This is a genomic window from Ruegeria sp. Alg231-54 (assembly GCF_900143525.1).
Taxonomy (GTDB): Bacteria; Pseudomonadota; Alphaproteobacteria; order Rhodobacterales; family Rhodobacteraceae; genus Ruegeria.
The window spans coordinates 226982-284652 of sequence record NZ_FREZ01000005.1 but is presented as its reverse complement, the minus strand read 5'-3'; the positions used below and the strand labels follow the sequence as shown (position 1 = coordinate 284652).

Annotated in this window: 50 protein-coding genes and 1 pseudogene (2 of these 51 running past the window's edge); 27 read left to right on the top strand and 24 right to left on the bottom strand. The window is 56.9% G+C overall.

Translation table 11 applies throughout. From position 1 onward, the window contains the following. The 6 genes and pseudogenes from gntH to DHN12_RS12005 all read left to right on the top strand — a co-directional run. Positions 1-1108: the 3' portion of a guanitoxin biosynthesis MBL fold metallo-hydrolase GntH gene (gntH, locus tag DHN12_RS12030; RefSeq protein WP_108860415.1), read on the top strand. Its footprint begins 191 nt before the window's first position; 1108 of the gene's 1299 nt are visible here — the last part of the coding sequence; its start codon lies beyond the left edge, outside the window; the stop codon is at positions 1106-1108. 82 nt (positions 1109-1190) lie between these two features. Further along, positions 1191-2300, top strand: a complete 1110-nt coding sequence (locus DHN12_RS12025; protein WP_159090022.1) for an HlyD family secretion protein — start codon at positions 1191-1193, stop codon at positions 2298-2300. A 20-nt stretch (positions 2301-2320) separates the two neighbouring features. After that, complete coding sequence (locus DHN12_RS12020; RefSeq protein ID WP_108860413.1) at positions 2321-3016, top strand: ABC transporter ATP-binding protein; 696 nt, start codon at positions 2321-2323, stop codon at positions 3014-3016. Next, complete coding sequence (locus DHN12_RS12015; RefSeq protein WP_108860412.1) at positions 3016-4509, top strand: FtsX-like permease family protein; 1494 nt, start codon at positions 3016-3018, stop codon at positions 4507-4509. The genes DHN12_RS12020 and DHN12_RS12015 overlap by 1 nt, the downstream gene beginning before the upstream one ends. 18 nt (positions 4510-4527) lie before the next feature. Then, positions 4528-5181, top strand: coding sequence for a DUF3299 domain-containing protein (locus DHN12_RS12010; protein WP_108860411.1), 654 nt, complete (start codon positions 4528-4530; stop codon positions 5179-5181). A gap of 261 nt (positions 5182-5442) precedes the next feature. After that, a pseudogene (locus DHN12_RS12005) lies at positions 5443-6087 on the top strand (IS6 family transposase). A gap of 309 nt (positions 6088-6396) precedes the next feature. Here DHN12_RS12005 and DHN12_RS11995 read toward each other — a convergent pair. Next, entirely contained in the window at positions 6397-6978 is a 582-nt protein-coding gene (locus DHN12_RS11995) for a TetR-like C-terminal domain-containing protein (RefSeq protein ID WP_108860409.1), read from the bottom strand. A gap of 124 nt (positions 6979-7102) precedes the next feature. On the opposite strand from DHN12_RS11995, the gene DHN12_RS11990 reads away from it, so the two are divergent. Together DHN12_RS11990 and DHN12_RS11985 are read left to right on the top strand one after the other, a co-directional pair. Then, positions 7103-7693, top strand: a complete 591-nt coding sequence (locus DHN12_RS11990; protein WP_108860408.1) for a YceI family protein — start codon at positions 7103-7105, stop codon at positions 7691-7693. A 65-nt stretch (positions 7694-7758) separates the two neighbouring features. Beyond that, positions 7759-8298 (top strand): luciferase family protein, encoded by a 540-nt coding sequence (locus tag DHN12_RS11985; RefSeq protein ID WP_234416630.1) that lies wholly within the window; start codon positions 7759-7761, stop codon positions 8296-8298. A gap of 342 nt (positions 8299-8640) precedes the next feature. Here the strand turns inward: DHN12_RS11985 and DHN12_RS11980 are convergent, their stop codons facing one another. The 4 genes from DHN12_RS11980 to DHN12_RS11965 all read right to left on the bottom strand — a co-directional run bounded on the left by DHN12_RS11980 (position 8641) and on the right by DHN12_RS11965 (position 14875). Beyond that, positions 8641-10023 carry a transposase gene (locus DHN12_RS11980; RefSeq protein WP_108860406.1) on the bottom strand — a complete coding sequence of 461 codons (1383 nt, stop codon included), beginning with the start codon at positions 10021-10023 and terminating at the stop codon, positions 8641-8643. A gap of 349 nt (positions 10024-10372) precedes the next feature. Further along, the gene (locus DHN12_RS11975) at positions 10373-12727 is read right to left on the bottom strand and encodes a TRAP transporter large permease subunit (RefSeq protein WP_108860405.1); all 2355 of its coding nucleotides are present in this window, start codon (positions 12725-12727) and stop codon (positions 10373-10375) included. 17 nt (positions 12728-12744) lie between these two features. Further along, positions 12745-13671 (bottom strand): TRAP transporter small permease subunit, encoded by a 927-nt coding sequence (locus DHN12_RS11970; protein ID WP_108860404.1) that lies wholly within the window; start codon positions 13669-13671, stop codon positions 12745-12747. Between the two features lie 121 nt (positions 13672-13792). Beyond that, positions 13793-14875 carry a TRAP transporter substrate-binding protein gene (locus tag DHN12_RS11965; RefSeq protein ID WP_108860403.1) on the bottom strand — a complete coding sequence of 361 codons (1083 nt, stop codon included), beginning with the start codon at positions 14873-14875 and terminating at the stop codon, positions 13793-13795. Between the two features lie 248 nt (positions 14876-15123). On the opposite strand from DHN12_RS11965, the gene DHN12_RS11960 reads away from it, so the two are divergent. Together DHN12_RS11960 and DHN12_RS11955 are read left to right on the top strand one after the other, a co-directional pair. Next, positions 15124-16557 (top strand): cache domain-containing protein, encoded by a 1434-nt coding sequence (locus tag DHN12_RS11960; RefSeq protein WP_108860402.1) that lies wholly within the window; start codon positions 15124-15126, stop codon positions 16555-16557. Further along, on the top strand, positions 16554-17201 hold the full coding sequence (locus DHN12_RS11955) for a response regulator transcription factor (protein ID WP_058277545.1): 648 nt from the start codon (positions 16554-16556) through the stop codon (positions 17199-17201). The genes DHN12_RS11960 and DHN12_RS11955 overlap by 4 nt, the downstream gene beginning before the upstream one ends. 83 nt (positions 17202-17284) lie before the next feature. Here DHN12_RS11955 and DHN12_RS11950 read toward each other — a convergent pair whose 3' ends face one another. Then, entirely contained in the window at positions 17285-17668 is a 384-nt protein-coding gene (locus DHN12_RS11950) for a VOC family protein (protein ID WP_108860401.1), read from the bottom strand. Between the two features lie 48 nt (positions 17669-17716). Continuing rightward, complete coding sequence (locus DHN12_RS11945) at positions 17717-18562, bottom strand: hypothetical protein (protein WP_108860400.1); 846 nt, start codon at positions 18560-18562, stop codon at positions 17717-17719. Between the two features lie 423 nt (positions 18563-18985). Between DHN12_RS11945 and DHN12_RS11940 the strand changes: the two genes are divergently transcribed. The 3 genes from DHN12_RS11940 to DHN12_RS11930 all read left to right on the top strand — a co-directional run bounded on the left by DHN12_RS11940 (position 18986) and on the right by DHN12_RS11930 (position 22390). After that, on the top strand, positions 18986-20737 hold the full coding sequence (locus DHN12_RS11940) for an acetolactate synthase 3 large subunit (protein WP_108860399.1): 1752 nt from the start codon (positions 18986-18988) through the stop codon (positions 20735-20737). 67 nt (positions 20738-20804) lie between these two features. Continuing rightward, positions 20805-21365 carry an acetolactate synthase small subunit gene (gene ilvN / locus DHN12_RS11935; protein ID WP_108860398.1) on the top strand — a complete coding sequence of 187 codons (561 nt, stop codon included), beginning with the start codon at positions 20805-20807 and terminating at the stop codon, positions 21363-21365. 284 nt (positions 21366-21649) lie between these two features. Further along, a complete protein-coding gene (locus DHN12_RS11930; protein WP_108860397.1) occupies positions 21650-22390 on the top strand; it encodes a helix-turn-helix domain-containing protein in 741 nt (246 codons plus the stop codon). Positions 22391-22395: 5 nt separating this feature from the next. On the opposite strand, the gene DHN12_RS11925 is transcribed toward DHN12_RS11930, so the two are convergent. The 3 genes from DHN12_RS11925 to prfB form a co-directional block, all read right to left on the bottom strand. Continuing rightward, positions 22396-23178, bottom strand: coding sequence for a DUF2189 domain-containing protein (locus tag DHN12_RS11925; RefSeq protein WP_108860396.1), 783 nt, complete (start codon positions 23176-23178; stop codon positions 22396-22398). A gap of 33 nt (positions 23179-23211) precedes the next feature. Then, positions 23212-24606, bottom strand: a complete 1395-nt coding sequence (locus DHN12_RS11920; protein ID WP_108860395.1) for an amidase — start codon at positions 24604-24606, stop codon at positions 23212-23214. A gap of 190 nt (positions 24607-24796) precedes the next feature. Continuing rightward, complete coding sequence (gene prfB / locus DHN12_RS11915) at positions 24797-25924, bottom strand: peptide chain release factor 2 (RefSeq protein WP_108860394.1); 1128 nt, start codon at positions 25922-25924, stop codon at positions 24797-24799. 77 nt (positions 25925-26001) lie between these two features. On the opposite strand from prfB, the gene DHN12_RS11910 reads away from it, so the two are divergent. Further along, positions 26002-26835: an aminoglycoside phosphotransferase family protein gene (locus DHN12_RS11910; RefSeq protein WP_108860393.1), complete on the top strand. Its 834-nt coding sequence runs from the start codon at positions 26002-26004 to the stop codon at positions 26833-26835. Here DHN12_RS11910 and DHN12_RS11905 read toward each other — a convergent pair. The 3 genes from DHN12_RS11905 to DHN12_RS11895 form a co-directional block, all read right to left on the bottom strand. Further along, positions 26829-29315 carry a penicillin-binding protein 1A gene (locus DHN12_RS11905; protein ID WP_108860392.1) on the bottom strand — a complete coding sequence of 829 codons (2487 nt, stop codon included), beginning with the start codon at positions 29313-29315 and terminating at the stop codon, positions 26829-26831. The genes DHN12_RS11910 and DHN12_RS11905 overlap by 7 nt on opposite strands. A 95-nt stretch (positions 29316-29410) precedes the next feature. Beyond that, positions 29411-30631 (bottom strand): N-acetylmuramoyl-L-alanine amidase, encoded by a 1221-nt coding sequence (locus tag DHN12_RS11900; RefSeq protein WP_108860391.1) that lies wholly within the window; start codon positions 30629-30631, stop codon positions 29411-29413. A 66-nt stretch (positions 30632-30697) separates the two neighbouring features. Next, positions 30698-31861, bottom strand: coding sequence for a pyridoxal phosphate-dependent aminotransferase (locus tag DHN12_RS11895; protein WP_108860390.1), 1164 nt, complete (start codon positions 31859-31861; stop codon positions 30698-30700). On the opposite strand from DHN12_RS11895, the gene DHN12_RS11890 reads away from it, so the two are divergent. The 3 genes from DHN12_RS11890 (at position 31860) to DHN12_RS11880 (ending at position 35129) form a co-directional block, all read left to right on the top strand. Further along, on the top strand, positions 31860-33242 hold the full coding sequence (locus DHN12_RS11890) for a M48 family metalloprotease (protein WP_108860389.1): 1383 nt from the start codon (positions 31860-31862) through the stop codon (positions 33240-33242). The two genes, DHN12_RS11895 and DHN12_RS11890, sit on opposite strands and share 2 nt — an antisense overlap. Next, on the top strand, positions 33239-33997 hold the full coding sequence (locus DHN12_RS11885) for a DsbA family protein (protein ID WP_108860388.1): 759 nt from the start codon (positions 33239-33241) through the stop codon (positions 33995-33997). The genes DHN12_RS11890 and DHN12_RS11885 overlap by 4 nt, the downstream gene beginning before the upstream one ends. Before the next feature lie 61 nt (positions 33998-34058). Further along, positions 34059-35129, top strand: a complete 1071-nt coding sequence (locus DHN12_RS11880) for an agmatine deiminase family protein (protein WP_108860387.1) — start codon at positions 34059-34061, stop codon at positions 35127-35129. A 26-nt stretch (positions 35130-35155) separates the two neighbouring features. Here the strand turns inward: DHN12_RS11880 and ispG are convergent, their stop codons facing one another. The 3 genes from ispG to hemA all read right to left on the bottom strand — a co-directional run bounded on the left by ispG (position 35156) and on the right by hemA (position 38919). After that, positions 35156-36277, bottom strand: coding sequence for a flavodoxin-dependent (E)-4-hydroxy-3-methylbut-2-enyl-diphosphate synthase (ispG, locus tag DHN12_RS11875; RefSeq protein WP_108860386.1), 1122 nt, complete (start codon positions 36275-36277; stop codon positions 35156-35158). Positions 36278-36348: 71 nt separating this feature from the next. Continuing rightward, positions 36349-37566, bottom strand: coding sequence for a helix-turn-helix domain-containing protein (locus DHN12_RS11870; protein WP_108860385.1), 1218 nt, complete (start codon positions 37564-37566; stop codon positions 36349-36351). Positions 37567-37695: 129 nt separating this feature from the next. Next, positions 37696-38919, bottom strand: a complete 1224-nt coding sequence (gene hemA / locus DHN12_RS11865) for a 5-aminolevulinate synthase (protein WP_108860384.1) — start codon at positions 38917-38919, stop codon at positions 37696-37698. A 334-nt stretch (positions 38920-39253) separates the two neighbouring features. Here hemA and DHN12_RS11860 point away from each other — a divergent pair, with 334 nt between their 5' ends. Beyond that, positions 39254-40639: a dipeptidase gene (locus DHN12_RS11860; protein WP_108860383.1), complete on the top strand. Its 1386-nt coding sequence runs from the start codon at positions 39254-39256 to the stop codon at positions 40637-40639. A 132-nt stretch (positions 40640-40771) separates the two neighbouring features. Here the strand turns inward: DHN12_RS11860 and lpdA are convergent, their stop codons facing one another. Then, entirely contained in the window at positions 40772-42166 is a 1395-nt protein-coding gene (gene lpdA / locus DHN12_RS11855; protein WP_108860382.1) for a dihydrolipoyl dehydrogenase, read from the bottom strand. A gap of 216 nt (positions 42167-42382) precedes the next feature. Between lpdA and DHN12_RS11850 the strand changes: the two genes are divergently transcribed. After that, positions 42383-42817, top strand: a complete 435-nt coding sequence (locus DHN12_RS11850; RefSeq protein ID WP_108860381.1) for a hypothetical protein — start codon at positions 42383-42385, stop codon at positions 42815-42817. On the opposite strand, the gene DHN12_RS11845 is transcribed toward DHN12_RS11850, so the two are convergent. From DHN12_RS11845 to DHN12_RS11830, 4 genes are all read right to left on the bottom strand, one after another. After that, positions 42814-43392: a DUF924 family protein gene (locus DHN12_RS11845; protein WP_108860380.1), complete on the bottom strand. Its 579-nt coding sequence runs from the start codon at positions 43390-43392 to the stop codon at positions 42814-42816. The genes DHN12_RS11850 and DHN12_RS11845 overlap by 4 nt on opposite strands. Positions 43393-43501: 109 nt before the next feature. Next, positions 43502-44773 carry an MFS transporter gene (locus DHN12_RS11840; protein WP_108860379.1) on the bottom strand — a complete coding sequence of 424 codons (1272 nt, stop codon included), beginning with the start codon at positions 44771-44773 and terminating at the stop codon, positions 43502-43504. Positions 44774-44885: 112 nt separating this feature from the next. After that, complete coding sequence (queA, locus tag DHN12_RS11835; RefSeq protein WP_108860378.1) at positions 44886-45932, bottom strand: tRNA preQ1(34) S-adenosylmethionine ribosyltransferase-isomerase QueA; 1047 nt, start codon at positions 45930-45932, stop codon at positions 44886-44888. A 48-nt stretch (positions 45933-45980) separates the two neighbouring features. Next, positions 45981-49364 (bottom strand): DUF3971 domain-containing protein, encoded by a 3384-nt coding sequence (locus tag DHN12_RS11830; RefSeq protein WP_234416629.1) that lies wholly within the window; start codon positions 49362-49364, stop codon positions 45981-45983. A gap of 68 nt (positions 49365-49432) precedes the next feature. On the opposite strand from DHN12_RS11830, the gene DHN12_RS11825 reads away from it, so the two are divergent. From DHN12_RS11825 to DHN12_RS11805, 5 genes are all read left to right on the top strand, one after another. After that, on the top strand, positions 49433-49894 hold the full coding sequence (locus DHN12_RS11825) for a peroxiredoxin (RefSeq protein WP_108860377.1): 462 nt from the start codon (positions 49433-49435) through the stop codon (positions 49892-49894). Between the two features lie 85 nt (positions 49895-49979). Then, positions 49980-50795, top strand: a complete 816-nt coding sequence (locus tag DHN12_RS11820; RefSeq protein WP_108860376.1) for a ferritin-like domain-containing protein — start codon at positions 49980-49982, stop codon at positions 50793-50795. 178 nt (positions 50796-50973) lie between these two features. Continuing rightward, the gene (locus DHN12_RS11815) at positions 50974-52299 is read left to right on the top strand and encodes a M23 family metallopeptidase (protein WP_108860375.1); all 1326 of its coding nucleotides are present in this window, start codon (positions 50974-50976) and stop codon (positions 52297-52299) included. After that, positions 52289-52789 carry a polymer-forming cytoskeletal protein gene (locus DHN12_RS11810; RefSeq protein WP_058273990.1) on the top strand — a complete coding sequence of 167 codons (501 nt, stop codon included), beginning with the start codon at positions 52289-52291 and terminating at the stop codon, positions 52787-52789. The genes DHN12_RS11815 and DHN12_RS11810 overlap by 11 nt, the downstream gene beginning before the upstream one ends. Before the next feature lie 118 nt (positions 52790-52907). Next, entirely contained in the window at positions 52908-53717 is an 810-nt protein-coding gene (locus DHN12_RS11805; RefSeq protein WP_108860374.1) for a zinc-dependent peptidase, read from the top strand. An 82-nt stretch (positions 53718-53799) separates the two neighbouring features. On the opposite strand, the gene DHN12_RS11800 is transcribed toward DHN12_RS11805, so the two are convergent. Continuing rightward, a complete protein-coding gene (locus tag DHN12_RS11800; protein WP_159090021.1) occupies positions 53800-54675 on the bottom strand; it encodes a hypothetical protein in 876 nt (291 codons plus the stop codon). Between the two features lie 76 nt (positions 54676-54751). On the opposite strand from DHN12_RS11800, the gene aqpZ reads away from it, so the two are divergent. Beyond that, positions 54752-55441: an aquaporin Z gene (gene aqpZ / locus DHN12_RS11795; RefSeq protein ID WP_108860372.1), complete on the top strand. Its 690-nt coding sequence runs from the start codon at positions 54752-54754 to the stop codon at positions 55439-55441. Positions 55442-55526: 85 nt separating this feature from the next. Continuing rightward, complete coding sequence (locus DHN12_RS11790; RefSeq protein WP_108860371.1) at positions 55527-56369, top strand: alpha/beta fold hydrolase; 843 nt, start codon at positions 55527-55529, stop codon at positions 56367-56369. Between the two features lie 39 nt (positions 56370-56408). Here the strand turns inward: DHN12_RS11790 and DHN12_RS11785 are convergent, their stop codons facing one another. Both DHN12_RS11785 and DHN12_RS11780 read right to left on the bottom strand, forming a co-directional pair. Next, positions 56409-56957, bottom strand: a complete 549-nt coding sequence (locus DHN12_RS11785; RefSeq protein WP_108860370.1) for a peptidylprolyl isomerase — start codon at positions 56955-56957, stop codon at positions 56409-56411. Then, positions 56950-57456, bottom strand: coding sequence for a peptidylprolyl isomerase (locus DHN12_RS11780; protein ID WP_108860369.1), 507 nt, complete (start codon positions 57454-57456; stop codon positions 56950-56952). The genes DHN12_RS11785 and DHN12_RS11780 overlap by 8 nt, the downstream gene beginning before the upstream one ends. 136 nt (positions 57457-57592) lie before the next feature. Between DHN12_RS11780 and pgk the strand changes: the two genes are divergently transcribed. Further along, positions 57593-57671, top strand: partial view of a phosphoglycerate kinase gene (pgk, locus tag DHN12_RS11775; protein ID WP_108860368.1) — the 5' portion only. 1112 nt of this gene lie beyond the right edge of the window; only the first 79 of its 1191 coding nucleotides appear in the window; the start codon lies at positions 57593-57595; its stop codon lies off the right edge, out of view.

The window sequence follows — 57671 nt, the reverse complement described above, 5'->3', positions numbered from 1 at the left end:
TAAGATATTCATGTTTGACATTGGTGAGGGCTCACCAGCGAACATCATTGCCAGTGGATATGCACTGAATGAAATTACCGATGTATTCATCACGCACCTGCACGTAGACCACTTTGGTGGGCTGCCGTACCTGTGGATGTTCGGAACCTGGGCGGGTGGATGGCACGAGCAGTTGACGGTCCATGGCCCATCCGGCCGCACCAAGGAGTACGGCACCGCAACGATGGTAGAAGGCATGAAAATGATGACCGGCTGGCACCGGGATGCTTTCAGCGTCTTTCCCGTTGGCAAAGGTTGGGACATCGAAGTCAACGAATTTGATTTCCGTGACAATGGTGGCGTGATCTATGATGAAGACGGGGTCAAAGTCACACACTGGCAAAGAAGCCATGCCAAGGACGGTGCGTCCGGATACCGGATGGACTGGAATGGCATGTGCTTTATCTGGACAGGTGACGGTCGACCCAACATGATCGATATTCCTTTTGCCAAAGGCTGCGATGTCTTCGTCACGGAACAGCAGCAGGAAATCATCGAAATCTCCTCCGGAGTTCAAGGCGTGCCGCCTTTCCTGGGGCGTTATACCGTCGACACACATCACACGCCCAGTTATGCGGCTGGCTACATTGCCAATCTGGTTCAACCCAGGCTTCTGATGAATACTCACATGAGCTATGACCCCTATCAGATCGAGGAAACCGTAGCGGAGATCCGAGAGCACTGGAAAGGTCCCTATCACTTTGGAGCGCCTGACGGGATCGTTGTGAACGTCACCAAAGATCAGATATGGGTTCGCGAAGGCATATTGCCCGAGTTCCCAAACTCACGAGCGCCGCAGTTTGACTTTAGCAATGGTCAGTTGATCGTGCCGAAGCCACCCCATCGGCGCGAAGACATTCAAGAACCCTACGTGCGCGATATGGAGATCGATCCTAAGCTGTACTATCCCGAGGGATATCATCCTGAGCTGCTGACCGAGTGGCCAGTTGATGACGACCTTGTTGTTCCTCTGGAAGCGCTTCCCGAAAACCTGAAAGAGAGTATGGGCGCGGCGTGGCGCCATCGTGAAGCCAACCGCAAAGTGTTGGAAGAGCAAGGTGACAATTAAGTCATCATGACAAACAGGGCGATCACCCGTAAGTTCGGGTGGTCGTTCGAACTTTCTGGAAACATCACGAAGGAATGAAGTCTTGTTAATCGTACTTGGCCTCTACTTTGGAATAGTCTGGCTGGTCTTTTCCAAGTTTCATCTTCTCCCCTGGAATGGGTTCTGGAAAACTCTGGTTTACGGTGTAGCTGCTGTTATCGCTCTGGTGGTCATCGGTGCGTTGAACCACACAACTCCGACTGGCCCGGTATCCATTCAGGGTGTTTCAACGAATATTGCTCCGAACGTGGCGGGCACGGTTACAGAAGTCGTTGTGGAGCCTAACCAGGAAGTCGCAAAGGGCGAGACCCTATTCCGGATAGATAGTGAGGTTTTCAAAGCCGAGGTCTCTCGGCTCGAAGCCGTCTTGGAAACTGCAAAGTCATCTGCCGATCAACTGGTATCAGATTTATCAGCCGCCGAGGCAGAGATTGACTCCTTGACTGCTCAGTTGACCTTCGGAATTCAACGTCGTGATGACATCATCCGTTTGGAAGAACGCGGGGCATCAACCACGTTCCAACTGCAAGAGGCTGTCTCAACCATCGATCAGTTGACCGCGAATATCCGCGCAGCCGAAGCCCGAAAGACAAGCCTTGAGCGGCGTATCGCCGCGAAGATCGACGGGCGTGACGCAGGTGTTGTGGAGGCCGAACAGACACTTGCGCAAGCTCTTTGGGATTTAGAGCAAACAGTTGTAAAAGCGCCGGGAAACGGCGTTGTCACGGCTGTATCACTACGACCAGGTAACCGCGCCACTCCGCTACAAGGGGCAATAACTTTTGTCGAACCCGGAGACTTTGCAGTAATTGCTACGCTTCCCCAATCCAGTCGTGCCAATGTTTCGGTCGGTGACGAAATCCGGCTGGCATTTAGAACGGAACCCGGTGGAGAAATTACCGGCCGTATTTCCGATTTTCCGGTAGGAACTGTCGAAGGTACTGTTGATCTAAGATCAGGTCTTCCCTCATTGCGGGAACTAGCCGGGATATCCAGCTACATCGTATTGGTTGAACTACCTGCAGATGCAGACAGTAATTCCTTGCAATTTGGAACGTCAGGAACAGCTTTGGTTAAGACAGACGAGGCCGGAGCCATTGGGGTTTTGGCAGAGATCCTTTTCTGGGTCACCAAGAAATTCAATTATCTTTGAAAAACCGGACCAAAGCATCTGTGCAATCAATAAAAACTGTCGAACTCAAATCCTTGGTATTTCGGTGGCCCGGTCAACCCGACCCGGTGCTCTCAGTCGATAACTTTGATCTTGGGGCCGGAGAAAGCGTGTTTATGAGAGGCCCCAGTGGCAGCGGAAAGACCACGTTGCTCTCGGCAATTGCTGGCGTGATCGATGTGCCGAAAAGCGCGGTTCGCGTTGCAGGCACGGATGTCGGGGCTTTGGCCGGAGGTGATCGTGACCGTTTTCGCGTGGATCATTTGGGGATTGTTTTCCAAGTCTTTAATCTTTTGCCTTGGCTCAGTGCGCTTGAAAACACGTTACTGCCCTGCAGGTATTCAGCGCAACGGCGCAATCGGTCGGGGCCAGACCCCAAGGCTACCGCGACACGGCTGCTGCGTGAGTTAGGTCTTGAGGATACTGAGCTCATCAATCGACCTGCCAGCGCACTGAGTGTTGGGCAGCAGCAACGAGTTGCGGCGGCGCGGGCTTTGATAGGGGCGCCCGAAGTTGTGTTGGCGGATGAACCTACCTCGGCTTTGGATGAGGAAGCGAAAGACACGTTTGTCCAGCTGTTGCTGAAGGAATGCGATGCATCAGGGGCGAGTTTGCTATTTGTGAGCCATGATCGCAGCCTGGAAAAACACTTCGATCGGAGCGTTGACTTGCCAAAGCTGAACGCGGGCAAAACGTGATGTTCAACCTTTGTTATAAAAGCCTTCTCAATCGCCGCTTTATCGCTGCGTTGACTGTTCTTAGCATTGCCTTGAGCGTGGCTTTGATTGTTGGGGTTGAACGACTGCGAACAGAGGCACGAGCAGGTTTTTCCAATTCTGCATCAGGTATCGACCTGATCATTGCGGCACGCGGAAACGATGTGCAGATCCTGATGGCAACGGTTTTTGGTGTCGGTACAACAGGCGTCGGTATCACCTGGGACAGCTACGAGATGATCGAAGATCTGCCCCAGGTAAGCTGGACAGTGCCGATCATGATGGGTGACAACCATCGTGGATATCCAGTGATTGGCACGTCCAAACAGTACTTTGATCGTTTTCGTCACAGCGGCGGCCAACATCTGACTTTTGCTGAAGGGCACTCTTTTTCGTCTGCAGATGGCGCAGTGATCGGCGCAGAAGTTGCGCGAGTGTTTGAATATGGGCTCGGCACGGCGATTGTGAATGCCCATGGTTCGGGCGAAGTTGCCTTTGATGTCCACGACGAAGCGCCTTTCACAGTGACCGGCGTGCTGGGGCATACCGGGACGGCCGTTGACCGAATGGTTTTTGTCTCGCTCGAGGGTTTTGACGCCTTACACAAAGAACCTGCTTCAGAGGTTGCGGACCCATTCGTTTTGATCGATGCACCTGAGGCCACCGAAGAACACGAAATCCATTCCACCGAGCATTCCCATAATGAAGATCACGCGGACAGTGAATTTGCGGACGGGCATGTGGATCACGGCGACGGCCATGGACAAGACGATGACTATGCGGAGCACGGCGAGCCTGACGAGCACGAAGAAGGGCATCAGGAACATGACGACAGTCATACCCACGAGAGCGACCATGAAGACGAGGTGGAAGCTGTCAGGACCTCTGGCGGGCACGATCACGGTGGCCATGATCATGAACCGGGGACCATCAACGCGATTTTTGCCGGGCTTGAGGAGAAAACGGCGGTGCTTTCAGTTCAACGGCAACTTGCAGACCATCGCGACGAGGCACTGACTGCTGTTCTTCCTAATGTTGCGCTGTTGCAGCTTTGGTCGATTACCAGTACGGCCGAGACTGCACTGCGTCTGATGGCAGGCGCTGTGGCAGTGGCCGGAATGATCGGCATGGTGGTCATGTTGTCTGCTTCGCTCGACAACCGGCGGCGTGAATTTGCGATCCTTCGATCCGTGGGCGCAACACCAGCTGGCGTCTTTTCCCTGATCTTGCTTGAAGCCGTTTTATTGTTGTCGGCCGGCATCGTGCTTGGAGTAATCGCGCTCAGCGCTCTCACGCTCGTGATAGATCCGCTTCTTGCCGCAAATTTTGGGCTTCGCATCGGTGTTGGCCTTCCAAGTTTTCGCGAGGTTCTTCTCATAGTCATCGTTTTCTGCTCTGGTCTTCTTGCTAGTATTATACCTGCGTTAAGAGTGTACCGTATGACGCTATCAGACGGACTGTCGGTGCGGCTTTGAATAAGAGGACCCGCTGAAATGAAAACCATTACGCATTTTCTGAATATCTTATTCGCCCTTGCGATTGCGGGGCCTCTTCTTGCAGCGGATCCGCGCAACATAGGTTGGCAGGATCTTCTTCCTGAGGAGCGCCCCTACCACGATCCTTTTGCCACCCTAGAATATTCTCAGGTCAATGCGTTGGCCATGCTTTATCGGATTGAGGTTCTGCATGCGGACACTGCGGATGACAAGAAGCGCGCCGAAGCGGTTCAGATCCGCGAAGACCTCTTATCTCAAGGCCTTGATCCAGATTGGTTGTTTGAACAACGCGAAATTGTGATGAACCAACGGTTGATTGCCGCGCGCGAACCGAACCTTGACCTTTTGGGGGAGAACGTGCGTCTTCCCGGCTATCTCCTTCCCCTGGATATTGTCGACCAGAAGGCGGTCGAATTCCTTCTGGTTCCGACAGTTGGAGCCTGTATTCACACACCACCACCTCCAGCCAATCAGATGGTCTATGTGCGATACAAACAAGGCTTCGAAATCGACGAGTTATTTAAGCCAGTTTGGATAAGCGGGGAAATGCGGGCACAGAGCAGGTCCCAATCACTCAATTACGTGGATGGCCAGGCAAATATTGAAACCTCATATGCGATGGATGCCCAGTCAGTAGAAATCTATGACTGATCAGTCAAAAAAGACCAGTTCGGTACTGTCAGAAAAATTCGAACTAGTCTCAGGTAGGCTAATAGAGCTGTCCTTTATGCTGCGTTGAGTTCACGCCGCTCGGCAAAAGCGGCAGTACGTGTCAGCTTGGAGGTGTCTCGGGGGCATTGTCAAAGGAAACTGGCTTGAGGCGGGTAGGGGGGGCCGTAGCTTCGTGGGGGGTCAAAACCCAATCCATTTTGCTACTTCAAAACCAGCCAAGAGATCATTCGCCTAGCGGTTATGATGTATGTCCGGTTCCCGCTGTCGCTGCGGAACGTGGAAGATTTTCTGCATGAGCGCGGCATCGACATAAGCCACAAGACGGTTCGATTTTGGTGAAGCAGATTTGGACCTATGTTTGCATCCGAGATCCGTAAAAAAACGCGCTAGTCGAATGCGCGCATACTCAAACTGTCAGTGGCACCTAGACACGTTTTCGTGAAGATCAATTGCGAGACACACTACCTTTGGCGGGCCGTTGATCACGAGGGTGAAGTGATGGAAAGCTATGTCACTAAGCGCCGGGATCGTAATGCAGCGTTGAAATTCTTAAGAAAATCAATGAAGAGGCATGGCCGACCGGAGGTAATTGTGACGGACAAACTTCGGTCCTATGGCGCCGCTTTGAAAGTTATTGGCAACGCGCGAAGGCAGGAAACGGGACGCTGGTTGAACAACCGAGCGGAAAGTTCACACCCCCCATTTCGGTGAAGGGAACGAGCGATGCTGCGTTTCCGACAGATGCGATGTTTGAAAAAGTTCGCCGCTGTCCATTCTTCGGTGCACAACCACTTCAATCAGGAACGCCATCTTTACTCACGACACAATTTTAAAGATAACCGAACCGCCGCCCTCGCCGAGTGGCGCCAGCTTTGTTTCGTATAAGTTTACGCATTTGCCGGCAAACTGAGACTGGTTCGAATTCGTCAGACAGCACCCTTCTTATTAAATGTCCGGTTTGGGCTGCTAGCGGCCTATCGTGCTTGCTGCGGAGAATGGCAACACTGAACCCAAAGGTGTTCATTTAGCAATGGGAATGAGCGGAAGCGACAAATCAGGGTACAGACATCAAAGTTGTGAGTAGCGGTTCGTTTTTACCATGCGACGTGCTGTTGTCACGCAGCGAACGTAGTCCTACCGCGATCATGGAAATTGTTAAGTTACTGGTCGCTTTGATTGCAAAGTAAAGGATGGTCACTGCCCTGAATTGGTTTTCGCGATACTGCAAAGCAGATCAAGATGTCGGTCCAACCAATCCTCGTCCATTGCCTCGTGACGAATGAGCTTGCGGAAATAAGGTGCAGCCACTGCTAGTTCTATGAGTTGGTCAACCGGAACGTCGGCGGTGATCTCACCGCGGTCTATTGCGGCTGCAAATACTGCTTCAACACTTGCGAACCTGTCTTTCATGAATTCAGTAATCACCAACCGCGCTTCTGCATCGGTGGACGCAGCAGCGACCACCTGAGGTGCGATTTGGCCCCATGGTGTGTCATTCAAGGCTCCCATCAGTACACCGAGTAACCAGCGCAAGTCAGATCGCAGCGGGCCATCGGTTTTGGGCGGTATGTTCGGCGGTGTTGCAATGCGCCTGAACGCTGCATCACGCAGACAACGCGCATCTGGCCAGTGCCGGTAAAGTGTGCTGCGCGAAATGCCCGTTGCCTTTGAAACTGCGCCATGAGTTACGTGCAGCACGCCTTCATCCATCAGTATCTTTTGCGCAGCATCAAGCGCAGTCTGTCGTGTGGCGATCAGCCTAGGATCTTCTTTCAATTACTCCTCCTATGGAACAATTTGTTGCATAGTAGAACATTTTGTCCTAAAAGTATGGTCGGCCAAAACCTAAATCCCAATACTCAATTCCACAAACACGTCTTGTCAAAATGGGAGCGTATCAATGTTCAAAGTGGCAGCAACCCCGCTGGCGGTACTCTTATCGATGGGCGCGACAACCGCATTGTCCGAGAGCGGCACTTACGGGCTGGATCCTGGACACAGTCAGGTATTGTTCAGCTACAACCACATCGGGTTCTCAGAAACATATGGAATGTTCTCAGGTTTTAGCGGTGAGATTGAGTTCGACGAAGATGATCCGTCTGGGTCATCTGTCACAGTGTCTATGCCTGTGAAATCCATGATCACGGGCTGGGACGCCCGTCTGCAACACTTCATGTCCGATGACTTTTTCAGTGCGAGTGATAGTGACATAGTCACATTCGCCTCGACCAGCATAGAAGTCACCGGGGACAATACCGCGAATATTTCTGGCGACCTGACCATGAATGGCGTCACCAAACCTGTTGTTCTGGAAACAACGCTTAACAAGTCAGCGCCATACCCTTTTGGCCCAAAAGAGGGCACGCCGACCTTGGGGCTGGCTGCCACGGCGACTATCGTGCGGTCTGAATTCGGACTTGGGGCATTTGCGCCAGCGGTGAGCGACGAAATAGTTCTCTTGATCAATATCGAAGCGTTAAAGGCTGAATGATGTGTGCAAGGGCGCCGATACTGCGCTCAGCACTCAATCTTTTTGATTGGCAGATGGTCAACACGATGAATGTGCACCTGAGAACATTGGCGGTTGCTGTGACGGTAGTGGTATTGATGTGCTCAATGGCGTCCGCGCAAGAGCGCTCCTTGCCGGAGCGCACCTCGCCCCGTCCCGAAACGACAAGCGGCGTACCGCATACTCAGATTGGTGTCGAAATTAATGCCGATTTGGCCCAGCTATTGCTGGAGCGAGTTGCGCAATTCCCAGGGGTCACACTTGGCCCAACACGCATATCATTACCTGGCGCGATTGGCTTTCAGCTTGATCCTGACATGTTGTTGTCTCAACCGAACTCTATTGTCGGTGGGTTTGAGTTTGCGCATATGCATCCTGATGGCAGCTTGCACGCTTCGCTGCGCCCGGCAATGGCCCGACGGGCAATTGAGGCTGGCTGGGCCGTAGGACACCCTTGGGCTAATCAACGTCCCGGATGGAGTGGCTTTGTCATGATCTATACTCCGACCACACCAGAAGAGTTGGATGTCGTCATCGATCTGGTCGAAAGTTCGTACACCTTCATCACCGGAAACACCTTGGGTTAAACCTGTTTTGCCCGGAAGTGTGCGGTGACGCCTGCTTCCTTTAAGAGTGCTGTTTCAGCCGCCTTGCTTTTCGCGGTCAAAATCTTTCTTATATTCTTGCCGTGGCGAAGCGCTCGGAGCCTGCGTTCAAGCCTTCAGCACCAATAGTAGCTCCCGTCCCGCGCAGCTAAATCTGCAAAGCTCAGTGGCGAATGCCCGCTTTGGGCTGCGGCCAACTAATTGAACTGATCGCAGAGAATTGCAAATCTGGGTTGATTCCGTTGAAAAAGTCGTTCGTTTTTTGAGTTAGGGTGTGAGCTATAGCATTGATTTTATTGGTTCAGCCGAAGATGGCCTCGCCCTTTATCCTGTGGCGGGGATCAACGGCTTCAGTTTTGCAAGTTTCCGGAGGTTTTGGGCGGTGGCTGCGAGGGTGAATTCGTCTTGAACGCCGCATGGCCCTCGCAGCCGGAGCCGCCCCAAACCGAGAATGCGTTTGAGGTGGGCGAATAGCATCTCGACTTTCTTGCGGCGCGCCTGAGCCTTTGGATTGAACTCCGAGGCCGTGCATTGGCGGGCAAACTCCCGGACCTCCTCGAACCGCTCGCGGGTGACGGAACGCGCATCCACCTTTGGACAGCATTTATCCTTCGCAGGGCAGATACTGCAAACCATCTTGCTGGCGCGGTATTTGCGACGTCCTGTTCGCGGCTGCTTATTGCGCGGGTCTTTGTGATATTGCCGGGTGCGCTTCAGCTCTTTGCCTTCGGGACAAAGATACCTGTCATTGTCGGGATCCCAGATGAAGTCAGAGCGCGACCACGTTCCATCCTGACGTTTCGATTTGTCGAAGACAGGGATAAACGGCAGGATTTGTCGATCCAGTGCGAGCCAGGCAAGGTTCTCTGCGGAGCCATAGGCGGTGTCGGCAGCAACCCAGTCCGGTTTCAGTCCGAACCGTTCGCTGGTCCGGGTTATCATGCGGCGTGAGGCGCGCACTTCTGCTGTTTTGACGGACCGGCTGGCCTCGACATCGACAATGATCCCGTGATCTGTGTCGATCAGATAATTGTCAGAAAAGGGCAAGAATGCAGGACCCTTCCGGGCTGCCGTCCATTGGCTAGCAGGGTCGACATGGGCTGTGAACTTGGGCTTCACTTCGCTGGCAGCCCCAAACGCTTCATCGTCCAGCACATCTAGATACTCCCGCACAGCGCGGGGAGCATCTTTAGGGATTATCTCCCGAGCCTCCCAATCATCGGGATTGCTGGAGTTTTGCTTCTGGACATCCGCGACGATCAAACTGCCATCGACCGCAAAGCCCTGACCACCAACCAGCCCTTCCGCCATGCAACGAGCGACAGTTGTCTCGAACACATGTCGCAACAGGTCACTCTCGCGGAACCGTACGTGGCGGTTCTTGGAAAAGGTTGAGTGATCCGGGATGCGGTCGGTCAGATCGAGGCGGCAGAACCACCTGTAAGCCAGGTTGAGATGCACCTCCTCGCAAAGTCGCCGTTCCGACCTGATGCCGAAGCAATATCCCACCAGCAACATCCGGATCAGCAGTTCAGGATCGACTGACGGGCGACCCGTGTGGCTGTAGAAATCCGCAAGGTGCGCGCGGATGCTACTTAGGTCGACGAACAGATCAATCGACCGCTGCAGGTGATCCTGGGGAACATGCTCCTCCAGCGAGAACTCGTAGAACAAGGCCGCTTGCGCCTCTTGCCTTGGTCCCATCATCGCAAACCCTCCCGCTCGGTGACAGAATTGAATCAGTCGTTGGCGAACCAATCAAGGAAGAGTTTTTCAACGGTATCGGCCCAAAGCTGACGTTCGCCGCGGCAATAGCCAATGAGCGCAAGGAGCCGTCCGCGCCGTCCAAATTTCCTGAACACATTAGCTTGATAGCGTGGTTATTGCCTTAGCACTCAGCTGAGTGCGGGAGCGCCAAGGCATTTGGCTACGATTGACAAGTGCGGCGTGGTGCCAACCAAAAGTGCAATCGGCAACTTGGCAGCGCCCCTTCCCCCAAACACCAAAGCAAAGGGGGCCCAAAGGCCCCCTTTTCAATTTGGTTATGAACGTCGCATCAATTCGGGATCAGATCCGGAACGATGGTCACGATCGACGGGAAGAACCACAGGATCGCAATCCCGACCACCTGAATGATCACGAACGGGATGATCCCACGATAGATGTGGCCTGTTGTGACCTCTTTGGGTGCAACACCCCTGAGGTAGAACAGCGCAAACCCAAACGGCGGCGTCAGGAACGACGTCTGAAGGTTCACCGCCACCATGATCGTCACCCATTTCGGATCGAACGAGCCACCATAGATCACCGGTCCCACGATGGGGATCACGATGTAGATGATCTCGAGGAAATCCAGCACGAACCCAAGAATGAACAGCACCAGCATCACGATCAGGAAGACCGTGAACTCGTTGTCAAAGCTGCGCAGGAATTGCTGAATATAGTGCTCACCCCCGAAAGAGATCACCACCAGGTTCAGCAGTTGGGATCCGATCAGGATGGTAAACACCATCGAGGTCACCTTGGCCGTTTCGCGCACCACGGGCGTCAGAACGCCGCTGGTGAACAAAACCCAGCATCCAAACAGCAGACCGAACAGGGCATACAGATAGGCACCGTAAGCAATTATGAAGGCGACCCAGGTCTCAAAGTTCACATTGCTCTGATTGATGCGCAGATCAAAGTTCACGCCCATCAGCAGTGCAATGATCACGGCAAAAGTGGCCCAGATGATCACCTTGCCCGAGCGCTCTTGATCCTGCAGCTTGCGATAGGCTGCCAGCATGATCGCTCCGCCCGCCCCAAGTGCTGCCGCTGGTGTTGGGTTGGTCACACCGCCCAAGATTGAACCAAGCACCGCGATGATCAGAACCAATGGCGGAAAGACCACCCGGATCAGATCGTTAGTGGCACATCGGGCTGCCGCCTCCTTGCAGCCGTACATTGCCAATGCAAAGGGCAAAGCCAGAAGGACGAAGGTCAATCCCGAAGACGTTGTTGGTGCAATCAACAGAACATCAACCAGCAACATCAACAGCAAACCGATAGCGCCCAAAATCAACGGCTGCGTCGGTTTGGACGGCGCAATGCCGCGGCCCATGACCAGTGTCAGACCCAGCAGAACCACAATCACCGCAACACCAGTACCAATCGGCGCCGCAGTGGCGATCTTGGCCTCGCGCGCCTCGACCAGCGCCTCTTCACTCAGTCGTTCGGCATTGGCGACACCACCTGCGGCGTCAATCGTTTCCTGCTCGGATACGGCCTGATCCCAGGCGGATTGTCCGTGCAGCTCGATCATCGACACTTTGCACTGCTCGGAAACATTGGTGCGCAGCGACGCGCCCGCACCGATGTCTGAAAACGCCGAGACGTTGATGTTCTGGCTGCCAATGATCCCCGAGCTGCCCAGCAGGACTGCGCCAACGATCAGGGCAACAGGTGCGCCAAGCAACCAAGTCAGGCCTTCACTGCGCGTGATCGGCTCACCACTACCGCCGGACATCGGCACCGCTGGTGCCTTATCAGGATTCAGCAGTGCATAGCAAAATGCATAAATCGCATAGAGCAACGCCAGCATTATCCCGGGCAACAAAGCGGCCTGGAACAGCGTACCGACCGAAACCACAGCCGGTTCCCCCAGATAGGTCAGCGCATCGGTACAGCCTGCGTCCTGAGCGCGCGTTTCCTGCGCAGTTGAATATAGATCACCCGCCAAGGTGCCCAACAGGACGATAACGATGGACGGCGGAATGATCTGCCCCAACGTGCCCGATGCCGCAATCACACCCGTCGCCAGTTCAGGCGAGTAGTTGTTGCGCAACATGGTCGGCAGCGCCAGCAGGCCCATGGTTACCACGGTTGCGCCAACAATACCGGTCGAGGCCGCCAGGAATGCACCAACGACCACGATCGACACGGCCAGACCACCCGGCAGCGGCCCAAAGACGCGCGCCATTGTTGTCAGCAGATCGTTCGCGATCTTCGAGCGTTCAAGCGTGATGCCCATCAGAACGAACATCAAAACGGCCAGCAGGGTCTCAATAGACTGCCCCGCTAGAACGCGTTCGTTCATGCGGTTCACGATGAACGACACGTTGCGATCCAGCGCGGTTTCCCAACCAGCGGGGAAGACCGCCTCGCCTACCCTTGGTAATTCCGGGTATCGGAATATGGATACGGAATCCGGTTTGACCCCGGAATTCACCAGATCACGATAGGCTGTTGAGCCAGTGTCGATGGCCTGATGGATCAGCAGTCCGGCACTGTCCAGCGCGGCGATGATCCCGAATGAGATGATACCGGCCCCGCCGATGGCAAAGGCCACCGGGAACCCGGAAAGGATGCCCCCAAAGAGGCAGAAGAATACGATAATGAGGCCTATCTCGACGCCATCAAGTCCGAATAACATAGTCTGGGTCTCCGTCCCTAATGTGCGCCTTCGTAGGCTTCTTCACCCTCGCCAAGGCTGTCCTTGTCGAGATATTTTCCAACGCTGTCCGGCCCTTCCACGTATTCCAGATACGAGCGGTACAGGAATGCGATCGCGTGCAGGAATACCATCGCGGCAAAGGCCACCAGCAGTATCTTGAACAGGAAGTATCCGTTGAAACCATTTGGGCTGAACCCGATGGTTTCGACATTCCAGCGCAGCGCGCGGGATTTCATCACCAGACGATCCAGCGTGTCACTGGCCGACGGTTTCGGCACGATCAGGTGCCGCCACATGAAATACCAGCCATACATCCAGGTCAGCACAGCCATTGGCATCATGAACAGAACCGCGCCCAGCATATCCACAACGCGTTTGGCGCGGTGGCTAATGCCGGCATAGATAAGGTCAACACGCACGTGACCGCCTTGCACGAATGTGTAGGTACAGCACAGGCAGACGACCATCGCGTTATAGAGTTTCAGCTCTTCGGCAAACCAGCTGATATCCATCTGAAACGGGATACCCAGGCCAAAAGACATATCCGGGCGGGTAAACACGCGCTGCATGAACACGATGACGATCTGCTGAATGACCATCAACAGACCGGCCCAGGCAAAGAAACGCCCGGTGGTGTTGGCGAACCCTTCCAGGCCCCGCACCATGCCCCACATGAAATTCCGGTAGTACAGCCCGATGGCCGTCAGTACCAGGAAGATGGTGAAAACCACAAAGAAGAACTCGACTGATCCACCGTAATAGACAAAGCGCATGATCGCTTCTTTGTCCGACCAGTTCAGCCAGAGTTGCGGATGCGTGATGGCGTATCCGAAATTAATGAAGGCTTCGGCAATGTTTTGAACGAACCATACCAGTCCGTTCCACAGGGCGCCGAAGAACGAGATACCGTTTTCGTCCTGCATGTTGTCCCCAGGTCGTATCAGTTGCACTGCTGATTATAGCGGTTTGATGGGCCCGCGCATACGCAACAGAGAAAGGTTTCCCCGCGAAAGCGGGGAAACCAATTGATCGTTTGGAAAACGTTTAGCCGCGAACGCGGTTACGCTGCGTTGTGTAAACGCCCGATGACAGGTCCAGCCAACCAGCCGACGATGCCGACGACGCCATGGCGCTGTCGTGGATCTTCTTGAACAGCTCGTCGCCCATGTTTTCGTCCAGCACTTCCTGGCTGGCCGCACCAAACGCATCCCAAACGCTGTCCGGGAATTCCATGACCTTGACGCCACCTGATTGCAGGCGCTGCAGAGCGGCACCGTTGTTGGCCAGGAATTGTGCCAGGTTCCACTGGTGTGCTTCGGCAGCGGCAATCTCGATGATCTTCTGCTGAGCGGGTGTCAGGCTGTCGAACACGTCGCGGTTGGTTGCCAGCGACAGGCCTGCGTTCGGCTCGTGGAAACCGGCGGTGTAGTAAACCTTGGTGATTTCCTGGAAACCGGCTTTTTCGTCAGCCCACGGACCGATCCACTCGGTACCGTCGATCGCGCCGGACGACAGCGCCTGATACACTTCCGAACCCGGAATGTTCTGCACGGACGCGCCCAGTTTACCCAGAGCTTGGCCACCCAGACCGGGCATACGGAATTTCAGACCTTGAAAGTCTTCTGGGCCGTTGATCTCTTTCGAGTACCAGCCACCCGCCTGCGCGCCGGTGTTACCTGCCAGGAACGACTTCAGACCAAAGATCTGGCCCAGCTCGTCATGCAGCTCCATGCCGCCGTCCTGATAGTACCAGTTCACCATTTCCTGAGCGGTCATGCCGAACGGAACAGCGGTGAAGAAGGCATAGCCCGGGTGCTGGCCAACAAAGTAGTAGTCCGCCGCGTGATACATGTCGGCCTGACCCGACGAAACCGCGTCAAAGACTTCGAATGCGCCAACCAATTCACCGGCAGCCTTGATGTCAACGGTCAGGTTGCCGTCCGACATCGCAGTGATGCTGTCGGCGCAACGCTGTGCGCTGTCGAAAACACCCGCCAGGCCGCGACCCCACGAGGTTACCATGGTCAGCGTGCGCTTACCCTGCGCATATGCCGGTGCCGCCAGCGTGGTGGCTGCAACTGCCGAGCCGCCCAGAGCAGATGTTTTTAGAAATGAACGACGATCCATATGAGTGTTCCTCCCCTACATATTCAAAACCCGGGCAATTGCCGGGCGTAGTCGTTTTCAGTGCGCGTCAGCCTAATGACCAAGATGTGAATGTGAATACCTAGTACTACGTAGGGGATCGCGTTTTTGATGTTTTCCCGGGTGCAAACCATGACAAATGCAAATTAATTCTGTGCGCCGTCCCTCTCATATGCGCCAATTCACCAAAAATTTTGCAATTTGCCGCCTGCTTGCGTATCGATTCGCCTATGAGGGGATTCCGTAATCTGATTTCGCTGACCTATGGCCAGAAATTGTCGCTTGTGGCGGCGATCCCTTTGGTCGTGGCGGTGGCCGCGATTGCGTTCTTTGTGGCGCAGGAATCCCGTGCAACTGCCGAACGCGAAATTCAGGCACTTGAACGACGTCTGATCGAGGCCAAGAAAGAAGAGCTCAGGAACTATGTCACGCAGGCCCGCAACGGGTTTGCCTATATCTATGGGCGCGCATCGACTGAAGATAAGGTGGCACAGAACCTTGTGACGCAAATCCTGTCAGCGATGATCTACGGCAAGGACGGGTTCTTTTTCGTCTATGACTATGACGGCAACAATCTCGTCAGCCCGCGCCAGACCGAATTCATCAACCGGAACTGGGAGGGGCTGACCGATAGCGACGGCACTCCTGTTGTGGACGAATTCATCAGCCTGGCCCGTCAAGGTGCGGGCTGGCACAGTTTCATGTGGCAAAAACCTTCGACAGGCGAAGAGGCGCAAATGATCGCCTATGTGGCCGGTTTGCAGGATTGGCGGTGGGCTGTCGGCACAGGAGTTTTCATCGACGACATCGTCGCGACAGTCGCCAACGCGCGGGCCGAGGTCGAGGCCCGAGTGCAACGGACTTTCTCGTATATCGGCGCAATTGTTCTTGCCGCAGTGTTGGTTGTCTTCACCTCGGGCATGTTGCTGAACGTCCGCGAACGCCGTCTGGCAGATGCCAAACTCAAGGAACTGACGCAGCGGGTTTTTGATGCGCAAGAGGAAGAGCGTGGGCGCGTGGCGCGCGAGCTTCACGACGGGATCAGCCAAATTCTTGTCGGTGTCCGCTATGCGCTGGACAATGCCCGCCGTCGCCTGTCTCGCGGTGACGAAACTGGGGCGCAGGCACCTCTGGAAAAGGGCATCGACAATCTGGGCGCTGCCATAACCGAGGTCCGCCGCATCAGCCGCGACTTGCGGCCCGGCGTGCTGGACGATCTGGGCCTCGGCCCTGCCCTCAAGGCGCTGACCGACGATTTCTGCGAACGCACCGGGATCGAGACCGAATTCTCGACTGTGGTGTTCCGCAACCGGCTGGATCAGGATAGCAAGATCGCCCTGTACCGCATCGCCCAAGAAGCGCTGACCAATATTGAGCGTCATTCCGGGGCGACCCGTGTTACAATAGACCTGCGCGGCCACAAGAAAGGCGCGACAATGCGGATCACCGACAATGGCCGCGGGTTACGCACCACACCAGACCCCGCCAACCCCGGTATCGGTCTGCGCAACATGCAGGAACGCATCGAACAGCTTGACGGATCGCTGCGCATTCTGTCATCACGCGCCCCACGCAGCGGCACAGTGATCGAGGTCAGCCTGCCTCTGAGCCACATGCTGCCGCCGCAAGAGGACGCAACGCCTAACCGAAAGGCCGGTACATGAGCGATCAGACAATCCGGGTTCTTATCGTTGACGACCACCCTATGGTCGCCGAAGGGATTCAGTCGATCCTTGAAAGCTATGATGAGATCGAGGTGGTCGGGACCTTGGGCAGCGGACAAGAGGCCGTGGATCAGGCGACCGATCTTGCACCCGACGTGATCCTGATGGATCTGAACATGCCCGGCTTAGGCGGCCTCAGCGCGACCGAAATCATTCTGGAACGCCTGCCCCGGACACGCATTCTGATCCTGTCCATGCATGACAGCCCCGAATACATCTCGACCGCGCTCAGCCATGGCGCCAGCGGATACGTTCTCAAGGACGTGCCGACGGATGAGATCAAACAGGCCATCGACGCCGTGATGCGTGGTGAGCAGTACTTGTGCACCGGGGCCAGCGGATCGCTTCAGCCCAAAGGCGATAGCGCCCGCGAGGCGCTGACCGGGCGCGAACAGACAATTCTGCTGGAACTGGCGCAGGGCAAATCCAACAAGGAAGTCGCCGCAGCGCTGGATATCTCGGTTCGAACCGTTGAAACGCACCGAAAGAACATCCGGCGCAAACTTGGGATTTCATCCACCGCCGGCCTGACCCGCTATGCGCTTGAACATGGTGTATTGCAGGGCACAAGCCCCGGCTTCTGATTCCGCAGCGCGGAACGCGCTGCCCGGCCCAACCGGAGGACGTGCGCCAATGGCGCATCGACAACGGGCGGGAGCTTTTTAACTCAGGACTTTGCTCGCAAGCCTTCACCAAAAAACACCAGGGTTCCATCCTCATCCAGGACGTGAAACTCGCGTTGTTGATACGGCTGATTGAACGGCGGACGCACGCGCCCCTTTGGTAAATCAGCCAACCCTGCCTTGAGGGTTTCATACAGATCATCAATCCCGGCCACATCGATGTAAAAGGACTGATCATCCCCCAAGGCACGCCCGTCTTCGCGCGGCGGGCATTCAAGCAAGCGAATGGCGACCTTGCCACGCGACAGGAAGGCATAATTGTCCTGCCTGAAACCGCAGGTAAATCCCAATCGATCGCAATAGAAATCAACCTGCTTTTGCAGTGACGAACACAGAACAAATGGCGTGAGCTGTAGCAATTCCGGCATGTGCCCCTCCGACGGTAGCCCCTGCTCTCGATTGTAACCCGCAGCTGCTCAATCCAACAACTGATCCTTGCGCAATCCCACACGCTGGTGATGATGCGGCAGAACCCGCCCATACAGCTGCCTGGTGCGTTCAACCCCACCACACATGCCTTCGGCTTCGACAAAGGAAAAGATACCGACATATCTGCTGCGCGCCCCTTGGACCGGGGCGACCCGGTGCAAAGCGTATCTCCCCTTGAGTATCTGCAGGTCTCCGGGCTGCAGCTCCAACGTCCTGACCAGCGCCCTGTTTCCGTCCAGAACAGAGGCCACGGATGAGAAATTCTCGTCCTCGGTGCTGCGGAGGTTCGGCACGTATTCAAAGGCTCCACCCGCCTCGCCATTCTGGATGGCCAGTGTCACGGTGTAGTTGTTGGTATCGAAATGCCAGGGAAAGCCCTGCCCTTCTTCGACCACGTTGACGATCACATCCGCCAGCGGATCGTCATAGCGAAAGAACCGATCCTCCGGCTCATCCAGCCCATCGCGTATGAACGGCAAAAAGCCCTCGAATTCATAGATTCGGCGCAGTGGACCCGATTTGGGAAAGTTGTCCGCCGGAACGAAGGCGTTCGACCGGTCGTAAAATCTGCGTATTGGGTGATTCAGGTCCAACCGGGGATCGTCCTTTGAGAAATAAGCGTTGGTGCGGTTGAAAGAGCGATGGGCCTGGTCGGCCACAGCATCCGCCTCTTTCAATAGCTGCGCCAAACCTTCGGGGTGGATAAAACCGGGCAAAACGGCACAACCGTCCTGATCCAACTCGCGACGCAGATCACCGATCAGTCGTTCATATGCGCGCGAGTCCGGGCAATCGATCGGATACCGCCCCAGATCAACCAGATCATGGATCATCCTCGGCCTCCCTTCTTTGTTCGGTCACTCTCAGCGTGCCGCAGTCAAAACTGCTCCTCATGCTTGTTTCGGACATCGCGATGCCGCTTTTTGACTACCCTCAAGGCAGAAATTTGGAGGTCAAAGGGGGTATTTTTCCTGAATATTCCCTGCATGCGTCAATCTGCGCAATAAAATGTCGCAAATTTCACCCTCAGAGTTAGAAAATTGGTGCAAAAGCCTGTTGACGCCCCTTGCCCCGGCTCATAATGTCCCTGCACGCAAAGAAGGAGCCTTTGGCGATGAGAACGCTAGTCGTAATCGTAGGAACCACGCGCATGGGCCGGTAACGGTAAACCATAATCGAACCCATGCGCCTCCGAAAATCTCGGGGGCTTTTTTTATGCTAAACGCAAGACACATGTCGCGAACGGAGCAAAGCAGATGACACGTGAGATGACCGGCGCAAAGATGGTAGTTCAGGCCCTCAAGGATCAGGGCGTGGACACGGTATTCGGATACCCCGGCGGTGCTGTGCTACCGATTTATGATGAGATTTTTCTGCAAAACGATATTCGTCACATTCTGGTGCGGCATGAGCAAGGCGCGGTGCACGCGGCCGAAGGCTATGCCCGCTCGACCGGCAAGCCCGGCGTTGCCCTTGTGACCTCTGGCCCCGGCGCGACAAACGCCGTGACCGGCCTTACGGATGCGCTGCTGGATTCGATCCCGATTGTGGTTCTGACCGGACAGGTTCCGACGTTCATGATCGGCTCGGACGCGTTCCAAGAGGCCGATACCGTCGGCATCACCCGCCCCTGCACCAAGCATAACTGGCTGGTCAAGGACACGGACTCGCTGTCCGACACGATGCACGAGGCATTCCATGTCGCCACCTCGGGTCGCCCTGGTCCGGTTCTGGTCGATATCCCCAAGGACGTTCAGTTCGCAACCAGTGACTATAGCGCTCCAAAGCCCTCGACCTCGCACTACCAACCGATAGTGAAGGGCGATTTGGAGGAGATCACCGAACTGGTCGCCGCAATTGAGACCGCCAAGAAACCCGTCTTTTACACCGGCGGCGGCGTCATCAATTCCGGCACGGCGGCCAGTCAGTTGCTGCGCGAACTGGTCGATGCAACAGGCTTCCCGATCACCTCAACCTTGATGGGCCTTGGCGCCTACCCGGCGTCGGGCAAAAACTGGCTGGGCATGCTGGGAATGCATGGTCTGTATGAGGCCAATCTGGCGATGCATGACTGCGACCTGATGATCAACATCGGCGCGCGGTTCGATGACCGGATCACTGGGCGGATTGACGCGTTCTCGCCCAACTCAAAAAAGGCGCATATCGACATCGACCCGTCCTCGATCAACAAGGTGATCCGCGTGGACATCCCGATTGTTGGTGATGTTGCACATGTGCTGGAGGACATCCTGAAGGTTTGGAAAGCGCGTGGCCGCAAAACCGATGAGGCGTCGGTTGCCAAGTGGCAGGATCAGATCACCGAATGGCGCAAAGTGAACTGTCTAGCCTACACCAACAGTGAAAAGACGATCAAACCGCAATACGCGCTTGAACGTCTTGAAGAACTGACCAAAAAGCACGACCGTTACATCACCACCGAGGTCGGTCAGCACCAGATGTGGGCCGCGCAATATCTGGGGTTCGAAGATCCGAACCGCTGGATGACGTCGGGCGGATTGGGCACAATGGGCTACGGTTTCCCGGCCTCCATCGGCGTGCAGATGGCGCACCCGGATGCACTGGTCATCAACGTCGCGGGCGAGGCCTCGTGGCTGATGAACATGCAGGAAATGGGCACTGCCGCACAGTACCGTCTGCCGGTGAAACAGTTCATTCTGAACAATGAACGCCTTGGCATGGTGCGTCAGTGGCAGGAACTGCTGCATGGCGAGCGGTACTCACATTCCTGGTCCGAGGCCCTGCCCGATTTCGTCAAACTCGCCGAGGCCTTCGGTACCAAGGGCATCCTGTGTTCCGATCCGGCCGATCTGGATGACGCGATCATGGAGATGATCAATTATGATGGTCCGGTGATCTTTGACTGTCTGGTCGAAAAGCACGAGAACTGCTTCCCCATGATCCCGTCGGGCAAGGCACACAACGAAATGCTGTTGGGTGAAGCTGAGACACAGGGCGTGATCGATTCCAAAGGCTCGGTTCTGGTCTGACACAATTCGACGGATTTTGTCGGGTGCGCTGGCACCCGACCATCATTGGATTATGAAAGGGACATAAATGTCTGCCCTACATATCAAAAAAGGTGCAACGCGCCATTCCGCCTACAACCTACGCCCCACCTTCTCGGACGTGCAGGAACGCCATACGATTGCGGTTCTGGTTGAAAACGAACCGGGTGTACTAGCCCGCGTCATCGGACTGTTTTCGGGCCGGGGTTACAACATCGAAAGCCTGACCGTCGCCGAGGTGGATCACACAGGCCACCTAAGCCGCATCACCATCGTCACCACCGGCACCCCTCAGGTGATCGAACAGATCAAAGCCCAATTAGGCCGTATCGTTCCGGTACACGAGGTTCACGACCTGACCGTCGAAGGCCCCTCGGTCGAGCGGGAACTGGCGATCATCAAAGTTGTCGGCGCGGGCGACAAGCGGGTCGAGGCGCTGCGTCTGGCCGATATCTTTCGCGCCAGCGTCGTCGATAGCACGTTGAATTCGTTCATCTTCGAGCTCACCGGTGCCCCGGACAAAATCGACGCCTTTGCCGATCTGATGCGTCCGCTAGGCCTTGTCGAGATTGCACGCACCGGCGTGGCCGCCCTGCTGCGCGGCGACTGACTTTTTCGCCTCGCCCCCCCCTTTGGGTACCGGGGCGAGGCGCAGTCCCAAGACATGTTCAAACAATATCGCTGTATGTTGCTTATGAGCATGGTTACCCAAAAAGATCATACAAATTGACGTAAAGCCTATTGCGTTTGCCTGCCCCAACGTTAACTTCGTAGGCGTAGCGTGGTGTTGGGATGCGCCAGCTAGGGTCACCAGTACGATTGAGAATGCACGAACGGCCAAAAGGTCGGGTGCGTCGCACTTTTTGGAATGACACTCAGGAACCTGGGACAGAAATGACCATGAGTATCCGCAGTCCTGATGAATTGCGCCAGATGTTCGGTGCCAATCTGCGACAATTGTCGCGGCAATATTCGTCCGTGTCCGAACTGTGCCGCCAGCTAGGCATCAACAGAACCCAATTCAACAGATATCTGGCGGGTGAAAGCTTTCCCCGCCCCGATGTTCTGGATCGCATTTGCCGGTTTTTTGAGGTCGACGCCCGTATCCTGTTGCGGCCTCTGGAGGAAATTGAAACGCCTCCCGAACATCCGGCTGCTTCGGCCCTGACTGAATTCCTGGGGTCCGGCCCCTCTACGCTGACTGAAAACCTATTGCCGGCCGGTTTTTATTATGCGACGGAAACGGGACTGGACGGATCTCCTGCAACCAGGCACCGGCTGATCCACACGCGCCGTTTGCCGCAATGCACGCTGGTGCGCAGCTATGAGCCCGAAAATGACGGGATACCGGCCGACACCACCAGACGTGAGGTGCAGGGTATTGCAGCATGCGCCGGGCGCCAGATTTTTATCCTTATGTCCAGCCGTGCGGCCCAAAACAGTCGCATCTACCTTGTGACCCGCGGTGCTGAAGAAAATTCCGAGCGGTGGCGCGGCATTGCAATTTGCCTGTCCAAAACCAACGCTCAGGCGACCACAATGCGCCGGATCTCGCTGAATTACCTGGGCACTCAGGCCAAGGCTGCCCTGCCTGCGGCACGCGCTGCCAAACGGTTCAAGCAAAGCGCTGCATAGGCTCTTCAGGCGTCTATCCCGGCCCCTGCCAGAGTGATCAGACGATACAGGTGCCAACTGGCATGCCCCAGCAACGGCAAGACGATCAACAACCCCAAAAACCACGGGATCATAGCCACAAACGTCACGACAGCCACGAACACACCCCACCCCAGCATGATCTTCGGGTTCGACCGGACGTAGCTGAAACTGGCGATCATCGCAGTCACGAAGTCCAGTTCTCTATCCAGCAACATCGGGATCGAAAGGACGGTGATCATGTATAGAATAAGCGCAAAAATGGCCCCCACGATGCTGCCGACGGCCAGCATAGTCAGGCCATTGGGCGTCATAAAGACCTCTAGCGAACTGGAGACGTTGGTCATGGTCGACAGCCCCATGAACAACGCAAAGATCATATGACCCAGGAAAAACCAGAACAGGAAAATCACCACGATAATCGCGCAGATGGATGGCAATTGACGGCGGCTCTGCTGCAGGATCACGCCAAAAACCTCTCTGAACTTCAAGGGTTCGCCCTGTTCCAGCCGGTGAGACACCTCATACAATCCCACCGCTGCAAAGGGGCCAAGCAATGGGAATCCTATGGTGGCCAGCACGAGCCAGTATGACGTCTGCGTCTGCACCGTGATCCAGGCCATGGCACAGCCCGCCAGCACATAGAACCCTCCGAACAACAGGCCAAAAACTGGTGCACGACGAAAATCAGCCCAGGCACGGCGCAATGCCTCGCCCAGCATACCGGTATCCACAGGTCCCATTTCCGGAACCCCAAAGGGTTTTTCCATGCTCTGTCTCTCCTCCTGTTTCCGGCGCTCTCCTCAAGCCGGTCGGTTTTGTGGCCACCCGGTCGCGTCGTGATACGCGGCCCCGATTGACAATATATCTGCATCCGCGCCGCGCGGGCCAAAGACCTGCATGCCCATCGGCAACCCGCCTGCCCCAAACCCTACTGGCACCGACAGACACGGCAAGCCAATCAGGCTGACTGGAATCATGACCTGCATCCAGCGGTGATAGGTATCCATGCTTTTACCGGCAATCTCGGTGGGATACGGGAGCTCAAGTTCAAACGGCCAGACTTGAGTAGACGGCAGGATCAACGCATCAAATCCTTCGAACAGTTCAGCCACGCGCCGGAACCAATCCGATCGTACAACACTCGCATGATGCACCTGCATCGCCGTCAGGGCTTGCCCCTGGTCAAGTTCCCATTGCGCCGTGTCCTTCAACTGCTCCCGCTGTTCAGACTGCGGGGCCAGACTTGCCGCCACGCTCCAGGATCGTAAGGTCGACCAGCTTTCGAATATGCGTTCCGCGTCAAAGGGCGGCGCAACAGCTTCAACCTGCGCCCCCTGCTGTACGAAAACGGACAGCGCATCCTGGCACAGGTCCAAAATACCATCCTCAAACGGGAACGCCCCACCCCAGTCGCCCAGCCAGCCAATCCGCATACCGGACAGATCGGCCGCCTGAACTGGGGACACCGCAGCATTTTGCGGGGTTGCAGGATGCCGCGGGTCAGGCCCTGAAATTACGTCCAACAACACACCCAGATCTTCCGGGGCTCGTGCCATTGGGCCAAGCGAGGACAGTTGGTGAAGGAATACGTCGCCCACCGGTTCAGGCGGCACACGCCCCCAACTTGGGCGAAACCCATAAACATTGTTCCAGGCCGCTGGATTGCGCAGACTGCCCATCATGTCAGAGCCATCCGCCAGCGCCACCATCCCGGTGGCCAGCGCAACCGCTGCCCCACCCGATGATCCACCGCATGTCTTAGAGTGATCATACGGGTTACGCGTGGCACCATAAACGGGATTGAACGTGTGCGAGCCCAAACCGAACTCTGGCGTATTTGTTTTACCGATCAGGATTGCGCCGGCCGCCCGCATCCGTGCGGCTATCAGATCGTCCTGTTCGGGTACATGATCGCGATACAGCGGTGATCCCTGCGACGACACCACCCCGGCGACATTCACCAGATCTTTGACCGCGATCGGCAGCCCATGCAACGGGCCTGTCACTGGTCTCGCATCCAGCGCACGCGCCTCGGCCATCAGCACCTCTTCATCGCGCAGCGCAACAATTGCATTCAGGCGCGGATTGACCGCCGCAATGCGATCCAAGGATTCACGCATCAAATCAGCGGCAGAAAGACGCCGGGCCGAAAGCGCAGCCAGCAAGGCAGTTGCGGTTGTCTGACTTAAATCCATCCGGGACCCATCGCATTCAGTGTTACCAAGTCGCGATCAGCCTAGCGAGGCCGCAACCCCATTTAAACCCGTGTTTTACATATATCTTTTACCATACACGCCTCAGCGCACGGATCCGCTTCATCTGGCCAAAAATATCTTGGGGGAGTCTCCGCCTGCGGAGACGGGGGCAGCGCCCCCTTGCGGCGTCTCAGCCGTCGCCTTGTGCCTCGGAGCGGCTCTTTCCTGCCACATCCATCGCAAGGGTGGCAGCCATAAACCCATCCAGATCGCCATCCAGTACACCTTTGGTGTCAGACGTCTCATGGTTGGTGCGCAGATCCTTGACCATCTGATAGGGCTGCAAAACATAAGACCGGATCTGGTTGCCCCAGCCCGCATCACCTTTGGCCTCATGTGCCGCGTTGATATCCGCGTTGCGGCGGTCCAATTCCTGCTGATACAGGCGCGATTTCAGGGCCTTCATGGCAATATCGCGGTTCTGGTGTTGCGACTTCTCAGAACTGGTCACGACGATCCCGGTTGGAATGTGCGTAATCCGCACCGCCGAATCCGTGGTGTTTACGTGCTGACCACCCGCGCCCGAAGACCGATATGTGTCGATGCGAATTTCGGACGGGTTCACCTCAATCTCGATATTGTCGTCGACCACCGGATAGACCCAGACCGAGCTGAATGATGTGTGCCGCTTGGCTGCCGAGTCAAATGGCGAAATCCGCACCAGACGATGCACGCCGCTCTCGGATTTCAACCAACCATAGGCGTTATGGCCGGAAATCTTGTACGCAGCGGATTTGATGCCAGCCTCTTCGCCCGATGTCTCGGATTGCAGCTCGACAGTGTACCCCTTCTTCTCAGCCCAGCGGACATACATCCGCGCCAGCATCGAGGCCCAGTCACAGCTTTCGGTGCCACCGGCGCCCGAGTTAATTTCAAGGAAGGTGTCGTTGCCATCGGCCTCACCATCCAGCAACGCCTCAAGCTCTTTCTTGGCGGCCTTCGCCCCCAATTTCTGAATGGCATCTTCGGCGTCAGTGACGACCTCTTCGTCCTCTTCCATCTCACCAAGTTCGATCAGCTCGATATTGTCGCTCAGATCGGTCTTGATGGATTCATAGGTTTCAATGGCATCGACCAACATCTGACGTTCGCGCATTAGTTTTTGCGCATTTTCGGGGTTGTCCCACAGGTTGGGATCTTCGACCCGCGCATTGAATTCCTCAAGACGATGAGGGGCAGTCACATAGTCCATGCGCTGCGCCAGCAGCTCCAGTGACTTTTCGATTTCCGCCACGGTGTTCTGGGTTTCGGCGCGCATGGTCTTGTCCCAACTTGCTCAATCAGGCCTGCGTGATAGCAAGAGGCGCGGGCCACCACAAGACGGGCGACACGGGAATGCAAAACGCGCTGAACGAGTTTCTGACCAGATGGGAATTGGAAGACGCACAGCCCGTCGCAAATACCGGGCATGCACACGTGTGGAAGGTCCGAACTTTGGACAACACGCCTGCCGCCCTCAAGATCTATCGCCGCCCAAACCGTGGCAATGAAACAGCTGGCCCGCACCTGATGCACCTGTGGCGTAACCGGGGCGCTGTGCACATATTGGCCGAGGCCCCCAACGCCGTTTTGACGGAATGGCTTGAAGGGCCATCGCTTGGGGACATCGCGCGGTCTGGCCGCCCGGATGATGCGGTACGCGGTCTGGCGACGGCAGCGGATCGACTGCACCAACGGCCGACCATCAACGCGACCGGGCTGAAACCGCTCCGGGAAGTCTTCGCGCCAGTTTTCGACTGCCAATTCTCAGACGATTGCCCGACCCGGCTACGGCAAAACATGATGCAAGCGATCAGCATTGGCCATCACCTTTTGAACACGCAGGATACGGTTGTTCCGCTGCACGGGGATCTGCATCATGACAACGTGATCGCAACACCCGCCGGGCCTCGGGTATTTGACGCAAAGGGGTACATCGGCGATCCGGCTTTTGAGCTGGCCAATGCCCTGCGTCATCCAAAAGGTATGCCAGAGTGGGTTCGGCGACCTGAACAGATTGAAACTGGTTTGGCGTTATACGCGACCGTCTTGCGGGTTAACGAAAGACGACTTGCCAAATGGGCAGCCGCAAAATGTGCTCTGTCGATCTTCTGGCGCGCAGATGGCACCGTCACAAATGACCCGGAAGAAGACCTGTTGAACCTGCTCCTGCAGGCAGCGGATCAGTAAAGACCGCCGCCCTGCAGTTCACCCTGGCTGGCGTTGGGGCCAACGGTGATTGTGTTGCCAGTCGACGTGGTAACCTGACGGCCCGAGTTGGCCTCTTCGAACAGAGGCAGATCAGAGCCCATCGCAAAGCCACCGTCATAGACACGGTCGATAAAGCCGTCGACGCCATCGCGGAAGTATTCGGCCACGACATAGTCACCGGAAGCATCGGCAGGCAGGCGCGCGCCACTGAAGCGGTCGATCTTGATGAAGTGACCACCTTCGGGCACATCAAACGGACCACCGCCGTATTTCTCGACCGCTTTCTCCATGAAGCTTTGGAACACTGGTCCGCACAACGTGCCCCCATAGGCCCCCCGCCCCATCGGACGCGGGCGGTCATAACCGATATAGCAACCAGCAACGATGTTCGACGTGAAGCCGATGAACCACGCATCCTTGGATTCGTTTGTCGTACCCGTTTTACCCGCAGTCGGCACCGGCAGATTGACGACACTGGACGCGGTTCCACGATCCACCACACCTTTCATCATCGACGTCAGCTGATACGCGGTGATCGCATCCATGACCTGAGAGCGGTTCGTCTCAATTGTGGGCGACTCGCCCGGCTCAAGCCAGGCCGAGTTACAATCCAAGCACTGACGGTCGTCGTGACGATAGATCGTTTTGCCGAACCGATCCTGGATACGGTCAACCAGAGTGGGCTCCACCCGCTCACCCCCGTTGGCGAACATCGCGTAGGCGGCGACCATCTTGTACAGTGTCGTTTCTTCCGACCCCAGCGAGTTTGCCAGAAACGCACCCATTCGGTCATAAACACCGAACCGTTCGGCATAGCCAGCGACAACCGGCATGGTCACCTCTTGCGCAAGACGGATGGTCATCAGGTTCCGCGACTGTTCGATCCCCGTGCGCAGCGGCGTTGGGCCGTAGAATTTGTTCGACGAGTTCTTGGGCCGCCACAGACCTTGGGGAGTGTTCACCTCAATCGGGGCATCCACAACGATCGTTGCGGGGCTATAGCCACTGTCCAGTGCGGCGGCATAGACGAAAGGTTTGAAGCTGGAACCGGGTTGGCGCTGCGCCTGCGTGGCGCGGTTGAACACCGAATCCTGATACGAGAACCCACCCTGCATCGCCAGAACACGGCCCGAGTTCACGTCCATCGCAACGAAACCACCCTGCACTTCGGGCACCTGACGGGCGGACCACTGGCCCTCTTCCCCGGCCATTACCAGAACGACGTCGCCACGTTTGAAATTCGCTGCGAAGTCACCCTGCATCCATTTGATATCGGAGCGTGGGATGATGCCGCCGGCGGGGCCGTCTTCGATCCCCACAGTCAATTGCTGTTCACCGACGTTCATCACAACTGCCGGATACCACTGTGTCGGAAGCACAACGTCACGGGGGATTTCTATGATGGCCAACGCTTCGCGCCACTGAGTTTCGTCGGCCAGTTTTTCTTCGGCAATAACCTCACCTGTCCCGCGCCATTTCCCGCGCGAGCGGTCGTATTTTTGCAGTGCAGTACGCAGGGCCTTGGCAGCCTCAAGCTGCATTTCTTCGTCAACCGACGCACGCACAGCAAAGCCGCCAGTAAAGAATTCACCCTCGCCAAAATCGTCGCTCAGCTGACGGCGAATTTCGTCGGTGAAATAATCACGCGGCGGCAAGGCGGTGCGGAAACTTTCGAAATCGCCATTCTGGACCGAGCGGAGGGGCATTTCGACTTCGGCCTCATAGGTCGCCTGATCGATATACCCATTCTGGTTCATCTCGCGCAAAACATAGTCCCGACGTGCAAGCAGACGCTCTTTTTGTCGAACCGGATGATAGTCCGACGGCGCCTTGGGCATCGCGGCCAAGGTCGCGGCCTCATGCGGCTCCAACTCTTGCAGGGTTTTGTTGAAATAAGTCTGTGCGGCGGCGGTCACACCATAAGAGTTCTGACCCAGAAAGATCTCGTTCATGTAAAGTTCGAGGATCTGTTCCTTGTCCAGCGTATCCTCAAGCCGAGTGGCGAGGATGATTTCCTTGATTTTCCGCTCGGCGCGGCGGTCGCCGGACAGCAGGAAGTTCTTCATCACCTGCTGTGTAATGGTCGATGCACCGCGAACGGTTTCGCCCTTGGACTTCACCGCCTCAACACCAGCGGCAATGATACCGCGCGGATCGTAACCCTGATGGGTGTAGAAGTTCTTGTCCTCTGCCGAGATAAACGCCTGCTTCACCAGATCGGGAATCTCTTCGGACGGCGTGAACAAACGGCGTTCCTGCGCGAACTCGTCGATCAACTGGCCTTCGCCCGAATAAATTCGGCTGATCGTAGGAGGTTTGTACTGTGCCAGCGATTCATGGCTGGGCAGGTCGCGCCCATACATCCAGAAGATCGCGCCAACGACCAGCGCGGCCATGAAGATACCCAATGTCACGAGGCTGAAGATCGCCCCGAAAATCGAAAGAATGAAACGGATCACGTTACTGCCTTTTACTCGCGGTGACGCCTATATAGTGATGGCCCGGCGCAGGGTCAAAACACGATGGCCAATAATAGCCGGTTTACGTCGCAGGGTCACTGACCAATCAGGGATCTTTTGATCAGGTCGTCCTGCCGCCACTTCTGCAGGCCATCGACAATACCTTGCGCCATTCCAACGCGCCATTCCGGGTTTCTGATATTCTGCAGGTCCCGGGGGCTGGACAGAAACCCAAGCTCGACCAAAACCGAAGGAATATCCGCTGCCTTGAGAACCGAGAAGGACGCCGTGCGGATCGGCCTGCTGTTCATCGGGCCGCCCTGCTGTGTCATGCCATCAGCCAGCGCACGGGCCAGCGCATCGGTTCGGGGCTTGGTTTCCTGCCGCGCGATATCCAGCAGGATATCGGCCACCTGGTCATCCGCTCCGCTCAGATCAATCCCTGAGATCAGATCACCACGGTCATGACGTTCGGCCAGCTTGTCACTGGCCACATCTGATGCTTCGTCCGACAGTGTATAAACTGCGGCGCCATGCGCCCGCCCTTCGGACAGGATATCCGCATGCAATGAGATAAACACACCGGCACCGGCCCGATGCGCCAGCGCGATACGCCGTTCGAGTGAGACAAATTGGTCATCAACCCGCGTCATCACCACTTCGAACCTTCCGGTTCGCAATAAATGCTCGCGAAGCTCGCGCGCGAAGGTCAGCATCAGGGTCTTCTCGTCCAATCCGTCGGCCTCGGCCCCCGGGTCAATACCGCCATGGCCCGGGTCAAGCATGACCCGCAACGCGCCCGCCCCGCCCCGGCGCGGCTGGGTCGTTGTCACCGCGGGTTCGGGCAAATCCCAACCTTGTTGACGGGGTGCGCCTGCGCCGGCGGCGAATGAATCGAAATCGGTTCCTTGCAGAAGCAGCGACAGTTGCGCCCCTCCAGCCGTTTCATCAATTTTCATCTCGGCGCGGTCGACGGCCAAGGGCGCGCCAAGCTCCAGAACCATCCGAGACCACCCGGGAACATATGCTCCGAACTGAACACCGCTTATTCGATCGGTCTGCAGAAGCGCTTCGCGGTCAAGTCCAGTCCAGTCAACTTCTTGAAAATCAAGCACCATGCGGTAGGGATCTTGCAATGTGAACACGCGGTAAGGCACGCCCTGGCTGAGGCCCAGATCGACCCTGACCCCTGCGCGACCTTCGTCCACAATGCGACTGTCATTCGGCAGCACGCGCGCAAGCGCGCTGAAATCATGCGCGACAGCGGCGGTCGACAGCGCCCAAAACAGCGCGATGGCGTAAATGATCCTGCTCATAGCCTCAAGTTTTCCCGAGATCGTTTGTCTGGCACCCTATCGCATCCGGGGCCCGTTGTGAACGGCTCAGGCCTGTTCCGTGATCGCGCCGCGATCCGCCATAAAGCGGTGCAGTCGCTGCAGACCCTCTTCGATGTCCGCCGTCGAGCGCGCGTATGAAAACCGCAGCGTTGTATGACCACGCAGCGGGTCGAAATCCAGCCCCGGCGTGACAGCTACCCCGGCCTTTTCCAAAATCTCAGCCGCAAAGGCCAGGCTGTCGTCGGTCAGGTCCGAGACGTCGGCGTAGACATAGAACGCCCCATCCGGCGGCGCGATATTGGTGAAACCTGCCTTGGGCAGCCCTTCCAGCATCAATTGGCGGTTGCGGTGATAGACATCCAGATTGGCCTGCAGTTCGTCGTTACAATCCATTGCCGCCAGCGCGGCCACCTGACTGGCATGCGGAGCACAGATGAACATGTTCTGGGCGATCCGCTCAACCACCCTCACCTGATCTTCAGGAACCGCCATCCAGCCAACGCGCCAGCCGGTCATCGAGAAATACTTTGAGAACGAATTGATCACATAGCATTCATCCGTCAGTTCCAGCGCGGTGACGGCTTTGGCCTCATATTCCAGCCCATGGTAGATCTCATCGCTAATGAACGAAGCGCCTTGTCCCTGCGCGGCGTCTATCAGCGCGCCCATCGCTTTGTGATCCAACATCGTGCCGGTGGGGTTCGCAGGCGAGGCAACCATCAGGCCTTGCAGGTCGAGCCCTGCGAAATCGGATGGCACGGGTTGCAGCCGGTTCTCAGGTGCAGTGGGCAGATCGACAGGGACCAGACCCAACGCTTTCAGAATCTGCCGGTAAGACGGGTAGCCCGGCGCGCCGATACCCACGCGGTCGCCGCTATCGAACAGGGCAGTGAAAGCCAGCAGAAACCCGCCGGACGACCCCGGTGTGACCACGACGCGGTCGGGGTTGAGATCGACGTTATACCACTCACCGTACAGGCTAGCGATCCGTCGCCGCAGCGCGGGCAGACCCAAAGCCACGGTATAGCCCAGCGGGCCTTGGTCCATTTCTTTGGCCAAGGCCTGAACGGCCCCCTTGGGCGCGCCCGTCCCCGGCTGGCCGACCTCCATATGGATGATGTGCCGCCCAGCCTCTTCAGCGCGGCGCGCGGCCTCCATCACGTCCATCACGATGAAGGGATCGACCCCGGATCGGGTTGAGTTTCTCATGCCCATCTCCCATGTTGCAGCCATGGCTTTTGAACGCTTATCCAGGCTGGCGTCAATCCCGGCCCTGTTGCTGATTGCAGTGACATGGATGAGCAGTGCGTTTCAGTCCAGCGCTCAAAGCCTGATCCGCGACCCCGATATCGAGCACGGGTTGCGCGAACTGGCCTTTCCCATTCTGCGGGCCGCCGGGCTAAACACCAATCGGGTGAAAATTCTGGTCGTCAATGACAGCACATTCAACGCATTTGTCATTGATTACAACGCGATATACGTAAATTACGGGCTAATCCTGACCGTCGAAAGCCCTGAGATGCTGCAAGCCGTGATCGCGCATGAGGCGGCTCATATCGCCAACGGCCATCTGGCCAGACGGGTTGAAAATATGCGCGCAGCGCAGCGCAAAGCCCAGCTGGGCACTGCGCTGGCCCTGATCGCCGCAGCCGCAGGTGGTGGCGAGGCCGCAGCGGGAATCGCCGCTGGCACATCCGCATCTGCCCTGCGCAGTTTCCTGGGGCACACACGGGCAGAAGAGGCATCGGCCGACCGCAGTTCGGCCAGTTACCTGCGCGCGGCGGGGATCTCACCCAACGGGATGGTCGCTCTGCACCAAAAGTTTGCCGGTCAGGAGTTGTTGAACACTGCCAACCAAGACCCCTATATGCGATCCCACCCCACCAGCCGCGAACGGCTGCGCGCCGCTGAGGCCTTTATGGGGGAATTCAGCGATCATGCCTCACCAAACCCCAACGCCGACTACTGGTTCGCGCGGGTCAAGGGCAAGCTATCGGCCTTCCTACGCTCGCCGGGCTGGACCTTGCGCCGGTTGAAAGAGGAAAGCGCGCAGGACATCCGCCTGATGCGCGAAGCCGCCGCACATCATCAAAACCGCGATCTGGCCCGCGCAAGGGCAGCGATCGACGGCGCGCTGGAAATCCGACCCGATGATCCGTTCTTTTATGAGCTAAAAGGGCAAATTCTGCTGGAAAACAGAAAGTTGCCCGACGCAATTAAAGCTTATGGACAGGCGGTTGAGATGTCTCCGAATGATCCATTGCTTCTGGCGGGGTACGGGCGCGCCTTACTGGCAGATGGGCAGACGGCCGACGCCCTGAAGGTGCTTGAAAAGGCACGCGCGCGGGACTATCGCAATGCACGACTGATGCAGGATCTTGGAATGGCTTATGCCAAGGTCGGAAATAACGGCATGGCCTCGGCTGTGACCGCAGAACGCTATGCCCTGCAAGGCCGCCTGGTCGATGCAGGCATTCACGCGAAACGCGCCGTCGGGCAATTGCCCGAAGGTTCACCTGGTTGGCAACGGGCACAGGATGTGTTGATTGCCTCGGAACGAGCGAAGAAAAAGAAAAGGAACCGGAAATGATCCTCAGACATGCTGCACCCGCCCTTCTGGGGCTTTCCCTGATCACCGGACCCGCGCAGGCCCTGGACCTGAGCACCATGAGCGATGCCGAACGCGAACAGTTCGGTGTGCAGGTGCGCGAGTACCTTCTGGAAAACCCCGAAGTGATCATCGAAGCAATCAACATTCTTGAACAGCGTAACGCTGTGGCCGAAGCTTCCGCTGACAAGGAACTGGTCGCCGCCAATGCGGACGAGCTGTTCAACGACGGCTATAGCTGGGTTGGCGGCAACCCGGATGGCGACATCACTCTGGTCGAATTCATGGATTACCGCTGCGGCTACTGTCGCCGCGCCGTGCCCGAAGTCGCGAGCCTGTTGGCCGAAGATGGCAACATCCGCCTTGTGATCAAGGAATTCCCGATCTTGGGCGACGCCTCGGTCCTGTCTTCGCGCTTTGCGGTCGCAACCAAACATGTGGCTGGCGCTGACGCCTACAAACAGGTCCATGACGCGCTGATGGAATTCGGCGGAGAGCCTTCCGAAGTCTCCCTGCGCCGGATCTCGGATGGCCTCGGCCTGGACAGCGATGCGATCATTGCGGCCATGGACAGCGAGCAGGTTACGGATGAAATCGGTCAGACCCGTGCGCTGGCGCAGCGTATGCAGATTTCGGGAACACCTTCATTTGTTCTGGGCACCGAGATGCTGCGTGGGTTCCTGCCAGCGGATCAGATGAAGCAGATTGCGGACGGTGTGCGCGCAGAACAGGGTTGATGAACAATGAGCACCTCTCGCTGAGGTGCTCTTCACCCAACAGCCTATTGGGGTTTTCACAATGAAGCGTAGGGAAGTTCTGCTGTCCGGCGGGGCGATTGGGTTAATGAGTGTCACACAGCAACCTTTTGCCCAAGCTGGTTTGGGCTATTTTGTTCCGGCGGAAGAAACGCGACACCAACGCACTTTTATGCAGTGGCCGGTAAGCCGCAATGTGTATCCAGATGCCCACTTGCGTAATCTGGTGCAGCAAACGGTCGCCGATATTGCCAATGCGATATCGCCATTTGAACCGGTGACGATGCTGGCTGCCGCCGAACAGCATTCGGCAGCGCGTGAAAAACTTTCAACGGAAGTTGAATTGTGGGACGTCCCAACCGAAGACCTTTGGTGCCGGGATTCCGGACCGATTTTTTTGATCTCAGACGGCGGTGACATGGCGATCCGCAAAATCCAGTTCAATGGCTGGGGTGAGAAGCAAGCACACAAACAGGACGCTCGTGTCGCTGGTCGCGTTGCTGAACGACTGGGCCTGCCGCTCCTTCCCTCCGGCCTGAACGGTGAAGGTGGAGGTGTTGAGCAAGACGGGCACGGCCTGCTCATTGCGCATGAAAGCTCATGGCTGAATGACAATCGCAACCCTGGCCAGTCTCGTAACGAGATCGAAGCCAAACTTTTGGCCGCCTACGGAGCAAACCGCATGATTTGGTCCGAGGGTGTTTGGGGCGAAGACATTACCGACTACCATATCGACAGTCTGGCACGCCTTACCGGACCGGGTCGTGTTCTGGTCAACCTTCCAGACGAGCCTGATTTTCAGGACCCCTTCCATCTTGCGGCATTGGACACGCATGACCGATTGGTTGCGGAAGGTTTACAAGTAGAGGTTATTCCGGAACCAGTCAGAAGGCGGGTCAAAGATCCAGAGTTCGTGGCATCTTATGCAAACTACTATGTTTGCAATGGCGCGGTCATCATGGCCCAATTCGGTGACAAAGAAACCGACACCATCGCGCGCGACGCCCTGTCCCGACATTACCCGGGGCGCGAAGTTGTGGCACTGAACGTCGATATTTTAGGCGAATTTGGTGGCGGTATTCACTGCGCAACGCAACAAATGCCCGCCGTCTAACAAGACCCGAGGGTCAGTGATATCAACTATTCAGCCGCCTCAGCCACGGCGTCCAGTTCCGCCGCCTTCTTTTCGACCTCTTCGACGATGTGATCAATCATCTGGTCGTTGGACATCTTGTGGCTGGCCTTGCCCGCCAGATAAACCATGCCCGATCCAGCCCCGCCGCCGGTGAAACCGACATCGGTCATCAGCGCCTCACCCGGCCCGTTCACCACGCAGCCGATGATCGACAGGCTCATCGGCGTTTTGATGTGTTCCAGCCGCTGTTCCAGCGCCTCGACCGTTTTGATCACGTCGAACCCCTGCCGCGCGCAGGAGGGGCACGAGATGATGTTCACGCCGCGATGGCGCAGGCCCAGAGATTTCAGGATCTCAAAGCCCACTTTTACTTCTTCGACCGGGTCAGCGGACAAGCTGACACGGATCGTGTCGCCAATACCCATCCACAGCAGATTACCCAGCCCGATGGCCGATTTGATGGTGCCTGACACCAGTCCGCCAGCCTCGGTGATGCCTAAGTGGATCGGCGCGTCCGTGGCCTCGGCAATGCCCTGATAGGCCGCGGCCGACAGGAAGACGTCGCTGGCCTTCACGCTTATCTTGAATTCGTGAAAGTCGTTGTCCTGCAGGATACGAATATGCTCCAACCCGCTTTCGACCATCGCCTCGGGGCATGGTTCGCCATATTTCTCAAGCAGGTGCTTTTCCAGACTACCGGCGTTCACCCCGATGCGGATCGAGCAATTATGGTCCTGCGCGGCCTTGATAACCTCTTTCACACGCTTTTCATCGCCGATATTGCCCGGGTTGATGCGTAGGCATGCGGCACCCGCTTCGGCAGCTTCGATACCGCGCCGATAGTGAAAGTGGATGTCGGCCACGATAGGAACCGGGCTTTCGCGCACGATCTCTTTTAGTGCTTTCGATGACGCCTCATCAGGGACGGAAATCCGCACGATATCGGCACCCGCCTCTGCTGCGGCCTGAACCTGCGCAATTGTCCCGGCAACATCCGTTGTCAGGGTGTTCGTCATCGTCTGAACAGCAATGGGCGCGTCGCCCCCGACCGGAACATTTCCAACCATAATTTGGCGGGATTTGCGGCGATAGATGTTTCGCCACGGGCGGACGTGATTAAGGGACATGAGGACGGGTCCAAAGCTGCCTGAGTTGCGTCTTTAGATAGTCCGCCTACCCGGCCACCGCAATGGCCAGATCACTCAGCCGGCGTTTCAGGTACTTCCGCCTGAAGTTCGGCCACCAATTGTTTGAGGGCGCTGTTCTGTTCGGATTCCAGATCGGCGATCTCATAGCGTTCGGCAACCGCGTCCTTGGACAGCAGAACACCTTTGGTCACCGTGCCCGGCGCACCAACAGGCCCGAAATGTTCACCATTCATCGAGAAATAAACGGAACCCGAAGCCCCTGCACGCAGTTGCGGTGGTTCTTCGGTCAGCGGAATTTCGAAAGTATTGCCCTGCTCGACCGTGCCCAATGTGCCTTCAAACAGAACGCTCCCATCAGCGGCGCGAATACGCATCCACGATGGCGCAACGGCCACGATCTTCAGTGCGGTATCAACCTGTTCAACAACCTGCGGCAATGCGAGACGTTCAACAGTGTGCACCTCGGCCACTTCGATCCGGGGCGCCTCTGGCGGGCGGAACGTTCCGACAGTGCGAGGATCCAATGTGGCAATCGGCGCGTCACGCGCCACAAGAACCGGAACATCCAGCGCCTGTGGGCGATAAAGACGATCCAGCGCCTCCGGGGTCGGTGCTGTGGATTCTGCTGCTGCTTCGGCAAGTTCTACCGGTGCGCGGGCTGCATCCAACGGGTCGAGATCGGACAGAACCACCGGGGCCTGTTCAACCGGGCTCACCTGAACCTGTTGGATTTTATTCAATACGGCCCAACCGCCATAGCCAATGCCACCAATCACCGCCAGCAGGACCAGAGACGACCCAATGGCGCGCGGCTCAATCTGGCTGACCAGAGATTCCCTGCCCGGGATGTAAGGTGTATTCGGCGAGATGAACGGATCGCGCCCCATCGGGCCCCGCGCGGGCAACCCGCCGGATGGTTTACGAACAACCGAAGCCTCGGCTGACATACCATGGGCCACTTCAAAACCGCTTTCGGCGCAGAACGTGGCAAAGGTATCATCCGGGTTCATGCCCAGATAGCGTGCATAAGAACGCACATACCCGGCGATGAAGCCGGGTGTGTCAAACGCATCGGGATCAGCGTCTTCGATTGCAGCTATGTAGTTGGCTTTGATTCGCAGTTCGCGTTGAACATCCAGAAGTGACTTACCCATGGTCGCGCGTTCGCCGCGCATCCTGTCGCCAAGTCGCACCTCATAATCGTCAAAGCCCTTCGGCCTGACGTCCGTGTTTTCTTCGGAATCGCGCTGTGATCTGCGCCCAATCATCCCTGCTGCCCCATTCTGCCTTGCGCGTGTTACACGCCAACGGCGAATCGCCTACGTAACGATTCGTGCGTCTCTTTTGTTAGCGTAAGCTTAACACGCGACAAACGCATTGCACACTTTGGCGTGAGGTTATCCGGCAAGTTCGGCGCGATTTAGCGCACAATGTGACCAAAGTTCGTCCATCGCCTGGATCAATCGGTTCATTTCACCCGGTCCATGTATCGGAGACGGGGTAAAGCGCAGGCGCTCTGTGCCGCGCGGCACGGTCGGGAAGTTGATCGGCTGGACGTAAATTCCATGGTCATCCAGCAGCCTGTCACTCAGGATTTTGGTGTGCACCGGGTTGCCGACGATCACAGGTACGATGTGACTGCCATGATCGATCAACGGCAGGCCCATCCCTTTCAGGCGCAGCTTAAGCACCTTGGCCTGGGTCTGATGCTGCTCACGCATCTCTGACGCGCCTTTCAGATACGCCACCGATGCGGCAGCCCCGGCGGCAACGGCCGGAGGCAGAGACGTCGTGAAGATGAAGCCCGGCGCGTAAGAACGCACAGCGTCGCACATTTTCTCGCTGGCGGCGATATAGCCCCCCATCACGCCATAGGCCTTGGCAAGTGTTCCGTTGATGATGTCGATGCGATGCGCCAGACGATCACGCTCGGTAACGCCACCACCGCGCGGGCCGTACATGCCAACCGCGTGCACCTCGTCGATGTAGGTCAGCGCGCCAAATTCGTCGGCCAGATCACATATCTCTTCAATTGGGCCGAAATCGCCATCCATCGAATAGACGGACTCGAACGCGATCAGCTTAGGGGCTGCGGGATCGTCAGCCTCAAGTAGTTCACGCAGATGCGCTACGTCGTTGTGACGAAAGATGCGTTTGGCACCGCCATTGCGGCGTACGCCTTCAATCATCGAGGCATGGTTCAGCGCATCGGAATAAATGATCAGACCGGGGAAAAGCTTTGGCAAGGTGCTGAGTGTCGCGTCATTCGCGATATATGCACTGGTGAACAGCAACGCCGCCTCTTTGCCGTGCAAATCCGCCAACTCAGCTTCAAGTTGCTTGTGGTAGACAGTGGTGCCCGAGATGTTACGCGTTCCGCCCGAACCCGCACCAGCAGCATCAACCGCATCATGCATCGCATTCAGAACAACCGGGTTCTGGCCCATACCCAAATAGTCGTTTCCACACCACACGGTGATATTCTGCTGCGAGCCGTCCGGACGCGTCCGTACTGCATGCGGGAAATGACCGTTCTGGCGTTCGATATCAATAAAGGTCCGATAACGGCCTTCGTCATGCAGCCTGGCAATCGCTGAATCGAGCTGAGCAGTATAGTCCACCAGTATCTCCTTCTGTGCCCGACATAGACGTGCTGTTTGTCGAACCCGTTATTTCCCCGAATGACGGATCAAGCCGTCCCCGCGGTTTGCTTCCCCTTGAGTACCTTGCCTAGTGGCATTGCAGGAGTCGCAGCATTGATCTGTATCAATTATCCCTGTTCACGCCCCCCGACAAGTAAAGTTACGGCCATAAGACGCGAGGAAACGACGCAGGCGATAACCCTGCCACACATTCTGTTTCCGACAGTATACTGCAAATCCTGCCGATACGCACTGGACGGCGCCGCCGGTGCTGATAGGTTCCGCAGCAGTTCACGCCATTCAGGAGAAGCTCATGTCGCTAGACGCTGTTCTGAGCAAGATCGACACCGATCTGTCCACGTCCATCGACCGTTTGATGGAATTTCTGCGCATCCCGTCGATCTCAACCGACCCGGCCTATAAAGAGCAGGTAGATCAGGCCGCCGACTGGCTGGTCGCCGACCTGCAAAGCATTGGCATTGCAGCCGAAAAGCGCGAAACGCCGGGCCACCCTATGGTTGTAGGTCATGTAGGCGAGGACAGCGACGGACCGCATGTTCTGTTCTACGGTCACTACGACGTCCAACCCGTTGATCCATTAGAGCTTTGGAACCGCCCCCCGTTTGATCCAGCGTTGGAAGAGACTGAAAACGGTCAAGTTATCCGCGGCCGAGGCTCGTCGGATGACAAAGGCCAGTTGATGACCTTTGTTGAGGCCTGCCGCGCATGGAAGGCGATCCACGGCACCCTGCCCTGCCGCATCACATTCTTTTTCGAAGGAGAAGAGGAATCCGGATCACCTTCATTGGTACCGTTCCTCGAAGCCAACAAGGACGAGCTGAAAGCGGATCTTGCGCTGGTTTGCGACACATCGATGGTTTCGCGCGGCGTGCCTTCCATCGCCTCGCAACTACGCGGCATGCTCAAGGATGAGTTCACTATCGTCGGTCCCCGCATCGATCTGCATTCCGGTCACTATGGCGGCCCTGGTCTGAATCCGCTGCGTGAGCTGTCGAAGATCGTCGCCTCGTTCTACGACGACGAAACCGGTCGCGTGGCCGTTGACGGGTTTTACGAAGGTGTACACGAAGTGCCCGCAGAGCAACTCCGCCAATGGGAAAACTGCGGTTTTGATGAGGCGGAATACCTGAACTCTGTCGGTTACTCGCAACCGCATGGGGAAAAGGGCTATTCCACACTGGAACAGCAATGGGCACGTCCAACGCTGGAAGTGAACGGCTTGTGGGGCGGCTACAACGGTGCAGGATCAAAAACCGTGATCCCGTCCGAAGCGCACTGCAAGATCACCTGCCGCCTGGTCGGCGACATGGACCCCGATGCCCTGCGCGACAAAATTCGCAAACATGTCGAAGATCGCCTGTCGCCCGACGCAAAAGTCGTCTGGGACAACGATCTCGAAGGGGCTCCGGCATCGGTGATGAACCTTGACCGCCCAGAATTCGAAGCGGCGCGCGGCGCATTGTCCGATGAATGGAACCGCGAGGCTGTCTTTACCGGCATGGGGGGATCGATACCGGTGGTTGGATATTTTGATTCGGTTCTCGGATTGGATTCGATGCTGGTTGGCTATGCCAATGACGACGACGCCATCCACTCACCGAACGAAAAGTATGACGTGAAAAGTTTCCACAAGGGCATTCGCTCGTGGGTGCGCATACTGGACGCATTGAATAAATAAGATACTTGCGAGGCTCTGCTTGACGCTCCGGGATATTTAAAGGCCAGATGAAGGAAAGATCCTTACTTCATCTGGCTAAAATATCCCCGAGGGAGACGCCCGGCACGGGCGGTGGGGGCAGAGCCCCCATTCTTACATGTGGATCACACGCCCGTAGGCATCCAACACGCTTTCGTGCATCATTTCCGATAGAGTCGGGTGTGGGAAGACAGTGTTCATCAGGTCTTCCTCTGTGGTCTCCAATTGCCGTCCCACTACGTAGCCTTGAATCAACTCAGTAACTTCCGCGCCGATCATATGTGCCCCTAGCAATTCACCTGTCTTGGCGTCGAAAATCGTTTTGATCAGGCCCTCGGGTTCACCCAACGCAATGGCTTTGCCGTTGCCGATAAACGGGAACTTGCCAACCTTGATGTCATAGCCAAGCTCTTTCGCCTTGGCTTCGGTATACCCCACCGATGCGACCTGAGGCTGACAATAGGTGCAGCCGGCGATGCTTTCGGGTTTCACTGGATGAGCGTGTTTACCGGCAATCAATTCCGCGACCATGACACCTTCATGGCTGGCTTTGTGCGCCAGCCAGGGCGCACCTGCGATATCACCAATTGCGTAAAGTCCGTCGACACCCGTACGGCAGAATTCATCCGTGACGACATGGGTGCGGTCGATCTTGACGCCCAAGGCCTCTAGCCCAAGGTTTTCGACATTGCCGACAATCCCTACAGCCGAGATCACGGTGTCAAAATCGTGCTTTTCGACCTTGCCTTTAACCTCAATATGCGCCGTGACCTTACCCTTGGCGCGGTCCAGTTGCTTGACCATCGCCTTTTCCGTGATGGTCATGCCTTGTTTGGTAAAGGCCTTTTTGGCCAGCGCGCTGATTTCTGCGTCCTCGACCGGCAGAACCCGGTCCATAACCTCGACCACGGTCGTGTCTGCACCCAGTGTATTATAGAAGCTGGCGAATTCGATTCCGATTGCGCCAGACCCGATCACCAACAGCTTTTTTGGCATCCGCGGCGGCTGGAGAGCGTGCTTGTAGGTCCAGACCAGATCGCCATCCGCTTCCAATCCGGGCAGTTCCCGCGCCCGCGCACCGGTGGCAAGAACGATGTTCTTGGCGGTCAGTTCCTCGGTACCCTTGTCGGTTTTGACGGTGACCTTGCCTTTTGCAGGGATCGTTGCCGCGCCCATGACGACGGTCACTTTGTTCTTTTTCAACAAATGACCGATGCCGCCCGACAACTGCGCCGCAACGCCGCGCGAACGCTTGACGACCGCATCCAGATCAAAGCCAATCTTGTCAGCGCTCAGGCCGAAATCCTTGGCCCGCTCCATCAGATGGAACACTTCGGACGTTCGCAGCAGCGCCTTGGTCGGGATACAGCCCCAGTTCAGACAGATACCGCCCAAATGCTCGCGTTCGACTACGGCGGTCTTCAAGCCCAGCTGAGCCGCACGGATAGCGGCCACGTAGCCACCGGGACCGGCGCCAATTACGATCAGATCAAAAGATTGTGCTGCCATGTTTCCCTCTCGGCGCAGGTCGATTCAGAAATTAGTTTACCATTAAACTAATCTCCTGAATGCATCAACATATTGCTCCCGCGACAAAACAGACGCAGGGTAAACTGGCGCGGTATGCGCTGTTTTCAGCCTATACCGCGCGTGAACCTATGGCTAGAAGATACGCACCGGGCCTGTCCGGACTTTGTGAAACCCAAGTCATTCGAAAGGCTTACCATGGCCAAAACGCTTAAAGATCTGTTGCTCGCCGTGCTGAATGCAACGCTTATCCTGATTGCACTATGCCTGTTTCTGGGGTGGAAGCTGGCTTCTACAGTCGACGACATTACCGTCAAGTTTGCGGAGAAGGTCCAGATCGTAGCGCCCCTGAAGGAAGACGTTCAAGGGATACGCGGTGAACTGACGGCATTGCGCAGCGACCTGTCATCCCTTCAGCTTAGCGGAACAGCAGCCGATAGTGCCACCGCCCGAAAACTGTCTGAAGCTTTGGAAAAGCTGAATGATTTAGAGAATAACCTGCAAGCTGCGCAGGCGAGAATAGCCGAGTTGACCGAAGCCCCGGACCAGTTAATCAACACTGCAATTGAAAATTCGGCCGACATTGTTGCCGACCGGATCATTGCAATCCGAGGCTGCGAGCCGGCGTCCTAGCCGGCTGTCTGCAGCTCGCGCACGGTCGCGCCATATCCGCCCATGTCGACATAGGCGGCCTCGTGCTCGGTCATTGGGCGCGAGAGAGCGTCGTTGCGGTATGGGAACCGACCGAACTTGCGGATCACTTCGCGATGCGCCCTTGCGTGCAACAGGTTGCCGTCGTCGCCATCGGTCATGTTTTGACACATCAGGCGCACACAGCGTTCCTGGTCACACAGGTTTTCCGAATGCATCAATGGAAGATAAAAGAACTGGCGGGCCGGTTCGTCGATCTTCATATCCCACCCTTTGTCCACCGCACATTTCGCTGCTGACAACGCCGCACGGTCTGAGGCGAAGGCCTCAGCGCTTCCTCGGAACATGTTGCGTGGGAACTGATCCATCAGGATGATGTACGCCAATGCGCCGCTGGGATAGGTCAGCCAGAGAGAGAACTTGCCTTCACTCGCAGCCTCCCATGTAGTCAGGAATCTTTCGCGGATTTCTGCATCCAATGCGTCATCCTGCAGATACCAACCCTTGGGACCAACCTCATCTAACCAAAAACTCAATACATCTTCAGGACTTGCCATGCCCTTAACTCCGTCGTGTTTCCCCCCCAAGGGACTTAAATTCATTTAAGTGCGTTTTTCAGAATTGTAACAGTAAATTATTGCAACACTTGCGACATAAAGTCGTGTTCTAGGCAACATCTTGCGTTTCCTGCTCGGCTTCTGCGGCCTCAATGGCCAATTCCTGCGCCAATTCCATCACAACCGGGGACGCCGTTGGATAGAGCGGCGACATGGTGCCTGTTTCGTCGACCGGGATCGCCGCGCGCTGGGTCATACGGTAGAGCGAGTAGCCCGCCATAACGACCAGCAGGATTGCGATGAAAAGGAAAAAGCCCGGAGGACCAAAGACCGCATCCCCCATGAGCCAACCGGTGATCAACGGGCCCGCAATGGCCCCCATGCCGTTGATAAACAAGAGACCCCCTGACGCTGCAGCCATGTCTTCGTGTTCCAGAAAGTCATTCGCGTGCGCAATCAGCAATGAGTAAAGCGGGTTCGACATACCGCCGATCACAAAGGCCGCGCCCAGCAGGATTGGAAACGTCACCCCGAACACCAAGCCCACAAATGCCGCGCAGCTGCCGACCCCTGCAACAAGCATAATCAGGAAACGGCGATCCATGCGGTCGGACATCCATCCCAATGGATACTGCAAGACCAAAGCACCGATATAGAATGCGGCAATAAAAGTCGAAATCTCGACCAATGTCAGGCCCGCGCGGGCACCGTATACCGACGCCATCCCGAACTGTGCAGAGAACACGCCGCCCAAAAGAAACATGCCAACACAGCCCAAGGGCGAATATCCGAACAATTCGCGCAGAGTCATCGGTTTGGTTGTGTCAAACGCAGGTGTCGGTGAGATCGACAAGAGAATTGGCGCAAAAGAGACCGAAACCAGAATGGAGGCGATTACAAAGGTGTCGAATCCGGCCGGGTCGCCCAAAAGAACCAAACCTTGTGCGCTGATGATGCCTGTCATCTGGAAGATCATGTAAAGGGACAACGCTTGGCCGCGGTTCTCGTTGCTGGCTGCATTGTTGAGCCAGCTTTCCGCAGTGACGTACACTCCGGAGAAACAGAACCCGATCACGACACGGCCCAGAATCCAGATAACCGGGTCGGTCATCAACGGATACATGATCATCACGGCAGAAATGAACGATGCCAGCGCCGCGAAGACCCGCACATGTCCGACCCGCCGGATCATTTCTGGTGCAAGGCGCGATCCACCCAGGAAACCAACGAAATAGGCCGACATCACGAACGACATCTGAAGGGTCGAGAACCCCTCGATCTCGCCCCGGACACCAAGAATTGTCCCCTGAAGGCCGTTTCCGACCATCAACAGGCCCATACCAAGTAATAGCGCCCATGCGCTGGAAAGGACCTGAATCATTGGGGCCTCCGAAAAATTCCGACCTAGACTGTGACACCGTTTTGCAATCAAAAACGGCTTTGGTCATGCTTGTCTACGACATTGAAAAGATTCGATCCCGACAACACGTCCTTTACGGGATCAAAAGCGACGCGTCCCCGTAAGAGAAGAACCGATATTTCTGTTCAATCGCATGCGCGTACACCAGTCGCATGCGTTCCTGCCCCATCAGGGCCGACACCAGCATCAATAAAGTGGATTTCGGCAGGTGGAAATTGGTCATCAACGCGTCGGTCACGTGGAACTGAAAGCCAGGATATATAAAAATATCGGTCTCACCTTCCCATGGTTCGATCTGGCCCGAACGGCTGGCGCTTTCGATCAGACGCAGGGCGGTAGTGCCCACCGGGATGACCCTGCCCCCTTCGGCTTTGGTCTCTCGGATCTCTTGCGCGGCGGCGGCGCTGACACTGCCCCATTCGGCGTGCATCTTGTGGGTCGTCACGTCCTCGACCTTGACCGGCAGAAAGGTGCCCGCGCCCACATGCAACGTGACATGAGTAACGGCGACGCCGCGGGCGCGCAGCGCCTGCATCAACGCCTCATCAAAATGCAGCGACGCCGTTGGCGCGGCAACCGCACCGGAATTGCGCGCCCAGATTGTCTGGTAATCCGTCTTGTCCTGCTCATCCGCTGGCCGCTTGGCCGCGATGTAAGGCGGCAGAGGCATTGCCCCGGCCTGTTCCAATGCAGCATCAAAATCATCGCCCGACAGATTGAACCGCAGATAGGCTTGCCCGTCCTCAACCCTCTCCAGCATGGCGCTCAGATGATCCGAGAACTGAATGTCTTCGCCCAGCTTCACTTTCTTCAGCGGTTTGATCAGGGCCGCCCATGTACCATCAGCCTGCGGGTCCAACAATGTGGCTTCGATCGCGGCAGACACCGGCCCTTGTAAACTGTCGCGATGGCGCCGTCCGTTCAGGCGTGCGGGGATGACGCGAGTGTCGTTTAGCACCAATCTGTCACCCGGCCGCAACCAGTCAGGCAGATCAAAAACATGCGCATCCGAGATCGCGTTACCATCGGCCACCAACAGGCGCGCGGATGAGCGCGGGCTGGCGGGACGTGTGGCAATCCGGTCTTCAGGCAGATGGAAATCAAAATCACTGAGTTTCATAGCCGCGCCATACAATTCCGCATCGGAATCAGCAACAGCCCATCCGGGTCAATTGTCCCGGGGCGGAGAACCAAAGGTCTTTTTGGGTTCATCCGGCTTTCTCGGCAGCGCATTGGGGCCATCTGATACGGTCGGGGCCGGTGCGCGCAGTAAATTTCGTAGGAACAATGGCGCAAGGCCAGACAGCGGATTTACGGAAACCTTTGGCTTCGTAAGCGGCCCGGTCAGGCTGTAGTTGAACCCGATGACCCCCTCGCCTTTTTTTGTGAAAACACTTCCGATCGCGTTCACCAGGTAGATCGGAGAGATCGCCCCACGCAGGTTCAGCATGCCCGCAACCGTGTCGATCGTGCCGTCAAAGGACAAGCCGATGGACGGGCCAACGGCGCTTCCACTGAGGACTTTGATTTCGGTCGGAGTGATCCGCATGCGGCTATCGATAGTCGAGAAAAAGATCCCCTGCCCGGTCATCTCGTCCAAAAGTCCAACAAGACTGATCGCGTCTAACAGTGCGGCCATTGCCGGTGCGTCAGTAATGCGTGTGTTTAAGATCTTGAGGATCACATCATAATTCCCCGGCGCGCTGACCGGTTCCAGTTGCAGATCCAAACTGCCGCCACGCGCCTGGGTGATCACACCAGCTGACCGTAGGACGGCCCCCGCGTCCTTCGACTTAATGTTCACGGCGCTACCGCTGTCGCGCGGGCTCACTTGGCCGCTGACCTCCGTGCCGCCGTTTACGTTGGCCGTAAAGGAGCCGTTCACCCCGCCTGTCGTTTGAAACGCGCCCCGGAAGCCTGTCAGTGCAATGTCTTCGGTCACCTGCAGGCGGTCCAACAGAACATCGATCCTTGGACCGGGGCCTGACCCTCCTCCGCCGCCGCCCTCGCCGAAGGTTGCGCGACCCAGATTCATGACACCGCCCTGAACGACGATATTGGGGACAAGTCCGCCGGTGTTGATCAGTTCGGCCGGCACCGCCAGCCAGTTGCCCAGATCAAACGAACTGAACCGTATCCGGTCAAAGGCACCCCCGTCCCGGAAGAAGATCGAGGCTTTAGTGCGCAGCCCCGCGACATCAAGCGTCAGATCATCCACTTTGGGCTTTTCACCCAGCGTGGCGTCCAGTGTCATCTTTCCGGTCGCCCCCGTCCCTTTGCGCCAACCAAGTTCAGGAATCGCCATCCCGACCCCTGCAAGGTCCGAGGTCGCAGAGAGTGTGACTGGTTCATCCGCGCCGATTCCAACGGTGATATCCGCTGTGCCTTTTCCAGTCAGCATGCCCGGCGGCAGCGGCACCTTCAGTTCACTCATCAGCAGCGGCGACAATTCGATCTGGCCCGTCAGTTCGCTGCGCTGCGGGCCGTCTACGCCAATGGGCTGACGCCACGCGACTTGCATAGGCACCTGGCCGAACGAGCCATAGCCGTTGATCTCTACCTCGGTCTGATTGCCGGACAGGTTCAATCGGTCGGCGCTGACCGAATAGTCAGGTACAAGCTTGTCGCTTTGCACATTGTCGATTTCACCGGTGTAGTGGAATTCGGTGTCGTGAAACTTCAGCCCCTTTTTCAGCGGCAATGACAAGGTTCCTGACAAGCTTACGCCACCAGCTGCCAGATCAACCTGCAAGTTGGCTTTGGACATCAGGCTTAGTGGTGGGCGGTCCAGCAGCGACAGGGCCGCCTCGACGCTGCCGCGCGCCTCGATCCGAGCAATCGCAGGCGTTCCGCCCTTGGCAGTTGTATCCGGGATAATGAACGAGGTTCCCGAGGCATCCACCGCGCCACCCTGATCGGCGATGACAACCCCTTTTTCAGCCGTGACGGTAAAGCGGTCTTTCAACAGGCTAAGCCGACCCTGCCCGTCCTGGATCAGCGGCAAGGTCTTGGCAAACCTGATCTTGGCCTCATCGAACCCAAGGCCCAGATAGAGGTCCGGCTTACTGCCGGGATGCAAGCGCAGCGAAAATTCCACATCCAAAAACTGCCCCTCGTACAGGTTTTCCGACACCCATTTCCGCGGGTTCGGCGCCAGCCTTTCGGGCCAGTATCGCAACAGGTTCTCGGACACCATCTTGTCCAGTTGCGCATCAAACGCGGCATCCCAACCGTCGGGCTGGCCGATCAACCTGCCCGTCGCGTGCAATTCGTGCAGGGCATCCGTGATGGTCAACTGCCCCAACTGCAGCTCGAACGGAGCAAGCTTGAGTTGAAAATCCAGGTCCGCCCGCGCGGTTTCCAGCGATTCCGGGAACAGACCACCGGGGTAGATATCGATACTGTTCAGGGTCAGCTGTGACGTCAGGCTTTCAAGAACACCGTTTTCGACCCCGTTCAAATAGGCTTTGCCTTCGGCCTGCACGGCCCCCACGTCGGACACGACCGAGGCCTCGTTGAATTCCAGAACATGACGCGCGGGATCATAGGTGAAATAGGCGCGCGCGGATTCGAATCCGATCGGGCGCGTCTCGGGCCTGGGCTGCAAGACACCCTCGCCCAGGTTCAACGTCGCAAAGAGCGGACCCAGCGCGGCCTGCCCATCGACGCTGCCCCGTAACGCGCCGGAAATTGGAGCATTGAGCACCTGCAACCACGCCAGTGCAACGCTTTGAGTGGCAATGTCTTCCGAGGGTAGATCGGTGATCGAAACCCCAAAACTCGCCTGAGGGGTACCAAGCACGCTGGTATAGTTCGCCTCGATCGTGCTGGCGTAATCGCGCCCGGTCAGAACCGAAAATCCGGTCGCCAGCCGCATTTCATCCCCGTCCCGGATGATCGAGATATGCCCGCCGTCAAACACCCAGGCCCGCCCCAGCCGCAGATCCTGATAATCCAGCGTCAGCGATTCCAGATCGACCGCCCGCAATCCTGACAGAAACGGGGACAGGAACACATCATCCGATTCCTCGATAAGCTGTGCCAGCGTCGGAGCCTTTTGCACCGGGGCACTGCCTGACCCAACTGTCAGCGACAGCGCACCGTCCTCACCACGGGTCAAAGCAATCTGCGCGCCCAGCATAGTGATCCGCCGCGGTCTGATCTTACCACGCAACAATTCGCGCATCGATAGGCGTGTCCGCAAATCCGATATCTGAGCGATCTGATGACCCGCTGCATCGCTGATAGTCACATCCGTCAATCGGATTCGCGGGCGCCACTTATCGTTGACGATAAAGCTGGCGTCCCCAAAGGTGAATTTTAAACCGCCAAGGCTGCGTTCAAGACGCGCTTCTACTTTCTGCGTGATCCATTCCGGCGCGTGCAGCTGTTTTCCGATCAGAAAGAACCAGCCCGCTCCGACCAGCAGGCACATTAAAAACAGGGTTCCAATGCTCCAGCGCGCGGCGATACGACGGCGTGACCGGCGGCGGACAGGCGTCTCGGGCCGGTCGCCACTTGCGTCTTCGTGCTGAGCCAATTTTTTATCCAAGTCTTTCAACCCGCTCGCGTCGCCCTATTATGCTGGGCAGCACTTAAAATCCTTTAGCGGAGTTTCCAATGCCCGACGTGACAGACATCGCCCCTGATTTCACATTACCCCGCGACGGCGGCGGCGAAGTGACCCTTTCGGACCTGCGCGGCGGTGCCGTCGTTCTGTTTTTCTATCCCCGCGATGATACGCCAGGCTGCACCAAGGAATCCATCGGTTTCTCGGAACAACTTCAGGCCTTTGCCGATGCGGGTGCTCAAGTTTTCGGCATCTCGCGGGACAGCGTCGCCAAGCACGACAAATTTGTCGCCAAGCACAGCCTGACGACCCCGCTGTTGTCGGACGAAGGGTCTTCGGTCTGCGAGGACTATGGCGTCTGGGTTGAAAAGAACTTGTACGGCAAGAAATCCATGGGAATTCAGCGCTCGACCTTCCTGATCGACGGCGAGGGCAAGATCGCCAACGTCTGGCGCAAGGTCAAAGTCCCCGGCCATGTGGACGAGGTGCTAGAGGCTGTGCGCGCCCTGTAACCCTCTCGACCACGGCCGCCATCCGGTTTAAGAGCCGTCCACCTCAATCAGCGGAGACAACGCGGTGTCCAAAACACTGACTCAGATGGCGACCGAAGTCCTGACAACAGCGAATGGTCGTGAAAAGACCACCCTGTCCAAGCGCTATGCCGCCGTCTGGTTCGCTTCGCGCAAGGGCGACGCGCCTGAGATTGAGGTGGGAACCGCAACTCCGCCGCTGAACCCGGCCCGCCCGGAAAAGCCCGAGCTGCTGTCGCCGCGTGAGGTTCCAAAGCGCAAGCCCGGAACCGAGGCCGGGCGTATCGCCCTGCTTCACGCAGTTGCGCATATCGAGCTGAACGCCGTCGACCTGCATTGGGACATCATCGCGCGGTTTGGCCACGTGCCAATGCCGATCGGGTTCTACGATGACTGGGTCAAATGTGCCGAAGAAGAATCACGGCATTTTGAGATGGTCTGTGACTGTCTCGAAAGCATGGGCAGCCACTATGGCGCCCTACCCGCGCATGCTGGAATGTGGCGCGCGGCCGAAGACACTGCCGAAGACCTGATGGGACGGCTGGCGGTTGTCCCCATGGTGCTTGAGGCGCGTGGGTTGGACGTGACACCCGGCATGATCAACATATTCCGCAAGGCAAAGGCCGAACAGGCAATCGCCGCGCTTGAGGTCATCTATGCCGAAGAAGTGGGACACGTGGCTTATGGATCAAAATGGTTCCATTTCCTGTGTGGGCGTGAAAACGCGGATCCCAAGGATGTGTTTCACCAATTGGTGCGCCAGTATTTCCATGGCGTCCTGAAGCCCCCGTTTAACGAAGAAAAACGGGCCGAGGCCGGGCTACCGCCGGATTTCTACTGGCCTCTGACGGAAGACTTGCCATTGCCGGGACAGACGCAATAACGGGCTTAAGTTGACGTTATCGGCAATTTCTCGCCTAGAATCGGCGGCAAAAACCAGTAACGCAGGGTCGGTAAGTTAACAAACTTGCCCAAAACAAAATGCCGCTTTATGCACTTCGCCCAAGGGACGGCTATCACTCACGACCGATCCCGATCTTGGGGATGGAGAGGTGAGACGCGTGAGAACACGTCTGGCAATAAAATTACATTCATTGTTCGAGCGGCATTTTCCCGAACGCCGTGTCTTTCTGAAATCAGATAGTGATACGCGATTCATTCGGCTAAGCTCGGAAACGCAAGTTGTCGCCGTCGCTGGCGTTGCACTGTTCGTGGGTTGGACAGCCGTTGCGACCGCGATCCTTCTGATGGACAGCATCGGGTCGGGCAACTTCCGGGAACAGGCTAAGCGCGATCAGGCAACCTATCAGGAACGTCTGAACATCATGTCCGCAGAGCGGGACGTGCGTGCGCACGAAGCTCTGGCCGCACAGGACCGGTTCAACGCGGCGCTCGAGCAAATTTCGGCCATGCAGTCGGAACTGCTGGCGTCGGAAAACCGCCGCCGCGAACTTGAGACCGGGATCGAAGTTATCCAGACCACGCTGCGCGCCACCATGAAACAGCGCGAAGAAGCACGTACAGAATTGGTCACGCTTCAACAGGAAGCGGGCGAAGGCGACATGTACATGGCCGCCGTTGCCAACCCCGAACAGATGAACTTTATGACCGAGGCGCTGTCCCGCACCGCCGAGGAACGCGACCAGATTGCCGCCAATGCCAAGGACGCGCTGGAACAGCGTGACGATCTTGAGCTGGAAATCCGGCTGATGCAGGAACGCAGCGACGAGATTTTCCGCCAGTTGGAAGAGGCGATGGTGATCTCGGTCGAACCACTGGACAAGATGTTCCGTCAGGCCGGCATGCCCACCGACCGCATCATCGAAGAAGTCCGCCGCGGCTATAGCGGCATGGGCGGCCCCCTAACCCCTATCTCTTTCAGTACGCGCGGTGAGGAACTGACCCCCGACGAGATCCGCGCAAATTCTCTGTTGCAACAGATGGATCAGTTGAACCTGTATCGAATTGCAGCAGAGAAAGCGCCGTTTGCAAGCCCCGTCAATTCCGTCGTGCGATTCACGAGCGGTTACGGGACGCGCCGAGACCCCAAGACAGGTGGTCGCCGCATGCATAACGGCGCTGATTTCGCAGGTGCACATGGCACCGACATTTTTGCCACCGCCGACGGTGTGGTCACCCATGCCGGCTGGCAGTCCGGATTTGGACGGCTGGTAAAAATCAAGCACGCGTTTGGAATTGAGACACTTTATGCCCATAACACGAAGATACGCGTGAAGGTTGGTCAAAGGGTCTCGCGCGGAGATCATATTGCTGATATGGGTAGCACTGGACGGTCGACCGGCACGCACCTGCACTATGAAGTTCGCGTGAATGGAAAACCTGTTAACCCAATGACTTACATCAAGGCTGCGAGAAATGTTTTCTAAGAGCAAAATCAACGAGCCCTCGTCCACTGCACCCGAGGCGGCAAAACCCGCTGCACCGGCGACACCGGCGGCCCCTGCACCGGCAGAAAACAAGGCCAGCACCGCGCCCAAGCCCAAGCCACCGGCATCGGTTCTGTCTTCGGACCTGCACATCACGGGCAACCTGAAGACCTCGGGCGATATCCAGGTCGAAGGCACTGTCGAAGGCGACATCCGTGCGCATCTGCTGACAATCGGCGAGACCGCCACCATCAAAGGCGAAGTCACTGCCGATGACGTCGTGATCAACGGCCGCATCGTGGGCCGTGTCCGTGGCTTGAAAGTTCGCCTGACCTCGTCCGCACGTGTCGAAGGCGACATCATCCACAAGACCATCGCGATCGAAAGCGGTGCGCATTTCGAAGGATCGGTTCAGCGTCAGGACGACCCCCTGAACCCGGGCCGCAGCGGCAAGGCGGGTGCCAACCCGGCGGCCGAGGTCAAGCAGTAACGCGGACCACTTTCCAAAGTTTCGAACGCCGCGGGGAAACCTGCGGCGTTTTTTCGTTTGTCGGGGACGATTAGGTTTTCCGGTTCCAACCGCCCGGCGCGTCCTTATAGTGGCCCACATGTTGTTCTTTTTCACTGCCTTGGCGCTTATTGCCGGTTTCCTACTGTATCGCTACTGGTCCAAGTCCCGGGCGCGCCAACAGCTATTGTCCACCCCCCTGACAGACCGCCAACGCGTGCTCATCGAGCAGCAAGTGCCGTTGATCCGCCGCCTGCCCCTAGACCTGCGTGTCAAACTGGACGGCAAGGTGAATCTGTTTTTGGATCAGGTTCGTTTCTTTGGTTGCGACGGGCTGGACGTAACCGAAGAGATGGAACTGGCCATCGCCGCGCAGGCCTGTCTGCTTATTGGAAACAGCGACCTTTGGTATGAAAACCTGACAACGATCCTGATCTACCCGAACGCTTTTAAGTCTCGGCAGCGCCGACAGGAAGGATACGTCGTCAGCGAGAAAGAGATCGTGCGCACCGGTGAAAGCTGGGACCGGGGACCGGTTATTCTCTCCTGGACCCACAGCAAACTTGGCGCGCTTAATGATCATGACGGGCAGAACGTCGTACTGCATGAGTTCGCCCACCAAATCGACGACATGTCTGGGGGAACCAACGGTGTTCCGATCCTAAGCGACGGACAAAGCTTTGCCGAATGGGAACGCGTGTTCCTGACCGCATATGACTCCCATGTACGCGCTGTCGAAAGTGGACGGCACACGGTCATAGATCCCTATGGCGCGACCGGGCACGAGGAGTTTTTTGCCGTCTCTGTCGAGGTCTTTTTCGAACAGCCCCGCGCGTTGAAGGCGGCTGTACCCGAGGTATATGACCAGCTTTCCAAACTGTTCCGACTGGACCCGGTAAGCTGGGCTTAACTCGTGGAAGTTGGAACAAGCATTGATCTATTGATCCTGTGTGAGGCGCACTGCGACCGTTCTTAGGGATCAGCGCGTGTCTTTAACGCTCCGCCCAGCTTGACACTGAACGGAACCCATTTCCTTCCAACGCCTCGTTGGCAAGAATAAAGCGTTCCCGAACCCGGTTGATTTCATCATCTGAAAAAAGATCGTCCGCGTCCAGATCCGATGCCGCGACTGCCGCCCAAAGTTGTTCAGTAAACTCTTCAAACGTAACGGCTGCGTCACCGTCAATGTCAAAGTCATCGAAGTAAGGGACGGGCTTGGGCCTGGCCGTTTCTTCAGCCCCCGTCCAGCCGCCTTTCGGATCGACGACGGGAATATTACCGTTTTCAGCCGCTCCCATCACACCCCGGATACGAGCCGTTTGCTTACCAAGTTTTTGCCGAAACCGCACGGTGGCCTCTTCAAAAGTCGCCCCTTGAGCATACCGATGATAGGCCGCTCCCCAGGCATCTTTTGAGAAGAACACTTCAAGTTCTGCCTGCGTGACCACACCGTCCCGGTCCAGATCGTATCGCGCTGGCTCTTTGGTAATGGAAAACGAATACTTGTTCGAAACGACCCGTAAATAGTCCACTGCGTCCGCCTGAGACAGCACGCCATCCGCGTTCGACATCAGAGCGAAATAATTCCCAGCAACCTGCTGCCGAACGTCGTCGGTTGTGATCTCGGCAGGAGAAAAGGTCATAATGCTGCGAAACGCTGCACCGAGATAGAAATCAGCGCCATTTGGAAGTTCCACTTGTTCGGCGCCTGCCGAATTGATGAAACCAAGATACAGAAACGCGGAGCGCAGAGCGCAATTTCTCAGACGCAATCGATTGGGCATCTTTATAGACCTACACATGCTAATATTGTGAGTGAGTATTTGTCCTTTCCCTTCCCAATTCAACCCAAACAGGATTCCAGGCACAGGCTGCTTTCTTACAATTTCACAAAATGAACTTTTTGAATTAACCTTAAACCCATTGTTTTCTGGAGGACTTTTAATGTCATCAAAACTTATGGCTGAATTCTTTGGTACGTTCTGGCTCGTGCTTGGCGGCTGTGGTAGCGCCGTTCTGGCCGCTGGGGTCGCCGATGTAGGTATCGGGTGGCTTGGCGTTGCCTTTGCCTTCGGCCTGACCGTTCTGACGATGGCCTATGCCGTTGGGCACATCTCGGGCGGCCATTTCAACCCTGCGGTCAGCCTTGGGCTGATGATCGGGGGACGGTTTCCGGCCAAGGACCTTATCCCCTATTGGATCGCTCAGGTTATCGGCGCGATTGCTGCAGCTGCGGTCTTGTACCTGATCGTCAGCGGCGCGCCCGGCTTTGAAGGCGTGGGTGGGTTTGCCTCGAACGGTTATGGTGAGGCATCACCCGAGGGCTATTCGCTGATGTCCGCTCTGGTGATCGAGATCGTCATGACCGCGTTCTTCATCATCATCATCCTGGGGGCCACTTCCAGCGGCGCTCCTGCAGGGTTCGGCCCCATCGCCATCGGGCTTGGATTGACATTGATCCACCTGATCTCGATCCCGGTGACCAACACTTCCGTCAACCCGGCCCGGTCCACAGGGGTTGCTTTGTTCGCGGACGCGCCTGCCCTTGGGCAGCTCTGGCTGTTCTGGGTCGCACCCCTGATCGGTGGCGCAATCGGCGCATTGATCTGGAAGGCGATGACAACAGACGACTAAAGGCCAAGCGGGGGATTATTTCCCCCGCTTTCCTCTTCCTAAGCTATCATCCCTGACGAGACGACGCGAAACCAGGGAGGTAGACATGCTTCGAACACTGATGGTCACTGCGATGACGTTGACCGCGACATCGGGACTGGCACAGGATGCCTGGCTGACAATCCCCGAAACGCCCGCCATGCCCGAGGCCGCGTCCAGTGGTTCCGCCAACGTGAATGGCATCAACATGTATTACGCCACCTATGGATCGGCAGAGGGCACACCCGTTCTGTTGATCCATGGCGGTCTTGCGCATGGCGATATCTGGGCAGCGCAAGTGGCTGATCTGGCCAGCGACCACAGCGTGATTGTGGCAGATACCCGAGGGCATGGCCGGTCAACCAATAACGGCAGCACCTACAGCTATGAATTGCTGGCGCAGGACTATCTGGCGCTGCTGGATCATCTGAATGTCGAACAGGTGCATCTGGTTGGATGGTCGGATGGTGCCAACATTGGATACACGATTTCGACCACGGCACCAGACCGCCTGGCCAGCCATTTCGCCCATGCGGGCAATGTCACACTGGATGGGATCGATCCTTCAGTCGAAACCAACGAAGTCTTCGGTTCTTACGTCGGAATGATGGCCGGGGACTATGCCGCCATGTCCCCCACCCCGGACGGGTTCGAAGCGTTCCTAGACGGTGTCGCGGCCATGTGGGCCACGGAAAAGCCCGGCGGGCTTGAGGGGCTGCAATCGGTGACCGTGCCCACTCTGGTCGTGCAGAGCGAACATGACGAGGCCATCCTTACCGAACACTCGCAAGCGATTGCCGATGCGATCCCTGATGCTGATCTTCTGATTTTTAAAGACGTCAGTCACTTTGCGTCGTTTCAAGACCCGGATGCATACACGCAAGCGATCAGAGGCTTCATCGACCAATGACGAAAAACCCGGCGCTGGTGCCAGCGCCGGGTTCAAGGATTATTCGGTGACGGTGACTTTTTTCATCACGTCCGGCTGGCCGATAATGGCACCGTTCTGACCCTCACCGCGTTTGATCGCGTCAACCACGTCCATGCCGTCGGTCACCTGACCAACAACCGTGTACTGGCCGTTCAGGAACGGGCCCGGTTCGAACATGATAAAGAACTGTGAGTTGGCGCTGTTGGGGTCTTGCGCCCGCGCCATGCCAACCACGCCCCGGTCGAATTCAAAATCTGAAAACTCGGCCGGAAGGTCTGCACGGTCGGAACCACCGGTTCCGGCGCGGCGCATGTCGCCACCCAAACGGCCATGTAGCACGTCGCCGGTCTGCGCCATGAAGCCGTCAATCACGCGGTGAAACACCACGCCATCGTACTTGCCTTCATTGGCCAGAGCAGCGATCTGCTCAACATGTTTCGGAGCAATATCATCGAACAGGTCGATGGTGACAGTGCCATTGGCCCCCTCACCTTCGATCTCGACCTCAAGACCTGTGGCCAGCGCAGGGCTCGCCAGCAAGGCAAAAGCGGCGGCCAGCTTATACATCAGCCGCCACCTTGACGCTGATCATGCGGTCAGGGCTCGCCGGCGGCTCGCCTCGTACAATGGCGTCCACATGCTCCATTCCGTCGATGACACGGCCATAAACAGTGTACTGTCCGTTCAGGAAATGGTTGTCGCCGAAGTTGATGAAGAACTGCGAGTTGGCCGAATCCGGGTTCTGCGAGCGGGCCGCGCCCAAAGTACCACGATCATGGGGCAGTTTCGAAAACTCGGCTGGAACGTTCGGCAGAGACGACCCGCCGGTGCCCGCCATGCGCAGGTTGAACCCGTCTTCCATGTCGCCATGTTGCACGTCGCCGGTCTGCGCCATGAAACCGTCGATCACACGGTGAAAGGCCACGTTGTCATATTCGCCATTGCGCGCCAGTTCTTTCATGCGGGCGCTGTGCTGCGGTGCCACGTCAGGCAGCAGCTCAATGACGACATTGCCGCCTTTGAGTTCAACGATGATTGTGTTTTCGGGATCCTTGATCTCGGCCATGAGGCCCTCCTGTCGTTTTATCTTGCGCAAATACCTATGCGCAGGGCGCGCGAATGCCAAGTGACGCATTGACCTGAGGGCAAAATGCAGGAAAAGAACCGCCTAAGTCACTTTCACATTTGTCGAGGATTGCGCGATGGGCTGGAAAACACTGGACGACATGGACCTGAACGGCAAACGCGTGCTGGTGCGCGTGGATATCAACGTGCCAGTGG

Bases quoted from the DNA above. Each gene is read 5' to 3' on its own strand.
- DHN12_RS11910 (WP_108860393.1), top strand. From the start codon at position 26,002: ATGCAAAACGCGCTGAACGAGTTTCTGACCAGATGGGAATTGGAAGAC.
- DHN12_RS11880 (WP_108860387.1), top strand. From the start codon at position 34,059: ATGAAGCGTAGGGAAGTTCTGCTGTCCGGCGGGGCGATTGGGTTAATG.
- DHN12_RS11840 (WP_108860379.1), bottom strand. From the start codon at position 44,773: ATGATTCAGGTCCTTTCCAGCGCATGGGCGCTATTACTTGGTATGGGC.
- DHN12_RS12015 (WP_108860412.1), top strand. From the start codon at position 3,016: ATGTTCAACCTTTGTTATAAAAGCCTTCTCAATCGCCGCTTTATCGCT.
- lpdA (WP_108860382.1), bottom strand. From the start codon at position 42,166: ATGGCAGCACAATCTTTTGATCTGATCGTAATTGGCGCCGGTCCCGGT.
- DHN12_RS11810 (WP_058273990.1), top strand. From the start codon at position 52,289: ATGTTTTCTAAGAGCAAAATCAACGAGCCCTCGTCCACTGCACCCGAG.
- DHN12_RS11890 (WP_108860389.1), top strand. From the start codon at position 31,860: ATGCCCATCTCCCATGTTGCAGCCATGGCTTTTGAACGCTTATCCAGG.
- queA (WP_108860378.1), bottom strand. From the start codon at position 45,932: ATGAAACTCAGTGATTTTGATTTCCATCTGCCTGAAGACCGGATTGCC.
- DHN12_RS11790 (WP_108860371.1), top strand. From the start codon at position 55,527: ATGCTTCGAACACTGATGGTCACTGCGATGACGTTGACCGCGACATCG.
- DHN12_RS11940 (WP_108860399.1), top strand. From the start codon at position 18,986: ATGACACGTGAGATGACCGGCGCAAAGATGGTAGTTCAGGCCCTCAAG.
- DHN12_RS11950 (WP_108860401.1), bottom strand. From the start codon at position 17,668: ATGCCGGAATTGCTACAGCTCACGCCATTTGTTCTGTGTTCGTCACTG.
- DHN12_RS11845 (WP_108860380.1), bottom strand. From the start codon at position 43,392: ATGGCAAGTCCTGAAGATGTATTGAGTTTTTGGTTAGATGAGGTTGGT.
- DHN12_RS11825 (WP_108860377.1), top strand. From the start codon at position 49,433: ATGCCCGACGTGACAGACATCGCCCCTGATTTCACATTACCCCGCGAC.
- DHN12_RS11900 (WP_108860391.1), bottom strand. From the start codon at position 30,631: ATGAGCAGGATCATTTACGCCATCGCGCTGTTTTGGGCGCTGTCGACC.
- DHN12_RS11870 (WP_108860385.1), bottom strand. From the start codon at position 37,566: ATGATTGGGCGCAGATCACAGCGCGATTCCGAAGAAAACACGGACGTC.
- DHN12_RS11805 (WP_108860374.1), top strand. From the start codon at position 52,908: ATGTTGTTCTTTTTCACTGCCTTGGCGCTTATTGCCGGTTTCCTACTG.
- ilvN (WP_108860398.1), top strand. From the start codon at position 20,805: ATGTCTGCCCTACATATCAAAAAAGGTGCAACGCGCCATTCCGCCTAC.
- DHN12_RS11945 (WP_108860400.1), bottom strand. From the start codon at position 18,562: ATGATCCATGATCTGGTTGATCTGGGGCGGTATCCGATCGATTGCCCG.
- DHN12_RS11965 (WP_108860403.1), bottom strand. From the start codon at position 14,875: ATGGATCGTCGTTCATTTCTAAAAACATCTGCTCTGGGCGGCTCGGCA.
- DHN12_RS11820 (WP_108860376.1), top strand. From the start codon at position 49,980: ATGGCGACCGAAGTCCTGACAACAGCGAATGGTCGTGAAAAGACCACC.
- DHN12_RS11920 (WP_108860395.1), bottom strand. From the start codon at position 24,606: ATGGATTTAAGTCAGACAACCGCAACTGCCTTGCTGGCTGCGCTTTCG.
- prfB (WP_108860394.1), bottom strand. From the start codon at position 25,924: ATGCGCGCCGAAACCCAGAACACCGTGGCGGAAATCGAAAAGTCACTG.
- ispG (WP_108860386.1), bottom strand. From the start codon at position 36,277: ATGTCCCTTAATCACGTCCGCCCGTGGCGAAACATCTATCGCCGCAAA.
- DHN12_RS11970 (WP_108860404.1), bottom strand. From the start codon at position 13,671: ATGCAGGACGAAAACGGTATCTCGTTCTTCGGCGCCCTGTGGAACGGA.
- DHN12_RS11955 (WP_058277545.1), top strand. From the start codon at position 16,554: ATGAGCGATCAGACAATCCGGGTTCTTATCGTTGACGACCACCCTATG.
- DHN12_RS11850 (WP_108860381.1), top strand. From the start codon at position 42,383: ATGGCCAAAACGCTTAAAGATCTGTTGCTCGCCGTGCTGAATGCAACG.
- DHN12_RS11860 (WP_108860383.1), top strand. From the start codon at position 39,254: ATGTCGCTAGACGCTGTTCTGAGCAAGATCGACACCGATCTGTCCACG.
- aqpZ (WP_108860372.1), top strand. From the start codon at position 54,752: ATGTCATCAAAACTTATGGCTGAATTCTTTGGTACGTTCTGGCTCGTG.
- DHN12_RS11895 (WP_108860390.1), bottom strand. From the start codon at position 31,861: ATGAGAAACTCAACCCGATCCGGGGTCGATCCCTTCATCGTGATGGAC.
- DHN12_RS12010 (WP_108860411.1), top strand. From the start codon at position 4,528: ATGAAAACCATTACGCATTTTCTGAATATCTTATTCGCCCTTGCGATT.
- DHN12_RS11785 (WP_108860370.1), bottom strand. From the start codon at position 56,957: ATGTATAAGCTGGCCGCCGCTTTTGCCTTGCTGGCGAGCCCTGCGCTG.
- DHN12_RS11975 (WP_108860405.1), bottom strand. From the start codon at position 12,727: ATGTTATTCGGACTTGATGGCGTCGAGATAGGCCTCATTATCGTATTC.
- DHN12_RS11990 (WP_108860408.1), top strand. From the start codon at position 7,103: ATGTTCAAAGTGGCAGCAACCCCGCTGGCGGTACTCTTATCGATGGGC.
- DHN12_RS11885 (WP_108860388.1), top strand. From the start codon at position 33,239: ATGATCCTCAGACATGCTGCACCCGCCCTTCTGGGGCTTTCCCTGATC.
- DHN12_RS11960 (WP_108860402.1), top strand. From the start codon at position 15,124: ATGAGGGGATTCCGTAATCTGATTTCGCTGACCTATGGCCAGAAATTG.
- DHN12_RS11930 (WP_108860397.1), top strand. From the start codon at position 21,650: ATGACCATGAGTATCCGCAGTCCTGATGAATTGCGCCAGATGTTCGGT.
- DHN12_RS11980 (WP_108860406.1), bottom strand. From the start codon at position 10,023: ATGATGGGACCAAGGCAAGAGGCGCAAGCGGCCTTGTTCTACGAGTTC.
- DHN12_RS11925 (WP_108860396.1), bottom strand. From the start codon at position 23,178: ATGGAAAAACCCTTTGGGGTTCCGGAAATGGGACCTGTGGATACCGGT.
- DHN12_RS11985 (WP_234416630.1), top strand. From the start codon at position 7,759: ATGAATGTGCACCTGAGAACATTGGCGGTTGCTGTGACGGTAGTGGTA.
- DHN12_RS11780 (WP_108860369.1), bottom strand. From the start codon at position 57,456: ATGGCCGAGATCAAGGATCCCGAAAACACAATCATCGTTGAACTCAAA.